This window comes from Cyclobacterium salsum (assembly GCF_010119245.1).
Lineage (GTDB): Bacteria > Bacteroidota > Bacteroidia > Cytophagales > Cyclobacteriaceae > Cyclobacterium > Cyclobacterium salsum.
Window position 1 is genome coordinate 460,460 of sequence record NZ_WNKG01000002.1, and the last position, 57,671, is coordinate 518,130.

Consider the following 57,671-nt stretch of genomic DNA (forward strand, 5'->3'; position numbering starts at 1 on the left):
CTTTCCAACGGAAGGTACGGTGAAGGCTGGAACGGAGATCATCCACTGGCGCGCGCCAAAGACGGGGGCCTGCGGACAGAAGAGAGTCTGGATGCCATTCTTAACTTCCGGCTGGATTACAAGATTACCGATTGGCTATCCGCTGAGTTGATGTATGCACCCAAATTCTGGAACCCGCATACCAAAAGCTTTTCCAATATTACCCAGACCTATGCCAGGGATGGTGAAACCCCCACCCATTTTGTCCCGCAGCGAAATTCCCTAACGGAAAGATTTGACCGGGAATGGTACAACAATATCCGGGCGATCATCAGAATGGACAAAACCTTCAATGAAGTACATACACTCGGTATTACGGCAGGTTACCAACAGGAGGACCAAACCAATAATTGGATCTCTGCTTACCGGGAAGTATTTCCACTGCCTCAGTACCAGCAGATCAATGCCGGTAACCGGGCCAATGAGCAAACAGGAGGTGCTGCCTCCCATTGGGCTTTACAATCTGTTTTTGGTAGAGTTACCTATAATTACGATGAAAGGTACCTGCTGGAAGGAAATGTTCGGAGGGATGCTTCTTCCCGTTTTGCTGAAGGCAACCGAGTCGGTATTTTTCCTTCCTTTTCAGCCGGATGGCGAATCTCAGAAGAAAATTTTATGCAGGGAAATTCCGGCGTGATCGATCAGTTGAAACTGAGAGCCAGTTGGGGGCAGTTGGGTAATCAAAACATAGGTCTTTACCCCTTTGCTGCTTTTATGTCTCTTGGGGGAGGAGCTCAGGATTATGTGTTTGACGGGGCCAATGCACCCGGTGCCGCGCTGAATAGCATGGCCAACTCCTCTATTCAATGGGAGGTCACCGAAACAACCGATATAGGCATCGATTTTAACCTTTGGGGAAAACTGGATGTGGCTGCTGACTATTACATGAGAAGAACCAAAGATATCCTGCTGGCATTGAATATTCCGCAGACCATCGGACTAAGTGCTCCTTTTCAAAATGCGGGCGAAGTGAAAAACAATGGTTATGAACTGATGGTCAACTACCGCAACAAGGTAGGAGATTTGAATTATAGCGTTATGCTCAATTATTCGGATGTTCGCAACGAAATTGTCGATATGCGTGGGATAGAAAATACCGGCCTGACGGTAAACCGGGAGGGACACCCCATCGGCTCGTTTTTTGGCTATATTTCAGAGGGTTTGTTTCAAAGCCAGGAGGAAGTAAATAACCATGCCGATCAGTTTGGAAATATTGCACCGGGAGATATCAAATACCGTGATGTAGATGGAGACGGCATGATCAACGACCGGGACCTGGCCGTGATTGGAAGTCCCATACCGAGACATACCTTTGGTCTTCGATTGAACGCTGACTACAAGGGCTTTGATTTCTCTTTGTTTTTGCAGGGAGTAGGCAAAGCGGACGGGTATTTGTTTGGGCAAGGAATTATGCCCTTTTACCTGGGAGGTACGGTCCAGGAGCAGCACAAGGACCGTTGGACTCCGGATAATACCGATGCCTCCTTCCCCCGATTGGCCTGGAACCAAACCAATAACGAGCAAAATTCCAGCTTTTGGATGCGCAATGCATCTTATTTAAGAGGACAGAATGTGCAGTTGGGTTATTCCCTTCCTACAATTGCCCTTGACAGACTGAATATTCAGCGGGCACGTATCTACCTGAGCGGTAGGAACCTGTTTACCATCACGGATTTTTACGAGGGATACGACCCGGAAGCCCCGGTTAGCAATGGGGGTTGGTACCCACAGATGACTACCTACACCATGGGCTTGAATGTTAACTTCTAAACAGCAGGAACCGATGAAAAATTTAATTAAATATATTCTATTGATACCCGTTCTGGTATTCTCAACATCTTGTGACGATGAGTTTTTAGAGCGGATGCCGCTGGATTCTCCGTCCAGTGAGACCTATTTTGAAAACGAAACGGAATTGGAAATGGCCGTAACCGGCGTGTATAACCGCCTTTGGTACTGGCCGGCAGGCATTGCCTGGTTTTTATCTTTTGATTTTGCCTCGGATGATGGCTGGGATCGAAACGGAAGTGCCCTTCAGGCCCTGGGCAGGGGGGAACAAAATGCGGATAATGGCTTTACCAATGGCTTTTGGTCCCATTTTTACCGGGCCATCAACCGGACCAATTTTATCACTACCGGTGGAAGTCACTTGCGGGATGAAATGGATCCGGCCAAATACGACCGATTGGTAGGCGAAGCGCGCTTTATCCGGGCCTATTTCTATGCCTACCTGGCAGAACTGTATGGAGATGTCCCCTTGGTGACCTCTACGCTGACGCTGGAGGAATCCCAAACCCCGAGGACACCAAAATCGGAAGTAATCGACTTTGTGATGGACGAGCTTAACGAGGTAAAGGGATATTTACCATTGGATGCTACGGAAAAGGGAAGAATTACCCAGGGAACCGTTTTGGCGATGATGTCCCGTGTTGCTCTATGGAACGAGCGATGGGAAGAGGCTGCATCAGCTGCCAAAGAGCTTATGGATTCCGAAACGTATTCTATTGATCCGGATTACGAGGGCATGTTTACTTTCGCTGGAGATAATTCTCCGGAAGTGATTACCCGAATTCAGTACTTGCGTGGTGTGCAAACCCATAATATGCCACGAAATTTCTGGTCCAGGATGGCGCTCGGACACTCCAACAAAAAGCCACCACAGGATATGGTGGATACCTATGATGCCATTGATGGGCTCCCCATTGATGAATCACCGCTTTACGATCCGGAAAATCCATTCGAAAACAGAGATCCCCGCTTGGATTATACCTTGGTGGTTCCTGGTTCCCGGTTGGTTAACTGGATCTATGAAACGCATAGCGACAGCACCATGACCTGGGAATTTCAGGGCGAGGATAGCGTGCGGGTTCCGAATATTGAGGCACAACATGCCTATGCTTCCTTTACGGGTTACTTATATCGGAAGCACGTTGATTTGGCTAATTATCCTACGGATGTGGGCTCCACCGATCAAAATCTGACAATTTTCCGGCTTGGGGAAGTATTACTGAACTATGCCGAAGCGAAGGTAGAACTGAACCAAATCGATGAAAGCGTATACGATGCCATCAATTCCATACGGCAAAGAGAATCGGTGCAAATGCCTGTAATTTCACCCGGAAAAACCCAGGAGGAAATGAGGAATCTGGTACGTAAGGAAAGGAGACATGAATTGGGTATAGAAGGATTTCGGTATTTCGATATCCGCAGGTGGGGCATTGCCGAAGACGTTCTCCCCGGTCCCTATCGGGGAAGAGTCAACCGATACGGCGAAGGAGGTTGGTTAACCGAAGCACCCATGATAGACCCCATCGGCACGCCAAGCTATGACCACATCAGCAATGCGGATGAAATGGTGGTGGTAGAAACCCGCGATTTTAATCCCAGCAGGGATTACCTATGGCCCATTCCACGGATAGAGTTGGAAACCAACACAGCATTGACCCAGAATCCGGGTTATTGATACTGGAGCTGATGCTGAAAAATGAATATTTCAGGGATTCCTGCCCCAAATGTTTGGGCGGGAATCCCTTCCTGTAGGGCTTCATTCTTTTCTTGAAAGTAGCCCATCAAAAACCCAAACTAACATGCACTATTTGATTTTATCGTTATTATTCCTGCTGGTGACAGGTAATGTCCAACCAACAATGGCCCAAGGCGAATCTTATGATCTGGTCATTTACGGAGGAACTTCAGCAGGTGTTGCGGCAGCCATACAGGCCTCACGAATGGATAAATCAGTCGTTCTGATCGAACCCTCTCATCGATTGGGAGGCCTGACTACCGGAGGACTTGGCCAGACAGATATTGGCAACAAACAAGCCATAGGAGGGATTTCCAGGGAATTTTACCAAAACATCAGAAAGCACTATGAAAACTCCGCAAACTGGAAATGGCAATCCAGGCAGGAGTACCAAGATGGAGGCCAAACCCGCACGGTGGAAGGAGAAGAGGCCATGTGGACGTTCGAGCCCTCTGCTGCCCTGGAGGTTTATCAGCTGATGATCGATGCGGAAGACATTGACATTGTGTACAATGAGCGGCTGGACAGGTCCGCCCGGGGGGTGACCAAATCAGGACAGAAAATCCAATCCATCACCATGGAAAGCGGCAAAACTTTTTCCGGAAAAATGTTTATGGATGCTACCTATGAAGGGGACCTGATGGCCACCGCTGGCATCAGTTATACGGTCGGCAGGGAAAGTAACGAAGAATATGGTGAAACCGTGAATGGTGTTCAGGCCAATCATTGGGGCATCACCTTAAAAGGAAAACCTTCCTTAAATGCTGCTAACCACAATTTTGTCCCTGGGGTGGATCCCTATGTGGAGAAAGGAAACCCTTCCAGCGGTTTGCTACCTTACATTATTGAAGGGGGTCCTGGTATTGACGGCACAGGGGATAAGAAGGTACAAGCTTATGGCTTTCGCATGTGTCTGACAGACCATCCGGAGAACAGGATACCTTTCGAAAAGCCTCCGGGATACGACACGCTCAATTACGAATTGCTTTTCAGGAACTATGAAGCTGGGGAAACCAGACTTCCCTGGATCAATTCTGCCATGCCCAACCGCAAGACAGATACCAATAACAACCATGGTTTTTCCACGGATTTTACCGGTCAGAATCACGATTACCCGGAAGCTTCTTACGAAGAAAGGGAAAAAATAGTGGAAGCACATCGTCAGTATCAAAAGGGCTTGATGTGGAGCCTGGCTTACCACCCCAGAATGCCGGAAAAAATCCGGAATGTGGTGTCCCAATGGGGTACCTGTAAGGATGAGTTTGCGCGGGAAGATGGTTGGCAAAACCAATTGTATATACGGGAAGCCAGGAGGATGGTCAGTGATTATGTGATGACACAGCACCATTGTGAAGGCCTGGAGATCGCTGAAGATGCCGTGGGTCTGGCAGCTTACGGCATGGATTCCCACAATATCCAACGCTATGTAGACCACAATGGATATGTACAAAATGAGGGTAATGTGCAGGCATCTGTCCAGGGACCCTATCCTATCAGCTATCAATCCATCATCCCCAAAAAGGGGGAGGCCAATAACCTGTTTGTTCCAGTATGCCTGAGTGCGACCCATATTGGATTTGGCTCCATCCGCATGGAGCCGGTGTTTATGGTACTGGGCCAATCTGCGGCCATTGCAGCTTCCCTTTCCATAGACCATGACTTAACCATTCAGGAGCTACCTTATGAACAATTAAAATCGGCATTAATCGCCCAAAAACAGCGGTTGGAATAGTAAAAATTCCTTAAATTCCATCCTTTAAAAAAAAGAATTATGAAAAATTACCTTTTAACGTTATGTTTCGTTTTTTCAGCCCTGGCCCTTCCACCGGTTCAGGGACAAAACCAATCTTTTGATATCGTTATTTACGGAGGCACTTCTGCCGGAGTAGCCGCCGCTATTCAAAGTTCCCGTATGGGTAAATCTGTCGTATTGATAGAGCCCTCCAACCATGTGGGCGGACTGACCACCGGTGGACTGGGAGCTACCGATATTGGTAACAAGCAGGCTATTGGAGGGATTTCCAGGGAATTTTATCAGGGAATCAAAAGCTACTACGACAATCCGGACAACTGGAACTGGCAGGAACGGTCCGACTATTTTACCCGCCCGGATCAGGGCAGGTCCAAAGAAGGAGAAGATGCCATGTGGACCTTTGAGCCCTCCGCTGCCAAAGCGGTTTACGAGCAAATGATGGCTGCCGAAAAAATCACCCTTGTCACCGGTAAGCGCCTGGATCGTTCCAATGGGGTAAAAAGCCAAAATAACCGGATCAGCTCTATCACCATGGAAAGTGGAGAAACCTTTTCAGGCAAAATATTTATGGATGCCACCTATGAAGGAGATCTGATGGCAGCAGCAGGGGTGAGTTACATGGTCGGTAGAGAAGCCAACAGCGAATTTGGAGAAACCCTTAATGGTGTTCAGGCCAATTATTATAACCGGACGCTGAAAAACAATGTTTCCCGCAATGCCATCCACCATAATTTCATTCCCGGAGTGGATCCCTATGTGGAGAAAGGAAATCCCTCCAGTGGCTTATTGCCCTTTATCATTGAGGGAGGTCCGGGAATAGATGGGACGGCTGATAATAAACTACAGGCCTATTGCTATCGAATGACCTTGACCGATCATCCGGACAACCGGATTCCCTTTGAAAAGCCCGACAACTACAAAGAACTGGAATACGAGTTGTTGTTCCGGAATTACGAGGCAGCTACCGGGCCGCTGGAAGAAATGTATCATTACGGTGATCCCTTGGTACCCTGGATCAATACCCCCATGCCCAACCGAAAGACCGATACCAATAACCAAAAAGGATTTTCTACTGACTTTGTAGGTCAAAATCATGGTTTTGCGGATGCCAGTTATGAAGAGCGGGAGGCCATTGCACAGCGGCACCTGGAATACCAGCAAGGCCTGATGTGGACCTTGGCTTACCACCCCCGCATTCCGCAAAAAGTAAGGGATGTGGTATCCAAATGGGGAATGGCAAAGGATGAATTTGATCAAAGAAACGGCTGGACACCCCAACTCTATATCCGTGAAGCAAGGAGAATGCGCAGCGATTATGTGGTCACCCAACGGGACTGTGAAGGTCTGGAGCCGCCGGTAGAAGACGTGGTGGGGCTAGCGGCTTATGGCATGGATTCCCATATGGTGCAGCGCTACGTGGACCACAATGGCTACGTGCAGAATGAAGGCAACTTTGAAGCCCATGTGCCGGAACCCTACCCCATTCCTTACCGCGCTATTGTACCCAAAAAAGGTGAAAAAGAGAATTTACTCGTTCCTGTTTGCGTAAGTTCCACCCATGTGGCCTTTGGGTCTATTCGGATGGAACCGGTATTTATGGTGTTGGGCCAATCTGCTGCTACGGCCGCCTCACTGGCCATTGACCAAAATATACCGGTGCAAGAAGTATCGTACGGGGATTTGAAAGATAAGCTTCTGAATGACAATCAGATTTTAGCACATGAATAACCCATTGGTTGATCAAATCAAAAGCCATTCCTGACTGGATGGTGGTGGCAGATAAAACAGGGAATATTGGAAAGAAGAGATTTTATAGGACTTTTATCAACAGGGGGAATAGCTACTTCCGCTTTCCCCTTGTTTTCTGCTTTTGGAAACTCAGTAGAATCGGATGAAGGTGAGGAGGAATTGAAGGCCGATATGGTGGTGGTTGGCGGAGGATTGGGAGGTTTTGCGGCAGCCATGGCCGCTTCCCTTTCAGATCCCATTGGGAGCCCTGCTACCCATTCGGATGGAAAACCTGATTCCTGCCAGTAAAAATATTGGAACCACCCATATTACCAATGGCTGTTACCGCCTGGCACCGGTAGAATGGAGTATTGGTGAGGCAGTTGGTTTGTTGATTGCGTTTGCAAAAAGTAAAAAAATATCCCCCAGGAAAGTAAGGGCCAACAGTAAATTATTAACTGAATTTCAAAATTTCATCCGGTCTCAGGGGATCCAAACCCAATGGCCGGAAAATACCTAAACGTTGAACACATGAAGTATGTAACGGATAACACCAGGAGATCATTTATCAAAAAACTCAGTGCCTCTGCCGTGGTGGCCACAGGAGTGCCCCTGGCTACTGCCTCTCCAAAAGTGGCCGTTTCATTTTTGGAGAAAGGAGGAAGGAAAAACTGGACGGCCAATGACCGCATTAGGATTGCGGTCATCGGAACCGGTGGCATGGGTATTGGGGATGTGAATACGGCACTCATGGTGGATGGTGTAGAAGTGGTGGCTGCCTGTGACCTCTACGATGGGAGGCTTGTCCGTGCAAAAGAGCTATGGGGAAAGGATCTGTTTACCACCAAAGATTACCGCGAAATCCTGGAAAGATCCGATGTAGATGCCGTGATCAATGCCACCACAGACCATTGGCACCAAAAAATTTGTTTGGATGCCATGCAAAAGGGGAAGCACGTTTATTGTGAAAAGCCGATGGTCCAAAAATCCGAAGACGGTCATGCCATCATCGCCATGCAAAAAAAGACCGGTAAGGTATTTCAGGTAGGCAGCCAATACGTCAGTTCCATCATACATGCCAAGGCAAAGGAATTGATTGCCTCCGGGGAAATTGGAGAGATTAACTTTGCGGAGGCTCAAATTGACCGGCACAGTGCCAGAGGAGCCTGGCAATATACCATTCCGCTGGATGCTTCTCCCCAGACAGTAGACTGGGATACGTATCTGGGGCAGGCACCTGATCGACCCTGGGATCCACTTCGGTTTTTCCGGTGGAGAAATTACCGCGATTATGGAACCGGAGTGGCTGGGGACCTGTATGTTCACATGCTTTCCATGCTTCACTTTGTAACCGGATCTAAAGGGCCAAACCGGGTTATGGCCACAGGGGGCCTGCGATACTGGAAAGATGGCCGGGATGTACCGGACTTGCATTTGGGCTTATTCGATTACCCCGAATCCTCAGAACACCCTGCCTTTAACCTGGCTTTAAGAACCAATCTGGTCAGTGGAGGAGGCGATAATTTTCTATTTCGGATCGTAGGGTCGGAGGGGGATATTTCCATCGGCTTTACAGGTCTTACCCTGCGCAAAACTCCCTTTCCCAAAGACCCCGGAATGTCCCTCAACAGTTTTCCCGAAGCCATGCAGGAAGCCATAAGGGCAGATCACCAAAAAAAATACCCAGCGACAGCCTCTCTGGTAGGCCCCTCCGAGTTTGAATTCAAAGTTCCTTCCGATTACAAGGGAGATCGATACGAACACTTTGTCAATTTCTTTGACTCCATCCGAACGGGAAAACCTGTAGTAGAGGATGCGGTATTCGGACTTCGGGCATCCGGCCCCACAGAAGCAGGGAATATCAGTTATTTTGAGAAAAAAATCATGGGCTGGGACCCGGTGAAGATGGAGCTTGTACATCAGGTTTAACCCCTCGGATAGGACTCATTCACCCATACATTTGACTTTATGCAACTAGAGAAATTTATTAATATAGTCCTCATTTTCCTTACCATAAGTGCTTGCGGGTCAGGTGACAGACAGGAAAAAGAGATGCCGGAGGTAGCTGTTGCAACCAGGCCGGAAGTGCCCAACAGCCTGACTGAGGCCGAAAAAGCGGAAGGAGGGGAGTTATTTTTTGATGGTGTCTCCACTGCCAGGCAATTGTCCGGTAAAATTGGCCTGCAGGATCATGGCGGTCCGGTATGGTTTAAAAATATCAAGATTAGAAAGTTATAACACGAAAATAGTACCCAAAAAATCCCAAACAATGATGAAAATGTTAGACAATTTACGAAATCTTCTCCTGGCCTTTTTTCTGTTGCTGTCTTTTATGGCCTGTAGCCCTACTGAGGATCAGGAAGAAATCACAGATGTAATCGTATACGGAGGTACTTCCGGAGCCGTAACTGCAGCCATTCAGGCTAAGAAGATGGGAAAAACCGTGATTATGGTTTCCCCTGATACCCACCTGGGAGGACTGACCGCTGGCGGCTTGGGTTGGACCGATACCGGAAAGAAGGAAGTGATCGGTGGCCTTTCCAGGGAATTTTACCAGCGTGTATATGACAAATACCAGGAAGGTGATGCCTGGAAATGGGAAGATCGCGCTGATTTTGGAAATCAGGGGCAAGGTACCCCTGCGATCGACGGTGAGTTTCGCACCATGTGGATTTTTGAACCCCATGTGGCTGAGGAAGTATACGACGAGTGGGTAGCGGAACTGGGTATTGAAGTTTTGCGGGATGAATGGCTCGACAGGGAAAGCGGTGTCACCGTAGAGGAAGGTAAAATTACGGCGATCCGTACGCTTAGTGGGAAAGAGTTCAAAGGCAAAATGTTTATTGACGCTACTTATGAAGGGGACCTGATGGCGGCTGCCGGAGTAAGTTACCATGTAGGCAGGGAAGCCAACAGTGTCTATGATGAAGAATGGAACGGCGTACAGACCGGTGTTTACCACCATAGGCATCATTTCAAAGTGTTGGACCAACCCATTGACCCCTATTGGACGAAGGGAGACCCTTCCTCCGGCCTGTTGCCACGAATAAGTGCGGAAGACCCGGGTATCAAAGGAGAGGGCGACAACAAAGTTCAGGCGTATTGCTTCCGTACCTGCATGTCCAACCATCCGGATAATCGGGTTCCTTTTCCCCGGCCTGAAAATTACGATTCCACCCAGTATGAGCTCCTGGTCCGCATATTTGATGCAGGCTGGAGGGAATGGTTTGGAAAATTTGACATGATCCCGAATCGAAAAACCGATACCAATAACCATGGTCCCTTCAGTTCGGATAATATTGGCATGAACTACGATTATCCTGAAGCCAGCTATGAACGCAGAAAGGAAATCATCAAAGAGCACGAGGATTACCAAAAAGGCCTGCTGTATTTTGTAGCCAATGATCCCAGGGTGCCAAAAGAAACGCAGGAAGAATTTCAGAAATGGGGATTGGCCAAAGATGAGTTTACTGACAATGGCAACTGGCCTCATCAGATTTATGTCAGGGAGGCACGCCGCATGATTGGTAAATACGTGATGACGGAAAACGAATTGTTGCAAAAGAAACCCACCCCTGAATCGGTTGGAATGGGCTCTTACACCATCGATTCCCACAATATACAGCGGTATGTAGATGAGAATGGCCATGTGCACAATGAAGGGGATATAGGCGTTCCCCTGCCACAGCCTTATGAAATTGCTTACGGTTCCCTGGTGCCAAAGAAGGAGGAGATCCAAAACCTAGTGGTTCCTGTCGCTGTTTCGGCAAGCCATATCGCTTTCGGTTCTATCCGGATGGAACCGGTATTTATGATATTGGGCCAATCCGCCGCTTCGGCGGCTGTGATGGCCATGGAGCAGGGAATTCCCGTACAAGACCTTTCCTATGATGATTTGAAGGCAAAATTGCTGGAGGATGGACAAGTCCTTACCTTAGAAGACAGGATAGCATCTAACTAGTATTTATGGTCCCTCTGAGAAAGCCTTTTTTCTTTCTTTTCCTGAGCCTTATGTGCTGCCTGGGCTGTAATAAGCCTGTGCATCAGGATCGCTCCGCTGCTCCCAATGTGGTCATCTTTTTATCAGATGATCAGGGTTGGGGGGACTTGAGTCACAGCGGAAACACTAACCTATCCACGCCAAATATCGATGCGCTGGCGCAAAACGGGCTTAGTTTTGACCGCTTTTATGTGGCCCCTGTTTGTTCTCCTACCCGGGCTGAATTGCTAACCGGAAGGTACCACCTGAGGGGAGGGGTTAGTGGCACATCAGCAGGCGAGGAAAGGCTGGATTTGGACGAAACTACTTTTGCTGAGTTGTTCCAACAAGCGGGATATGTTACGGGTGCCTTTGGTAAATGGCACAATGGCACACAGCATCCCTATCATCCCAATTCAAGGGGTTTTGACTATTTTTATGGTTTTTGCTCCGGTCATTGGGGAGATTATTTCAGTCCACCACTGGAGGAAAACGGAAAAATGGTACAGGGAGAAGGCTATGTAGTGGATGACGTTACCACAAAGGCCATCGAATTCATTGAAAACAACCGGGAATCCCCATTTCTGGTCTATCTGCCCTACAATACCCCCCATTCACCCATGCAGGTTCCGGACCAATGGTGGGAGAAAGTTGAGACAAGGGAATTGGAAATGGTCTTGCCGGAAGATCAAAATGAAGACCTTCCATTCACCAAGGCAGCCCTTGCCATGTGTGAAAATATAGATTGGAATGTGGGAAGGGTGATGGATAAGTTAAAGGAGCTGGAGCTGGAAGAGCATACCATTGTGATTTACCTCAGCGATAATGGCCCCAACAGTTTTCGCTGGAATGGGGGAATGAAAGGCAGGAAGGGTTCCACTGACGAAGGTGGGGTTCGCAGCCCCTTTTTTATCCAATGGCCCGGAAGGATTCCTCAGGGAAAGACCATTACAGAGATTGCTGGGGCCATCGACCTCTTGCCGACCCTGGTGGATTTGGCTGGTTTAGAAGCTTCTTTTTCCAAGCCGCTGGATGGGAAAAGTCTGCTACCGCTCATGCTGGAGGAGAATCCCTCCTGGGAAGACCGGATGATTTTTAGCCATTGGAATGGAAATACCAGTGTCCGGACCCAGCAGTACCGCCTAGACAAGGATGCCAAACTTTACGATATGGTAAATGATCCGGGACAAACTACAGGTATCGCAGGGGAATATCCGGAAATTGCCCAACAGCTTTTTCAGGCGAAAATAAGCTGGGACCAGGAAATGGCTGCGGAGTTTGACGGGAAGGACAGGCCATTTACCCTGGGATACCCGGGCGCTTCCATTACCCAAATGCCCGCCCGGGATGGAATAGCCCATGGTAATATAGAACGCAGCAACCGGTTTCCCAACGACTCCTTCTTTACCAATTGGACCAGCACGGCGGATAGAATAAGCTGGGATGTGGAAGTCATGGAAGCAAGTGAATTTGAGGTGGAACTGTATTACACCTGTAGTGAACAGAATTTGGGTTCCAGGATACAGTTGGCAGTGGGAGAAAATCAAGTGCAAGCTCGGGTATTGGAGGCGCATGACCCTCCCATTCGAGGCATGGAAAACGACCGGGTGGAAAGAATGGAATCCTATGTGAAAGATTTTAAGCCTATGAACCTGGGAAGGATCAATTTGAATAAAGGAAGGTCCGAGATGGTATTAAAAGCCCTGGAGATCCCTGGCGACCAGGTCATGGATGTCAGGCTGCTGCTGTTTAAAAGAATGAATTAACCTAAAAGCAAAATCATGAAAAACGTATTTGTATCACTTTGTTTTGTCTTCGTTTGGCTGACTTTTTCCTGTTCTACTGAAAAAGAACCTGAAGTGGAAAGCTATGATGTGGTGGTATATGGAGCCAATTCGGCCGGAATCATGGCCGCTTACACGGCGAAAACCATGGGCAAATCGGTGGTATTGATTGAGCCCAGCCATCATTTAGGCGGCTTGACCACCGGCGGATTGGGATATACGGATATTGGTAATAAATATGCCGTAACGGGCTTATCCAGGGATTTTTACCGAAGGTTGGGAGATCATTATGGCAAATTTGAACAGTGGATTTTTGAACCCAGCGTAGCCAAAAAAACCTTTCAGGATTACCTGGACAGGGCGGGCATAGAAGTTCAGTACGACTATCGGGTGATTGGAGTGGATAAGGAAGATGGGTTTATCAAAGAGATTGCACTGGAAAAGTCCAGTAATCCTTCAGGAGATCACCGTATGGTGTCTGGAAAAATGGTAATTGATGCGACCTATGAGGGAGACCTGATGGCTTTGTCAGGAGTAAGTTATACCATTGGAAGGGAGGCAAATTCCGTGTATGGAGAAACCTATAATGGGGTGCAACTGATGAACGGCCACCAGTTTCCGGATGGCATAGATCCGTACAAAACCCCGGGTGATCCTTCCAGCGGATTGTTGTGGGGCATCAGTGAGGATGAATTGCAGCCCGATGGCACCGGGGATGATAAGATTCAGGCTTACAATTACCGGATTTGTCTGACCAATGATCCGGCCAACAGGATAGAAATTACCGAGCCTGAGGGCTATGATCCTTCCATGTTTGACCTGCTGGTGCGGCTGTTTGAGGCACAACCCGATCGGCGCAGTCTCGGCAATTATTTTATATGGAGCCACATGCCGAACAACAAAACGGATATCAACAATCGGGGTGGGTTTTCTACCGATATGATAGGCATGAACCACGATTATCCGGAGGCAGATTATGAGCGCAGGCAGGAAATCATCGATGCCCACACCCATTATACCAAATCGCTGCTTTATTTCTACAAGACTGATCCCCGCGTCCCAGAAGAGCTTCAGGAGCAGATCCAGGAGTGGGGATATCCCAAAGACGAATACGTGGACAACGACCACTGGATCCCACAGCTTTATGTACGGGAAGTGAGGAGAATGATAGGTGAATATGTGATGACTCAGGCCAATTGTGTAGGAGAAGAAGTGGTGGAGGATGGCATCGGCATGGCGGCCTATACCATGGACTCCCACAATATTCAGCGGATTGTGATCGAAAAGGATGGTAAGAAAATGGTCAAAAATGAAGGTAATGTGGAGATCGGTGGTTTTGGACCCTATCCCATTGCTTACCGCTCCCTTATTCCCAAAAGTGAAGAAGCTAAAAACCTATTTGTACCGGCAGCCATGTCAGCCAGTCATATTGCCTTTGGTTCCATTCGTATGGAGCCGGTATTTATGGTATTGGGTCAGTCGGCTGCCGTAGCAGCTAGTATGGCCATTGACGGAGGACATGCGGTTCAGGAAGTGGATGTGACTGCCCTTCAGGAAGAACTGAAATCCAACCCCCTGGCAGATGGGAGTACAGCAGATATATTGGTAGACAATGACGATGAAGCACAAGTGAGTCTGTCTGGAGATTGGGAAAAGATGAGCAGGGGAGGCTATGGCCCCAGTTTTTTATTTGCTGGTAGTGCCGGTAATAATTCCGCCCGGTTTAGCCCAATCATTGAAGATGCGGGAAAATATGGCGTATACGTGTATTTTTCCAGAGTAGCCGATGCCAGCTCTCAAACGTATATCGTATTGGGAGACGGATTTGAGGAACACGAAATGGTGATCAGGGAAGAGGATGTCCGGGTAGAGGGGCAGACTTCCGGCGAATGGGTGCATCTGGGAGATTTTGATTTTAAACCCGATACCTCGCCTTTTGTGGAAGTGTCCAATAAAAATGCCGATGGCAATGTGGTGGCGGATGCGGTGCTGTGGGTGCCGGTGAGGTGATGTCTCGTCACTGCGAGAATTAACATTTTAAAAAACGCAGAAATCGGGATGACGATGTGGATTTTTAATATATTGATTTTCAGCGATTTGATAAATACGTCATCGGTAGGGTGCGTTTTGGGACAAAAAATGGTCGCATCACTCGTCGCACCCGCGGCAGTCTGTCGGTGTACGTTTGCGCTATTCGTTTTTTTACTTGCTTTCTACAGAGGACTTGCGGTTTCGCTTCGAATCAGATTGCTTCGCTGGCGCTCGCAATGACGGTTATTGATGATGTGTAGATATGATGATTTGATGATGCGGTGATGGGTCTTCCGGTGCCTGTCTCGTCCTAAAAATTCTTTACAGTTTGAGCAGTTAATCCTAAATGTAATTTATTTTTCTTAACTAAAAGGACTGAATCCGATTTATGACGAGGGAAGGTGGGGACGGTTTTACTTGATGGTATGGTGATGAGGTGATTTGTTGATAGGTCGCTTCCGGTGCCTGAGTGGAGTCGAAGGCAGCGGCATAAAAGATGCCTGGAGGTGGGGACCCTTATCTATGGGCGAAAGTGGGAATTTCAACCTTATTATTTATTGAAAAAATACTGTAATTTTAAACCGTTTCCACCTACTAAATACCACTAGCAAATGAACATGTCCAAGATACCTTCTCTGCTGTTATTTTCCATTGTAGCGTTCTTTTTTCAGTGCAGCCCGGGAGCTGAGGAAAAAGAAGACCTTAGCGGTGAATTAAACGAATGGCTGGATGTACAGTATGAAGAATGGCTGCAGCAAAGCCCCCTTCAGTTGACCGCACAGGGTCGAAAAGACTTGTATGACCAAATTGATGACATGAGTGAGGAGGCAGCAGATGAAAAACTGGGCTGGCTGGAGGGCAGTGTGACTGAGATGCAGAAGAAATTCTCCAAAGATCAACTCAATCCGGAAGCGCAAGTTTCTTTTGATTTATGGCAATACCAGTATGAGGTGGCCAGAGAAGAAGCTGAATTCAGGCAATATCCTTATATTTTTCATCAAATGGGTGGGGTCCATACCGGTCTGCCCAATACCCTGATCAATTACCATAAGGTAGACGAACCGGCAGACATGGAGGCACTGATCAGTAGAATTGGAGAAACAGGCAGGGCCATCCGGCAACTGTTGGAACGGGCAAAAAAACAGGCCGATGCCGGTATCCAACCCCCACGATTTGCCTATGAAATGGTGATACCGCAGGCGGAGGCACTTATTCAGGGGAAACCCTTTGAATCCGGAGAGGAAGGATCACCGCTATGGAACGATGCCAATACCAAAATTGACAGTCTGGAAGCAGCCCATAAAATCGATGAAGGTCAAGCGGCAGCTTTTCGGGAATCAGCCGATAAAGCACTGAAAGAGCAATTTAAACCCGCCTATGAGGAGTTGATCGTCTGGCTAACATCTCAATTGCCCAGGTTGGAAGAAAAACCTACCGGTGTCAGCAGGCATCCCAAGGGGGAGGCCTATTACCAACACAAGTTGAAGGTTTCGACCACCACCGAGCTTTCTGCAGAAGAAATTCACCAAATCGGACTGGAAGAAGTGGACCGGATCAAAGAGGAAATGCTGGAAATCAAAGAAAAAGTAGGTTTTCAGGGAAGTTTGGAAGCATTTTTTGAGTTTATCAATACCGATGAACAGTTTTTCTATCCCAATACGGACCAGGGAAGGCAAGCCTACCTGGATGATTCGAAAGCCTTTCTGGATGCCATCACGGAAAAACTGCCCGATTATTTTGGTCTGCTGCCCAAAGCGGAATTGCAGGTCAGGCGTGTGGAAGCCTTCCGGGAGCAAGATGGCGCACCGCAGCATTATTCGAAAGGAACCCCTGATGGCTCACGGAAGGGAACGTATTATGCCCACCTGTCTGATATGAATGCCATGCCCAAGTCTACCATGGAAGGCGTGGCCTATCATGAAGGGAATCCAGGCCACCACATGCAGGTTTCCATTGCCCAGGAGCTGACCGGCATCCCTAAATTCCGGACCCAAATGGGTTTCAATGCCTATGTAGAAGGTTGGGCGCTTTACTCCGAAATTCTGGCTAAGGAAATGGGTGGCTACGAAAATCCCTATTATGACTTTGGCCGGTTGGTCAACGAAATCTGGCGGGCCATCCGCCTGGTGGTAGATACAGGGCTGCATGCCAAAGGCTGGACAGAGGAAGAGGCCATCCGGTTTTTTTCAGAAAATTCCTCCATATCTCAGGGGGCCATCAAGGCCGAAGTACGTCGCTACCTGGTCATTCCAGGGCAGGCCACGGGCTATAAAATTGGGATGCTTAAAATCCAGGAACTCCGGGCTATGGCGGAGGAGGAGTTGGGTGAGCAATTTGACCTTGCCGGATTCCACGACACCATTTTGGGCGGAGGTGCCCTTCCGCTGGAAATTCTGGAAGATGAAGTGAATCGATGGATCGCCGGCGTAAAAGAAAAGTGAGCTTAACTAGCGCGGATAGGGTAAGTTTTACGTTTTGATACAACCCTTGAGGTCTCAAAGACCTCAAGGGTTTTTTTATGTATACGCTGCGAAAAGACCGGAGTTGGGAGACCCAAACGATCAATGTCTCTAACCGAGGTCTTCGAGGGTTTAAGAAAAAACGAACGATTAAGCTTTCATTAACCCATTTCACTTTTATGCTTTCCGCAATATCTTCTCCATTTTTCGGCCTTTTGCCAGTTCATCGACCAGCTTATCCAGGTACCTGACTTTTTGTGTCAACGGATTCTCGATGTCCTCGATGCGGTAACCACATATCATTCCGGTAATTAGGTGTGCGTGTTGGTTTAATCGGGCTTCCTGAAAGAAGGTTTCAAAAGAGGCCTTTTTTTCAATGAGTTCCTGCTGCTTTCGTTCGTCAAAGTCGGTTAGCCACTCGATGACCTGGTTCAATTCCTCCTTGGTCCGGCCTTTTCGCTCTACTTTTTTCAAGTAATGCGGATAAACAGAAGCGAAGGTCATAGTCGCCATTCGTTCATCGTGTTTTTCACTTGTTGTCATAACATTGATTTTCGTAAATGATTTTCCTTCACTTTTTACAAATCAGGATTTCCATTACCATTTTAAAAATACGGTTTCTACGGGGATATTTACAAATAAACGTTTAATTTAGGAACAAAAAATTGCCTGAAAATTTGTAATTATCCCTTGTTCCCAATTTGAAAACATGAGCCCTATCCAGAAATTTCTCTTCATTCTGTTTTTCACATTCGTTTCCTGCCTTTCTTATTCCCAGGTACCTACTGGTTCCCGACTAATTGTCAGGGGTGACGATATGGGCTCATCCCGTTCCTCCAATTTGGCCAGCATAGAAACCTTCGTTAATGGGATCGAAACTTCCATAGAAGTGATGGCAGTGGCACCCTGGTTTCCCGAGGCTGTGCATTTGTTAAGAGAAAATACGGGCATTGAGGTCGGCCTTCACCTGGCCATTACCAGTGAATGGGATGGTGTCAAGTGGAGACCTTTGACCCCATGCCCCAGTTTGACAGATGTAGAGGGCTATTTTTTCCCTATGGTACGGGCAAACCCCAATTATCCCGGCCTGGCCATCATGGAAAACCTATGGAAATTGGAAGAGGTGGAACAGGAATTTAGGGCTCAGATAGAATTGGCCCTGAAGCATGTTCCTCAAATTAATCATCTCTCGGGGCACATGGGTTCGACCGGTTTTCATCCGGATGTGGCAACAATGGTTTCAAGACTGGCAGACGAATATGGACTTCTCCTGATTGACGGTGATTTCATGCAGGCATCCGGTATTGCCAGAGCCAGTTACGAAGGTCCGAAGGAAACTTCTGTGCAAAAAGAGGCTTCTTTTATCCGTATGTTAGAAAATCTGGAGGCGGGTAAAGCGTACCAGTTTGTGGACCACCCCGCCTATGATAATCTCGAAATGCAAGGCGTGAGCCATATCGGCTATGAAAATGTGGCCGAGGATCGACAGGGAGTCACCGATACCTGGACCAGTGAGAAGGTAAAGGAAGCGATTGTAGGGAATGGCATTGAACTGGTCAATTTTAATACCATCGCCAACGCCTTGCCCAGAAGCGATCCTGAAATGGAAAGTGTTAATCCAACGGCCATTAGAGAATACCTGGAAGCGATCAAAAACCATGACCAGGATCTTCACAGTCTGATGATCCTTAGAAACGGGAAAGTGGTGTTTGAACACTGGTTGGGAGACAACGCGGCCAATAAAGCTCATGGCATGTTTTCCGTAAGCAAGACGTTTACGGCAACCGCCATCGGTTTTGCCATTCAGGAAGGGTTGTTGGATGTCTCCGATCAGGTCATTTCCTTTTTTCCGGACAAACTTCCCGACGAAGTGAGTCCTAATCTGAAGGATTTGGAAATCAGGCATTTGCTGACCATGACCGTCGGCCACGATGAGGATCCGACCGGGACAATACGCAACAGCAATGATTCGGATTGGATAAAGGCTTTTTTGGCTTTTCCCATGGAACACAAGCCGGGGGACCAATTTGTCTATAACAGCCTGGCAACTTACATATTGTCTGCCATACTTACCAAAGTAACCGGAGAGCAGCTTTTGGACTACCTGCAACCGCGGCTTTTCAGGCCTTTGGGAATAGCCGGAGCCACCTGGGACGAAAGCCCTCAGGGCATCGCTATTGGAGGCTGGGGGCTGAAGGTAAAGACGGAAGACATGGCCAAATTGGGACTCTTTTACCTTCAAAAAGGCCAATGGAAGGGCAAACAGCTCTTAGCTGAATACTGGTTTGATGAAGCAACTGTGGCCCAAGTGCCTTCGTTACCCGCTGGTGCCAATAGGGATGAATTGAATATCAATGCCGAAGATTCCGATTGGTTGCAGGGTTATGGCTACCAGCTATGGCAAAGTCGGCACAATTCCTACCGGGCAGATGGTCGTGATGGGCAGTTTATCCTGATCCTTCCTGAAAAAAATGCGGTAATTGTAACTACTGCCAATATTCCCAATATGCAGGCAGAACTTAATCTGATTTGGGAGTATTTGTTGCCAGCTTTTGGGGAATAGGTTTCTTTCAAGAGACCCCTAAAAATCTATTGGAAAATCATTTATTGGCCAGGAAGTGGGAGCAAGTTGTCTAAACGGTAGGATTTTTTTAACAACCAAATTTCAATTTCCTTGTAATTTCACAGACTGATACCCCACAAAGCTGGCCACAAGGTTCTGGGATGGATTGGCAGATATCGTAAAATCCCCGTTTATATCCGTTACTGTTCCTTTGGTAGAATCCACAATCAGGACGGTTGCCCCTGGAAGCGTATTTCCCTCTGGATCTCGCACTTTACCCGTCCACAGACCATCCGCATAGTTGGCATCAACTTCCAACTTACCGTTTCTTTGCTCTACTCCTTCTACGATTACTTTACCTATAGGATGACCGTCATGACCTACCTTTTCCTTATCAAGGATAAAGTGTATGGGCAATACCATTTTTACCCTAACCGGGCGGCCCCCTTGCATACCCGGTTTGAAATCCGGAGAATTCCTTACCACCCTTTCAGCTTCTTCCTCACAGCCGCCTGCAATCTCGTTCATGGCCGATACGTTGGAAACGGAACCGTCTTTTTCCACCACAAACTGTACGACAACCTGTCCTTCAATGCCATTTCTCCGTGCCCGAAAAGGATACCCGATGTTCTCTATGACATACCTGTAAAAGTCTGTCATCCCACCTTTAAATTCAGGCTGTGACTCAACCACAAAATAGGTGTCATCCGTGGCCTGATCTTGTTTCTGGCTTGTAGAAGGCACAGGTATATGCTGGGCATTAATTTCCAATGAAATACCTGCGATAAACAATGAGGTTAATAGGCTGAAACTGAAAATTCTCAATTGCATACTCTTTTTGGTTAAGGGTTTGTTCATCATGATTAATCGGTTTTTTAATGCGGAGGAAGATATTGAACTGGTCAGAATTTCCAAGTTGTTATTGACGGCAACTTCAAGCAAGAGCTGTTTGTACCTTGTTGGATGAGCAATTTTTTGGACTTCTTGATCAGCAAGGTATTCGTGGTTAAGAACCATTGCTTTTTTTACGAAATAAACCACGGGGTTAAACCAGCATAATACCGTCAGTAATTCCATCCAAATAAGGTCAACATGGTGCCGATGTGCAATGTGGTATCGTTCATGTGTTAGAATCATTTCAGTCTCTAAACTGCATTTTTTATAAAGATTTGGGGGCAGGAAAATGTAGTTGCCAAAACTAAACGGGGATGAGACTTTTTCTGATAAAATCAGAGATGCTCCTTGGATGTGCTGCACTGAGGCATTTTTTGTCCAGCTAATTAACTGGTTCAGAGCTTTTAATTTTTTTAGAAGCAGAAATAAGAACACTGGGATGTATACAACAAGAAACCATTGTATCGGCGAGTAGGGGAGGGTTTGAACTGTATATGATTGGTTAACCGTAGTAGATTGAGGAAGGTTAATTGGAAGATAATCAATCTGTACAGGGTTTTGCTGTGGCAAAAATATCGGAAAATTAAGGAAAGGAATGATCATGGCGGCGGGAATAAGTGCCAACAGTATCCAGCGGTTTAGCTGCAATGATTTTTCCTTTGCCAAAAAGATTTGGAAAAGCAGCATTAGAAATGCCGAACAGGCGATAAATTTTATCAGGATCATCATTTCTTTCTCCTTTCAATTTCAGTTTCCACCAGTTTTTTTATTTCCTCTAACTCCTTAGTGGTCAAGTCTGTTTTTTTGGTAAAGAAGGAGGCAAATTGAAGCGGGTTGTCCGAAAAGAAATCTTTGATAATGGTTTTCACCTGACCTGAAAAATAATCCGGCTTCTCCACCAGGGCATGGTATTGCCTTGAGTTGCCAAACAACTTGAAGCCTACATATCCTTTTTGCTGCATGCGTTTCAGTAAGGTAGCCACCGTACTGGGAGCTGGTTTCGGTTCAGGATGAACTTCCAGAAGTTCTTTCATAAATAGAGGCTGGTGGGACCAGATCAAGTCCATCAGTTTTTCTTCGGATTTGGATAACTTCATTCTACTATTTGTTATTTATTTCTACAAACATAGAAATAAATTATGAAATAGCAAAGAATAAACCGGTTATCAATGGGTAAGAAAATTTATCCGAGTGATCTTTTGCTAATCATCAACCTGGCCTTACCATTCCCACTACTCACTTCGTAGCGATTTACCTGGATTTTCGAAAGCTGTTTTTACGGTTTGAATGCTGACTGTGAGAATCGCCAAAAGTCAAACTAGAAGTACCGGTAGTCCCAAAAGCCACCAATGGATTTCCATTTGGTAGGCATAATTTTTCAACCAGGTTTTCATCACATAATAAACGATAGGATTTGGTAGAGGGCAGATAGGTCAAATCACATTTGATAGGTGTATAAATTTGCATAAATTTATACATAAAATAATATTTAAATATGCGAACTAATATTGAATTGGATGATGAGCTTGTACGGGAGGCGCTAAAAATCAGCAAGTTGAAGACCAAAAAAGATGTCGTTCACGAAGCATTGAAACAATTTGTTGCTTCGTTGAAAAAAAAACAGCTATTGTCCATTCGTGAAAAGGATACTTGGGTCGGTGATTTAGGGCAAATGCGGGAAGTATGAACGACCCCGTTCTTTTTGATACTTCAGTCTGGATTGACTTTTTGAATAAAAAAAGTACTCCTGAGGCCAATTTATTGGTGCACTATGGTGCACTATATTGAAGAGGATAGGCTTGTATCGCTTACGCCTACTATTGTTCAGGAAATCCAATAGAAAAGAAAATTTACTACATCGAAGATGAACCAAAATAATAGTTACCCGGAAAATTTCCGATCAATCATAGAAGCTTTTAACAGGAAAAGATAGATCACAAATTTTCAATTGATCTCCTCAAAAAATGCCTCCAAATCCAATTCGAATCCTACAATAGCTGAGGATATTGCCGTATCCCCGGAGGTCATCAAGCGTGATGGTTGAAAGCTGCCTTGAATCAGCGTGTAAATCAGGAGGGTTTGTCCCTCGGAATCCATCAGCCAATATTCGGTTACTCCGGATTTTTCATAAACCTCCTATTTGTGTTGGAGTTCAAGCTGTTTGTTGCCGGGTGACAGGACTTCCACCACCAGATCAGGTGCACCAACACAGCCTCTATCATCCAATTTTTCCATGTCACAAACCACACAGATATCCGGTTGTACAACAGTATGGATTTTATGGTCTTTTTTGGATTTTACCAGAAGTCTAACATCAAAGGGAGCAATATAGGCCTGGCATTTTTTACCTTTCAAAAACAGGTGAAATTCCGTGTAAAGCGTTCCAGCCAAACGTTGATGAATTCTCTTTGGAGCAGCAGCGGCTTTTTTGAAAACTTTCCCTTTGATCAGTTCGACCATTTCTTCCATATCCCATGTCAGGTAATCCGCATAGGTATAGTTCTCGTAGCTTAAATCCGGTCCCTTAATAAGGGATTTGCTGTCCTCTTTTTCCAGACCTGAATATAATCAATTTGGGGATTAAAAGGAAGGCATTCAGTCCTCCATCATCCCATATTGCGATCGGAACAAAAGTCAAGACCCCGATGCCACAACTAATTCTTTACTGATGAAAAATCATTTCATGATTTTCAGTTCAAAGAAATTAAGGAGTTCCATGAGAACTTTGAGAATCTTAGAAATCATCTTTTTATGAATCATATTCCTTAAATTTCACAAAAATAAATGCTTGACTATAAAAAATTAAAAAGACTTCAATATCAAATTACATAATTCCGAAAAGAAATCGAAGTTTATTAGTTTCTCTTTTCTATTTACATTTTTGTGTTAATTAATTTCATAAAACCATCCAAAGACAAAAGATATAATTTTGGAAAAGGAATGGATGCTAAAACTGAAAAATGTTTGTCCTCCGAAACTAGAAAAGATGCTCCTGAACTTATTGCACAATCAACATATTTATTATCTTCTGGATCAGCGTCTATTAAATTCCATTTGTAATAGGTATTTGTGAAACGAACATTGGGAAGTTCTTTCAACAAAGTTATTAAACTACCAGCGGTGCGAATTCCGTATTTTATTTGGATAATTTCTTCATATTCCAGCAAAATTTCTTCGTTGATTGCCAAGTCAAATTTTCCATCGACCAAAGATTGAAATATAATATGATGACCTGGAAGTAAGGCTCATTACTAAAATATTGCAATCTAAAACGATCACCATGGTTGATTATCCTTGTTTTCGAAAATGCTCTTTTTTCCATTTATTAAAAACCGCCTGCGTATAGTTCTTATCTTCAAATGCTTTGTCCGCTTCCCTTACAGCTTTTTCAGAAAGGTAGGTAACCAGTAATGATTTAATTTCCTGCAAATCTTCCTCTGATTGTTCATGGCTGAACAGCTTCAGAATTTCCAATTGTGTCTCATTTAGAGGGTTTGACATAATAACAGTTAATATTTTTAATAAATTCTTCGTTCAAAAATACAAAAAAGGACAAATAAAGAAAAATAGCAATCAACTTACCTAACGTTCTGGTCAATAAGTTGGTTGTGATTTTTGAAGTAAGAGAGGTGCCTGAAAAAGGAATTTGCTGACACAAAAAGGTAATAAAATTTCTTCCAAGACTTTATTTCCCTCCCTGCCTTCTCGGCTTTTCTTTAAATCTCAGGCTTTTTACCTCTTTCTCTTTTTTCCACAAACGTAATCGGTACAAATTTTTCCGTAGGCGCACCAATATAATAAAGCCCCCAATTGAGATCATGGTGGGCCAGCATTTCTGAAAGACAGTCTGCCCGATGGCCTTTGGGATCCTGACAATCTTCCCAATAAAAATATTCCACCTTGTAATGAAGGGCTTGTTTTTGCTTGTTGATCGTCACTTCGATTTGGATGTCCTGTTTTTCAGAGCTCGTTGGAATAGGGATAGCGATGTACGTCATGGGATTTGATTTTATAGTGAGACATCATTATAATTGCCAGGGCTAGCGGCCATAAAATACCCGTAATGGTTCCTGCGCGAAGTCCAAGGGGAAATGGTCTTGCTTGTTAATCCATTATTTGTTCTCGAGTTAAACTGATTTCCTGAAATTGGTTTCACTGTTTTAATCTCTAAAATCAATCACTCTTTAAACTATTTACCGGATTTACCAGGGCCGCCCGGACTGCTTGTGAACTAATGGTCACCATTGCGACTACTACGGCCAACATCCCTGCCAATAGATAAACCCACCATCCTATCGCCGCTTTATAGGCGAACCCTTCCAACCATTTATTCATAGCATACCAGGTGACCGGCGTAGCCAGTACAATCGCTACCAACACTAGCTTAATAAAATCCTTAGATAGCAGCCTGACAATGCTGGAAACCTCTGCCCCAAGCACTTTTCTGATTCCGATTTCTTTGGTTCGGATCTCAGCGGTGTAGGTGGCCAGGCCGAACAATCCCAGACTTGCTATCAGGATCGCTAATACGGAAAACACCGTAAATATCTTTCGGAACTTGAAATCAGCCTGATACTGTTTGTTAAAATCCTCATCCAAAAAACTATACAAAAAGGGCCTGTGCGGGGCAATGTTTTCCCAAATCGCTTCCACTTCAGCAATGGTTTTTTGCAGATTGTCAGGCTTCACTTTGAGCGAAAGGAAGCGACTTGCATCGGCTTCAAAGGGTAACGTCAAAGGTTCAATATTCCGATGGAGCGAAATAAAATTGAAATCTTTTACCACCCCGATGACTTCTCCGGCCCTTCCCCATTGGTCAAATTTCTTCCCGACAATATCAGCCGGATGGGCATAGCCAAATTGGCGGGCGGCGGCTTCATTTACCACCAAGGCTGAGGTTGAATCTGAAGGAAATTCCCTTGAATAGGACCTTCCTGCCACCAATTCCATATTAAAATGGTCAATAAAGTCTATTCCCACCTGAAAAATGGCCTGGCCTTTCTGAATCATTTCCCCATCAGGCCCTTGGATGCTTGTTCCGGCATTTGGAAAATAGCCTCCCGGTACACTTCTGGAAAAAGCGATGGAAAGGATCCCCGGATTTGATTCCAGCTCGCTTTTAAGGGTATTGGACCTGCTATTGACTATTTCATCATAATTGTAATCCAACACCAACATCTGTTCCTTATCAAAACCCATGTCTTTATCCAATAGGTGATTCATTTGGGTATAGACGATGAGGGTCCCTGCAATCAGGATAATGGATAGGCTGAACTGGAAAATTACCAGTCCTTTTCTAAGGCTGACCCCACTATTATTGGTTACAGAAATACCTTTTAAAATCTGAACCGGCCTGAAACCTGACAATACAAATGCCGGATAGGATCCAGCCAATAAACCAATAACCATTAATACCCCGATCATGGCGGGTATGGTCCGCCAACTGACAAATCTTCCCAATTCCAGTTCTTTGCCGGTGATGCTGTTCATCAGCGGCAGCGCCACAGATAGCATAACAATGGAAGCCAACATGGCAAAAAACACGATGATAATGGATTCTCCCAAAAACTGAAAGATAAGATGCTTTCTGTCAGCACCCACGGATTTTCTGATACCTACTTCCTTGGCGCGCTCCATGGACCTGGCGGTGGACAAGTTCATGAAATTGATCATGGCGATGACCAAAATGAAAATCCCAATCACCGAAAAAACATAAATATTGGCCAAGCTCCCCGTTTCGCCGGGTTGCCTGTCCGCATCTGTTCCAAGGTAAAAATCCTTCATCGGCTCCACATTGACAGTATAGAGTGGATTATCTTGCCTTTCCGCCAGAAACTCAGGTATTTTCTGCCTAAAGGAGGCGAGGTTAAAATTCTCGTTGACCAGAAAATACGTATAGAAATCCACGTATCCCCAGCTATCAAATACCTCGGGCCAATATTGCCTGAATGTACTCAAAGAAAGCAGCATGTTGAATTTAAAATGTGAGTTCGCCGGAATGTCTTCGATGACGGCAGTGACCGTGTAATCTCCGGCATTTGACCTTCCCGGTGAGTCACTTCCTTTTAGGGTTTTGCCTATCGGGTCCTCGTTTCCGAAATACCTTTTGGCGGTACTTTCGGTCATCACCATGCTATAGGGCGCCGTCAAGGCTGTTTTTAGATCACCTCTAATCACTTCCCAACTAAAAACATCAAAGGCCGTCGAATCCATAAAAAATACGCCGTTTTCTTGATAGGAATTTTCACCATCTGTTAGCAAGATATCAGAACTTCCGGAGAACTGGACTACCTTGTCAACTTCTGGGAAATAGCTCTTAAGGGCAGGTCCCACCGGTGCATTATGCCAAACCCAGAAAGGATTGGCCCCGGCATTTTCAGGTTGGTCCTTGGATGGAAGGCTCCCGTGAGTCAAACGGTATATTCGATCTCTTTTTTCATGGTAGGAATCCACTGAAAGCTCATCCTGAACATACATGAAAATCAGAAAGCAACAGGTCATTCCCAGTCCCAATCCAAAAATATTGATAAAGGAGTAGGCTTTCTTTTTCAAAAGGTTTCTCCAGGCGATTTTGAAATAATTTTTTAGCATAGCACATTAACTAAAGCAGGCAATTTTAAAAGGTGTGTTTGCGAGTTTTATGCCAAGGTGAAAGTAGGTGTTCAACCGTTTCAGGCCGCTTATCGGTTTTAGTGCGGAGATTTGCGGACAAAAATGTTCGCAGACGGGCGATTTTAATATTGAGGAAAAAAGAAATTGAATCAGACTTAATAACCTGCTGACGAAACCCCAAACCAATTTGATACTTACCTGATTTAGGTTTTGCTAATACCGATTAACTACAACCAAGAAGCAATTATACATGCGTTAACAAAAATTCAGCATCCATATTGAGTTTTTTGTGGGCGGCTTTTAAGAAGGCAACATCAGGTTCCCGTTTACCGGTTAATATCTGGGACAGTTTTGGTGCACCAATACCCAAAACCTCAGCCAGTCGTTCTTGGGTGAACTCAAGCTCTACCATCTTCAGTTCTAATGCTTGCCGTAACGTATTGGGTTTGATTGGCATAAGTTCCATTGTATTGTCTTCATAGGCTTCAGCTAGTTTAGAAAGGTCCGACAACATCTTTGTTTCCCCTTTTGTTAGTTTATGGAACCCCCCTTTCAAAGTTGCTTTTTCCAACAGCGACTCCACCGTTTTCATTACTGCCAGGTACTCTTTTTCATTTCGAATCTTAGTAAGCATCCTCAATCAAATTAAATGGTTGAACAATCAATTTTATCATAGGCTGCATGGGTACCTATAAAACGAATGTAGATTGTCCTAATATCAAAGAATATCATGGCAACCAGCCTGTATTTGTTCCCCTTGATATTGAACACATATCTGTCATTACCTACATGATCCACACCACTGAAGGTCTCTTTAACTTCAGGAAATGTAGCCCAATCAGCTTGTTTGGTTTTCTTCCACCATTCATTTAAAGGCTGAATGGAATCTGCATGATCTTTTCCAAAAAACTATGAGCTTTGTCTTGGATATAACTACCATCGATTTTATAGAGTTTCAAAAATAGAAATAAAATTTCATTATTTGAAATAGTTCTCTCAGGTAAAAGGCAGTTTACGGAAAAATTTAATTCTTTTAAGTGGTTTAATCAGGGCTTTACCAGATGGGTGACGGATGTCCAGCGGAAGTTCTCAAATCAATGATCCTTTTACTCCATTCCGATCGTGGTCTTTATCAAATATCCTTCGACATTCAACCCCCTCTATAGTTTTTTATTAAGGATATAGTTATAGGCCTTCTGATCGCTCCTATCGGGAAAGTTCCTGTCCGCAAGCAGTTCAATGCCCATCGGTCTGGAGAAAACTTAAACATATCCAGTGGGTTCCTTCGTATTAATTGGGTAAATTGAAATTTTTACATAAAGAAAGTAAATAATACGTATATTTGCTTAAACACGTATGTGACATAAGAACCATGAAAACAAAATTGACCTTAACCGTAAAAAAGAGCATCATAGATGTAGCCAAAAGAAGGGCAAAAAACAAGGGGATTTCCCTTTCCAGAATGTTTGAGGAAATTTTTGAAGAAGAAGGTTCCAATGAAATTAAAACTGAACACCAACGGGCTGCTGAAAGGTTACTTCAAATGCTTGAAACCTCAAAGAGCTTGCCCACAAAAGAGGATAAGGAATTGATTAAATCGCATGTTAAAAGGAAGTTTGCCTGAAGTTTTTCTTGACACTGATGTTGCTTTTGATATCATTTCTAAACGGGAACCCCATTTCGAAAATGCTTGAAATGGCTTCCAAGGGCCAAACTGTCCTTCAAATTGCTGAAAGCAGCGTTGCCAACCTGATTTACTTGTCCTTTGACATTTATAAGTTAGCTGATGCATCCTCAAAATTATTGAATTTTATTGGAGCATGTAATGTGGTCAATGGTGGGAAACCAATAATATTGGAAGCTTTGGCATCCCAATTCAAGGATAAAGAAGATGCGTTGCAATACTATACTGCGCTGCATTCTGGTGCGGATTACTTTATTACCAGAAATACAAAGGATTACAAATTCACTTCACCTATGCTTCCTGTATTTCACCCCTTGGAATTTTATAGTAAAATTTAATGCTAGCAAAACAAGTCTTGAATCACGAATAGGATTTAGGCATTTGTAAGGAAGTCATGATAGATAATTATTCACTTCTCAATGCCTCTACCGGATTGGCAACAGCTGCCCTGAGGGTCTGGAAACTCAAGGTCACCAAGGCAATCATTACCGCCACCAATCCAGCCGCCGCAAACATCCACCAGTCCATCTCAATCCGATAGGCAAAATTTTCCAGCCAACGGTTCATAACATACCAGGCGATAGGAGAAGCTATAGCTATTGCAATCAGTACCAATTTCACGAAATCTTTACTAAGAAGTGCCAAAATAACGGTAACATTAGCGCCCATCACTTTACGAATGCCTATTTCCTTGGTGCGCTGTTGGACTGATACGGTGATCATTCCCAGCAGGCCTAAGCTGGAGAGTAAAATGCTTAGTCCACCAAATGCCGTACTCAAGGTCAAAGCCTTCCGGTCCTCTTTGTACAGCCTGTCAAATTCCTCATCCAAAAACGAATATTCAAAAGGCTGCTCAGGGGTAAATTCATTCCATACATTTTTGGCGTGATCCAGTGCCTGAGTCGCATTTCCAGCATTCACCTTAACCAAATATGAAGAACCTCCATAGGGATCAAGCGAAAATACGACTGGATCGATTTTTTCATGTAAACTCTTGTGATGATAGTCCTTTACTACCCCAATAATACTACCCATTTCTTCTGACCCTGTCCGATATGAAATAGTAGAAAACGAGGTTCCCACAACAGGCTCCTCAAGTCCGAAGATTTTAACAGCAGTTTCATTAATTACAAAATTGAAACGGTCTGCTTCATTTTCGGCCTTATACCAGCGACCAGATACCAAAGTCAGGTTGGCCAATTCAGCATAATCCTCGTCTGCCCAAATCATCACCGCGTCAACAGTTTCCTGGGTTTCCGGGTACCCAGACCAGGAAATATCAACAGGCTGTTTCCTTTTATCATCGACCATCGAGGTACCATTGACTTGAGAAACAGATTGTATCGCACTATTTGCCAGTAAACTGGTTTTGATACTGTTAACCCGGGTCCAATGGCGTTCTTTTGCCTCCACATCACCAAATCCAAATCCTAAAGGCAAGGGTACATGTACCCTAAAAACCTGTTCTTTTTGGTAACTTTCGGTTTGCTGCTGAATAAAGGCAAATTGATAATGGATGGTAACAATGCCCACAAGCAGCACAATGGTAAATACAAGTTGGCCTGTTACCAACGCTTTTCTGAATCCCTGACGACTGATGCCTGTCAACACCTGGTTCTTTAACAAGCCTATTGGCTTTAACGTGGCCAAAACCATAGCAGGATAGAGGCCAGTCATAATAAAAACCAATGCAACTATCCCAAGAATTAGCAATAAAACATGAGGATTCATCAGGTTGAGTTCAAGGTTTCTTTCTGCAAATGCGTTGAAATCAGGAAGTACCAAGAAAACCAACAACAACGTTACACCTGATGCCATGATGATGGACAGGAAGGTTTCTACCATTACCTGTACAAACAAATTATATTTAGACGCACCCACAATTTTTCGAATCCCGATTTCCTTCAACCGGGTACCGATCCTGGCAATGGACAGGTTAACAAAATTGACACTGGCTACGCCAAGTAGTAATATAGCCAGAATAGAAAATACCCATAGATTGAGGGTATTCCCATGAGGAATGGTCTGATCAAGGAGGCCCGTGTCAAAATGTAAATCAGTAAGCGCAACCAATTTGGATTTTCTAGGTGAATCGGCCATCCATTTCGGCCGATTATTGGTTATGATTTCACTTATTTTTTTCTCTACTTCCTCAACAGAAGCCCCTTGGTACAATTTTATAAACATAAGTTGAGTAAAAATGCCCCAAGATTTTGTGTCATCAGAATCCCCCTTTCTTTCGTTGTAAAAGGAATTTGAAACCAGGACATCTTGCTGGAAAGAAGAGTTGGCAGGTATATCCTCAATAATGGCAGCTACAGTATAGGGGATTGAATCAATGTAAAGGGTTTGTTGTAATGGGGGCAAGTCTCCAAAATACTTGGCTGCTTTGGACCTCGTCAAGATAACGGAACGGGGATTATTGAAAAAATAGTCCATGCTTCCCCTGTGAACTTTATAATCAAACATGTCCATCCAGTACTTGTCCACGATCAGGGCATTTGGTTCTTTGAATTGGTGGCCATTTATTTCTAAAACCTTTCTCCCTAAATTAATACCGGCCATTGCCATTTGTTCTATTTCGGGTACCTTCTCTTGAATGGCCTCGAAAGCAGGGTATTGGGAAGTCCCACTAAATGGGTATTCTGCTTTAATCGTGTCGTAATCAGCTCTTAGGTAAATCCGTTCTGCATCCGGATAAAAGTTGTCATAGCGCAACTCATTTTGACTCCAAAGAAGAATAAGCACAGCTGCCGCCATGGCAATGGCCAGCCCTCCTATGTGTATGATAGAGCTTATTTTGGTTTGCCAGAGATAGCGAAAGGCGATTTTAAAGAAATTTTTTACCATGGTTATATTTGTTGTGATTTGACTAAATCAGGCATCCGTTTCCAGTAATTCCCAATCCAAACAAATCCATCCCGATTGTATCTTTCCATTCTGTTTACTACTACCATGCCATTGAAATTCCTGCTGAAATTGTATAAAAGGCCCCATTCACTGGTATAATGATTTCCCAAACGAACAAAAACGTCCGCTGTCGGGCGAATTATCTGGAAATAACCAATCGAATTAATTTCGAGCCGATCCATTGGAATTATTGCCGGGTATATCAGCCTCGACCCAAAAGGAAATATAGGGCCCTGGCACCTTGGAATCAACCCAATAAATTTATGGACTTTCTTATGCGCATTGACTATATTTATGCGCATAAGATGGCTAAAAATTCCTCCCCATGAAGAAGCGACTAAACATCACGGTCAATGATGAACTGATCAAAAAAATGAAAAAATATGCGGATCTGAAGCAGATCAGTCTATCCCAAATTGTCGAAGAGCACTTTGAGTAATTATTGAAGCGGCCATCCACGCTTCCCAAAGAAATGTCCCTTGTAGCGTATGTGAAAACCTTGCCAAAATCCAAGGTGGATTTTCCAACCGATTTTGATTTTAAAAAAGAGCATTATAAAACAAAAGAGTCTAATGAACAAAATGCTGTTTGATGCCACTATGCTTCTGGATATTTTCTTGGTTGATCAGGATATCGAAAGAAGTTCACCAGATTGAACTGGGACCCGTTCACTGATTACACTATCACAACCTAATCTCGCTTATTTTCAATATATTAATTAACTGAATCGAATTACGTCGAAATGGATTTTGGTTCAGGCGAACAGTCAAAATTGAACGTAAAAGAGGATATTTCACCTAATAATTTTCATTATATTTGGTCATGGATCAGAAGCTTGATAAAAATTCCATTTTCGAAACGCTCAAATCCCATAAAATGGAGTTGAAAGGATTTGGGGTGAAAAGGATCGGCCTTTTTGGCTCTTATTTCAACAATCAAGTAAATCCCGACAGCGATATTGATTTTTTGGTAGAGCTGCAAAAGGAAAAAAAAACGTATAGAAATTTTATGGCTTTGTCTTATTTTCTGGAGCATCTATTTCAGAAAAATATTGACTTAATTACCCCTCAGTCATTAAGTCCATACATAGGCCCCCATATTTTAAATTCGGTGGAATATGTCTCTTTTACCAAATGAATTGTTAAGACATATTTTGGATGAATGTGAATACCTGAAAAGAGAATATGAGAGCAATTCTTTTGATGAATTTATTAAAAATGAAAGGCTCATCAGGGCCATTTGCAGAAGTCTTGAAATAATTGGGGAGGCTAGTAATAAGTTAGATCCTGCATTCAAAAAAAAATATTCTTCCATTCCATGGCGAGAGATGGGAGATATAAGGAATAAAATAATTCACGATTATTTTGGTGTAGATTTCGATATAATCTGGGATGTGGTCAAATCCGAAATCCCAATATTGAAGTCAGAAATTAATAAGATATTGTCAAATGAAAAATCATAATTCTCCATTTTAACCTACTCACTCTTCAGTGTCTCCGCAGGATTTACCAGTGCTGCTTTGATCGCCTGAGAACTCACGGTCAACAAGGCAATCACAAGCGTTAAACCGCCTGTCCAAAGGAACAAGGTCCAATCAATACTGGTCCGGTAGGTGAAAGTCTCCAGCCAGTTGCTCATCAAGTACCAGGTTACTGGAATGCCAATGACCACCGAGATTAGAACTAACCGGGAGAATTCCGACGATAACATGCCCACGACACTTGTGATGGAAGCTCCCAGTACTTTTCGAACGGAGATCTCCTTTTTTCTTCGCTCAGCAATGAAATTGGCCAGGCCAAAAAGCCCCATACCGGAGATGATCACCGCCAGACCGGTAAAAAGAGCGGTAAGATTCGAACTACGTTCCTGAGACCTGAATTTCCGGGCATGTTCCTCGGATACAAATTTATATTCAAAGGGAGCATCGGGATTGAATTTGTCGAAAACGGTCTCTACCCTGGCCAGTGAATTCCTATAGTCCGCATGCTCCGCAAATCGAATGTGAATAAAATTCAGCTGGCGCTTTGGGCCCATCACCATTATCGGATGTGCTTCATCGAATGGGGATTCCATAATGAAATCCTTCACAACGCCCACAATGGTGAACTCAAAGGCATCGTCCTTGACCACCTGACCGATTGGATCATCCAAGCCCATCACCTCCACGGCTTTTTCATTGACTATTGCCGAAAGGCTATCGCTGGCATACGTATAGATATCGATGTCCCTGCCTGCGATCAAATTCATGCCAGCTGTTTTTACCAGGTTGGCATCCGTGCCCATTCGGCTAATGTTTGGCTTAAACTCCGGATCCTTGCCCTGCCATTCCATGCCATCCGTGTCACTGTAAATATTGGTCAAAGGAGAAAAGGTATAGCTTACTGCGGTTACCTCAGGGAGCGCCAACAACTCATTGCGAAGTGCCACTTTATTTTTTCTCATACTTGCCGTCACCGGGTGGAAAATGAGCTGATCTTTATCGATTCCCATATCCCTGTTTTGAACAAAGCGTATCTGATCCTGAACGACCCAGACACAAGAGATCAGGGTAACGACTACAGCAAATTGAAATACTACCAGAACCTCACGGGGCTTTAACCCAAGCTCGCTTTTTGTTCCCATCTTCGATTTAAAAATGTTTACAGGCTTGTAGGAACTCAATAAAAAGGCAGGATAGGCTCCAGCCAGAACTCCTGTGACAAAGACATAGATGACAGAAATCACCCAGAAATAGGGTTGAGTAAATGGGTTGGCCAATTCCTGCCCCATCAGATTTTTAAACCAGGAAAAAGAAAGCGAAACCATAACGATGGCCAGCAAGTAAGCCGCAAGGGCTATTAAAATGGATTCGGCCAGGAATTGTCCGATCAACATCCCTTTACCGGCCCCGGAGATTTTCCGGATGCCCACTTCTTTGGATCGTTGATCACTTTGGGCGGTACTCAGGTTTACAAAATTGATTGCCGCAATGAGCAAAACGATGATGGAAATGATACCAAACATCCGGATCATTTCTATTCTTCCTCCTACAGACCTACCATTTTCAAACTTTGCATAGAGGTGCAGATCCCGCATGGGGAAAAGAAAATCTGAAATGGCCTCTAATTCAGAATTCCTCGCCGTAAAGTCCGCAAATTTCTCATTGAAAGCAGACAGGTCTGCCCGTTCATTTAAAAGGGCAAAGGTTCGGTAGGAATTATTGCCCCAATAATCATCCACCCAGCCCAATGATTCGATCTTTTTAAAAGGTAAAAACACAGTAAAGGGGAAGTCTGTGTTCTCCGGCAAATCTTTGATAATTGCTTTTACTTCAAAATCCAGTTGTTTCGCCACGGTGACAATGCTACCCATTGCAGAGCGTTTTCCAAAGAGCTTTTTAGCGACGGATTCGGTAAGCACAACTGATCCTGGCTCATTTAGTGCCGCTATGGGGTCGCCTGCCAGTACTTCAAAACTAAAAAGCTTAAAAAAACCTGGATCCGTAAAAGTAGCTTCTTCATAAAAATTGTTTTCCCCTACCGTCAAAAGTTGCTGATCCCATTCCGTAATCCTTGCTACTTCTTCCACCTCGGGAAATTGTTCCTTCATGGCAGGGGCGTAGGGGGCAGGCGTATAATCCCAGGTAGATAGCTTTCCTTGCATTCCCGCATTTCTCCAGACCGCATACAATCGATCGGAATTTTCATGGAAGCGATCCACAGACATTTCAAATTGCACCCAGATTAGGATTAAAATGGAGGCGGCCATTCCGATTCCCAGGCCAGCTACATGGATGAGGGTGTAGCTTTTTTTTCGGCTAATGTTTCGCCAGGCGATGGTAAGGTAGTTTTTCCACATAATTTTCAGTAGTGCTTTTCTACTCTAGTTCTACTTCCATGCCATCCAAAACCTGCCCGAATGGCATTATTACCCCGATTTTTAAATCGTAGCGTTTCCGATTCGAACAAAATTGTTCGCTATCGGGCATTTAAGTGCATTTGCAAAGGTATTCATCGGTAACCCATACAGCCAAAATTCATTTTATTCCACCGTGGGGAAATAACCCATTTATTCTTTTGTTTTACATGATTTATTTAAGAAATTCCCTTTTCACAAACTTTCTCATACCCTGACCACGCCTGAAATGTCGATTAAATTTTACGCACCCCTATGGGGTAATACCCTGCCTTTTAAAGAATTTTGTAAAAAAGTAAAAGAAGCTGGATACGACGGGGTGGAAATGGACCTTCCGCTAGATGAAAAAGAGAAGGAAGCGGTATTAAACCGCCTGGGGGAATTTGATCTGGAATTGATCGCCCAGTATTACCAGTCATTTGAAGCAGATCCTTCAGCCAATCTAACCGCATATAACCGGTACCTGGAACACCTATTGGCCGCCAAACCGGTAGCTGTAAACTGTCAAACGGGCAAGGATTATTTTAGCTTTAACGAAAACCAGGCACATTTCAGTCTGGCACAAAAACTTTCGGACACATCGGGTATTCCCATTACCCACGAAACCCATCGTGGCAAGTGCCTGTATTCAGCCCCGATAGCAAGTACCTATTTCCAACAAATTCCTGACCTTCGCATATGCCTGGATATTTCGCATTGGTGCAACGTGCACGAATCCTTGCTGGAAGATCAAAAGGAAGCCGTAGACCTGGCCCTATCCCGAACCGATCATATTCACAGTAGGGTGGGTTTTGCGGAAGGGCCCCAGGTAAGCGATCCGAGGGCTCCGGAATGGAGCGATGCCCTGCAAGCCCATCTCGGTTGGTGGGATCGGGTGGTACAATGGCATCGGAAACAGGGTACCTTACTTCGAATTACCACCGAGTTCGGACCTTTTCCCTATATGCCCTCCCTTCCTCATACCCAAATGCCTGTTGCCAATCAATGGGAAATCAATGTGTATATGCTGAACCTACTCAAAGTGCGCTATACGGAATGATTTTACCTAAAAGTCAAGCTTATAATAGAATATCGGTAAAAACCCCAATTGATAGTTGGGTATAATGGATTTTTCCGGGTCAGGGTTCTCCAATTCATCCGGAACCCAGCTCAGGTTCAGGATATTTTTAGTGTTGAGCATATTGATCAGGTCCAGGGCAATTTCATGACTTAGATTTTTCTTGTTGATCCGGTAGTTTACCCTTAAATCCATCCTGAAGTATGGGTCAAATTGCAGGGAATTTCTGCTTTCATCCAGGTAAATGATCTCCTGTTGCTCCCGTGTACGCTCAATATCCACAGGTCCGTACCTTCTACCTCCTGCAGTAGTGATATTGGTGCCAATGCCGATCAACCCGTTGTTGATTTGGATTTCCCTGGTGGCCAAAAAATTGAAGGCATAATTCCCATTAAACTCAGTATCTCTCCAAACGTCATCACTTCCCTGGTACCGAGCCTCAAATAGAGAACCAGTAAGCAGAAATAAGTATCCTTTGCTGTAGTATTTTTCTAAAGTTAGTTCCAGCCCATAGTTTTCACCGGTTCCCTCATTGACCAGAATTGTCTCTGGAAAAATCCTATTGAAACTGGCACCAGTATTCAGGAGGGAGAATGAAGAGGGGCGATTTTCTACGGGTACCTGGCTCAAACGTTGGTAATAGGTTTCCCACTTCATCCGGATTTGATTGCCCAGTGTTCGCTCATAGCCCAGTATCAGGTGTTTGGAACGCGTAAAATCCATGTTCCCGTTATATGCCTGAAATCCCATGTCAGGCCTGGATGGCTCCGTAAATTTGTAAAAATAGGTGTAGGCAGGCTGGATCTGGCTATGGAAGCCCATTCCCAAATTCAGGTTTTGTGTTTCATCCAGTTTCCAGTTTATTCCCAGGCGAGGCTCAAGGGGAGACCAGCTATCTGTTAGTGAAAAATACTGATGGTGTAAACCCAATACCAATGAGAGGGTTTCGGTGGGTTTATGCTTCCATTGCAGGTAGGGTTGGGCCAATACGGCCATTGTACCATCCACATTCCATCGATTTACCCATGGGGTGGTTTGATATTGTAATGGATTGTCTGGATCATTTGGAGGTAAAATTCCAACCTGCCGTGCAGAGTCCATCAGGTTGAACCCGAATATATCGTTTTGAAACCCAAAATTGAGGGTGTTTTTATTGTCGATTTTTTTAAAAAAGCTCACTACCTGGGAATACTTGTTAGTGGTAAAGTTATAGCCAAGTATGGCCGGCAAATCCTGGACATTGATAAAGCCATCGGGCTGTACCTTTCCTACAATATAGTAATGGTCTGCCTTTACCTGCTCCTGGGAAGCAGCCAGGCTGGCTTTCATATAGGTTTGGTTTTTAAGCACTTTTTCATAGGAAATGCCCATTACACCCATTCTGGAACCAAAATACTGATCCCTGTCCTTTTCACCATACAAATTCCGGTCTTCGGTGCTTTCTTCTGAAACCTTGATATCAATGTTGCTTTTCCCTCCAACGGCAAAAACAGAGAGGCTGCCATTATTTTTAAGGGGGAAATTAAATTTAAAGGCAAAATCCTGGTACCTGGGGACGGCAGTAGTGCCTACATCAATACCCAATGCTGAAAAAAGCTGCAAGCTGGAATAGCGATATCCTACCAGGTATGAGGAGCGGGAAGTTGTATTGATCGGACCTTCAAGGAAAAGCTCAGCGCCCATAAATCCCAATTGAAAGCTTTTTTCATGGTTTTCATTGTTGCCTTTTCTAAATTTCAGGTCAAAAACGCCGGAAACGGTATTGCCAAATTCGGCAGGAAATGCACCTGTGTAAAAATCTGAATTGGCCAGGATCTTGTTGTTGATGATATTAACAGGTCCCCCGGAGGTACCAGAGGCACCGAAGTGATTTGGATTGGGGATATTGATTCCTTCAAGTTGCCACAATACCGAACCCGGAGCATTACCCCTGATAACGATATCATTTCTGGAATCATCCGCTCCCTGCACCCCTGCAAAATTGGAGGCCATTCTGGCAGGATCGCCCCGGCTGCCTGCATATCGGTCTGTTTCTTCCACCGTAAAAGCGCGGGCACTAACGATTGCCATTTCATTTTGCGCTTCGCCAGAACGGGTGGCACGAACTTCCACATCTGCAAGGGAAATGGCCATTTCTTCCATGGCTATCTCAAGGATCAATTCTTTTGAGGAGGTAAGTATCAGGTTACTTAGCACCACCTCCTTGTATCCCATAAAGCTGAATTTCAGATGATGCCTTCCCAATGAAACATTTTCAAGCCGGAATTCTCCTTCAAGATCCGTAGTGGTACCCACCAAATCTTTCTGGCCCTCATCTGCCAGCAGTACGGTAACCCCTGTCAGTGGGTATTTGCCATCCGTATCGATGACTTTACCACGTATGGTTTGGGTAATGCTTTCCTGGGCTTGAAGAGAGGACACCGCCAGAAATATCAGGCAACTAAGGTATTGTTTCATCATGTCCTGTTGATTTGCATGTATTGGATAAAAGGGAAATCCGGGGGTTGACCTGATCCTATTCAGTTTTGCAGTTTTGTTGGGGTCAATTTATACACAAATATTGGCTAATGTTCGTCTGAATTTAATAATTATCTAACGATTTTTTGTCAAAATCAATAACCGCAAGAATTAGCAGCACCGCTTTCAACGTTGGCCCTTTTGATTTGATCCTGATTAGTTTTGTACTTACATCTTTTGACCGTATTTTGTGCCTTCAATAAATTCGATATCAACCAAATGACAAATTCCTTCCGACTGAACGAAGTACTGCGAAGTACCTTCGTGGATAACAAAATAAAAGCCACACTTTCAACCTTTATCTTATTTACTTTCCTTTCATCCTGTGGAAAAGAGGAAATCAAAATTACGGAAGTGGACTTTGAAAAAGAGGAGTTTGCAGGATTTGTAGAGTCCGGTTTTCCGTTTATTAGCACCTCAATGGACGGGCGGGACCTAGGAGAAGGTTTTCCGGAAAACAATATTTCAGCACGTGTTTTGGCCCTGCAACTGGGCAATGAGGCCTACGCCTGCTTTGACACGGATATGTTGCGTTGGACGGTAGGCTGGACCGGGGATTTTATGCCCATGGTGACCATGGCGCAAATCTCCTACGATGATTTTCACAATAAGGGAAACCAGATTCCCAGGATTGGAGGAGATCCCAAAGTGGCCACCGGAAGCTACCCGGGTTGGTCAGCGGGAGCCCCGTTATTCTCTGATCCACGCACACCTTCTCCGCACCCACAGAGCCCTCCATGGGGGGCCATACCTGCTGAAATGGGTCGCTATGAAGGCCTTTATACCTTGGGTCAGCAGGCGGTGCTGGCCTATTCTGTGGGGAATACCTTGATCCATGAGTTGCCTGGCAGTGTGGTTCGGGATGGCATGACGGCGTTTACCAGGTATTTTGATGTTTCTCCAGCCGACAGATCACTTTATTTGGTTGCGGCCGAAGTGATCGGCGCAGACCGTGTGGAGGAAAAAGAAAATAGCATCTTGATACACAGGGAGGGCGAAATGACGGGACTTGGACTTCCAGCGGGGGTTACCGGTGTGAGCTTGTCGGTACACGAAGAACGGTATTTAGTAGCGGAAGTAGCTCCCCATGCGGAAGCAGCGGAGTTCGGCTTGGTGGTGTGGAAAGGAGAACAGGAGCATCTCGCTGCTTTCGAGGCGGCAACCTCCGAATTTGAGGAAGAAATGCCTGCAATAGATCAGGGAGGACCAGCTTATTGGACTGAAACGGTGCTTACCAAAGGACAAATTTCTCCGGATACGGCTGCTTTTGTTACCGATCGACTTACCCTACCGGTACCCAATCCCTGGAAGCGAAACGTCCGACTGGTAGATATAGGGTTTTTTGATGCCGATAAAGCAGCCCTGGTCACCTTTGAGGGAGACGTTTGGATGTTGGAAGGCATTGGAGCGGATTTAAATCGGCTGTCGTGGACCCGATTTGCCTCAGGATTATACGAGCCGCAGAGTTTAGAAATTGTAGATGGAAAGGTGTACGTCTATGGAAAAGATGGAATCACCCGACTTCACGACCTGAATGGGGACGGGGTAGCGGATCGGTATGAAAATTTTTCCAATGCCATGGCCCAATCCATAGAAACGAGAGAATGGGCCTCCAGTATGGTAGCCGATCCGGAAGGAGGATTCTATATTTCCAAATTTGGAGCGCTGGATATGGGGCCAGAGACCTCTTCACCCAAATCCCTGATGGGGTTCCGATCTGCCTCTCATCACGACGGTTCCGTTCTGAAAATAGCTTCTGACGGCCGGTTGGTGGAACAGTTTGCCTCGGGATTCAGGGGGCCCTACCTGGGTATTCATCCGGAAGAGGGTTGGCTAACCGGTTCTGACCAACAAGGGCATTACATGCCTTCCACTCCGGTGATGTTGATTCAGAAGGGGGATTATTACGGGGTGCCTGCCACGGCCCATCGGGATCCGATCCCGGAAGTCACCCCACCTATCACCTGGATTCCGCATAACGAGGATCGTTCCGGAGTGGGGCAGATATGGGTAAATAGCACCAAAATGGGGCCCTTAAACGGGCAGTTGCTCCACCTTTCCTACGGCCGACCGGGTTTGTTTCAGGTGAAAATTGACAGTGGATCACAGATGGTGCAAGGCGGAGCAAACGTGATACCCGGGACCTTTCCCGCCCCAGCGATGAAAGGGAAAGTGCATCCGGGGGACGGACAGGTTTATTTTACCGGATTTTCGCTTTGGGGGCATAATTCCGATATTTTAAGTGCACTCCTTCGGCTTCGGTACACCGGAGAAGAGAATTTCATGCCCCGGGAATACAAAGTGCGGGATGGGGGGGTCATTTTACGCTTTGATCAGGAACTGGATGAAACCGTGGCCCAGGACATTGCTGCTTATAAGGTAAAGCGCTGGAATTACCAGCGTACCCAAAAATACGGGTCGGGTCATTACAAATTGGATGGTACGGTTGGAGAAGAATACCTTCCTGTGTTAGAAGCCATTCTATCCGATGATGGCAAAGGTGTATTTTTGATTGTGCCTCAAATCTCCGAGGTCATGCAGATGGAAGTAGCCTATGAGTTGAAGACGAAAGCAGGCAGCTCGTGGTCGGATAAAGTGTGGATGACGGTCAACGAGGTGGTTCGGCCTGATTTGCTGGCGGAGGGATTTAGCAATGTAAGCGAAGGAGATTTAAATCAGGACTATGAGGCTTCGCTTTTAGAAGGTTCAGAAGGAGAAGCACCGGATGCCGTTCGTGGAAAGGAATTGTTTATGAATTACGGATGCATTGCCTGCCATGCTGTGGAGGGAAGTGGCGAAGGAAAAATAGGCCCTAATGTAAACGGACTTTACGGTTCCGAAAGGGAGTTTACCGATGGAAGTTCCGCAACCGCAGATGAGAACTACCTCAGAGAGTCCATTGTGGATCCGGGTGCCAAGGTGGTCAAGGGTAGGGAAGGGGAGATGCCTTCTTTTCTGGGCGTATTATCTGAAAATGACATTGATTCTATTATATTGTATTTTAAAACATTGGAAAATTAAAGTATCTTACCGAAAAATCCGGTACGATGAAATCTATCTTTTGTGTATTGCTTGTGATTGCCGTGATGTCATCCTGCCGGCAAGGCAGGAATGACGGCACCCGTGAAGAAATCACCTCCGAAACAAATTTGATACAGGTTAACCTCAGAAAACAGGTCGCTATAAACAGCGAAAACGTAGCCTGGGAAACCAGGGAGTATGAGGAGGATTGGGACCCCTCAAAAACCGCCTTTATCATTACCGATATGTGGGACGAACATTGGTGCGAGAGCGCTACCAAACGGGTAGGGGAGTTGGCACCGGCCATGAATGCCACCATCGCTGCAGCCCGGGAGAAGGGGGTCACCATTATCCATGCTCCTAGCGGAACCATGGATTTTTATGCCGATGCGCCCCAGCGAAAGGCAGCTCAAGCGGTAGCCTACCATGCAGCACCCGAAGCTTTTCCCATCAATGACTGGTGCTACCTGGATCCGGATAATGAAGCCCCCTTGCCCATTGATGACAGTGACGGTGGTTGTGATCAGCCGTGTTCCAATGGAGAGCCCTGCGAAGAAAGAACCGCCTGGACACGGCAAACTCCCGAAATACGGGTTATCGAAGGGGATTTTATATCCGATCAGGGGCAGGAAATCTTCAATATTATCCAATCCAGGGATATAAAAAATATTGTGGTCATGGGCGTTCATTTAAATATGTGTGTGCTGGGCAGGCCCTTCGCTATCCGGCAGATGGCCAACCTGAACAAGAATGTCGTTTTGATGAGGGATATGACCGATACCATGTACAACCCGGAAATGCCTCCTTATGTGAACCATTTTGAGGGCACCAATTTGGTAGTGGCGCATGTAGAAAGATACTGGGCTCCTTCCATGCTCAGCACCGATTTTACAGGGACTTCTGTGTTTCGTTTTAAGGGAGCAGAATGATCTGTTTTTCATTAATTTGTTCAGTTTATAGGGACAGCAAATTTTAATTTTTACCAAACCGGTCTTACGAGACCCATTATTTTTTTATTAAGTTAAAGCTACCTTCGAATCCAAATAGTGATCAATTAATAACGTCAAATAAATCCTGTTTAAAGATCGATTATTGAATTTTGTATTTCAATAAAACAAGATCACTAATGGGAAAAAAACTACGATTACTAAGCCTGTTGTTATTGCTTTTTAGCAGTATTGCAATGGCGCAAAACACGGTGGAAGGTGTGGTATATGACGATGGAGAACAGACACTCATCGGTGCTGTGGTAACGGTCAAAGGAACCACCAAAGGGACCGTCACTGATATAGACGGAAAATTTAGCCTGCAACTGACCGATGAAGAGAAGGAGCTTTTGATCTCCTATGTGGGATTTATTCCGAAAGAGATTTTGGTAGGCAACCAAAGCTATCTGGAGATCCGTCTTCAGGCAGATGATTTATTTTTAGAAGAATTTATCGTCACAGGCTATAGTTCCCAAAAGAAAAAGGATTTGACCGGAGCGGTTAGCAGTATCGACATGGAAGAACTATCCAATATTCCCGCAGCTAGCGTAGATGGAATGATTCAGGGCCGGGCCGCCGGGGTGAGTGTGGTTTCAGACAACGCTCCGGGAGGAGGAGTAGCCGTCCGTGTAAGGGGTTTCGGTACCATTCGCAATAACGATCCCCTGTACATAATTGACGGGGTTCCGACTACTTCTGGAATTAACATGATTAATCCCAATGATATTGCAACCTTTCAGGTACTGAAAGATGCTGCCGCCGCGTCTATTTACGGTTCGCGGGCAGCAAATGGGGTGGTGATTATCACCACCAAAAAAGGTAGGACAGAAGAAACCAAGCTGAATTTTAGCAGCTATGCGGGAATACAAACAGCTTTTAACCTGCCTGAAATGCTGAATGCCCGTGAGTATGGTGAGTTACTCTGGGAAGCTACTCTTAATGATGGTGGACAGCCCTCCAGTGATGTGTACGGGTCAGGACCGGAGCCTGTTATTCCGGAATGGATAGACGAGGAGCAAACCATTCCGTCGGCCGATGTGGATTGGGTTTCCGAAATATTCAGACCTGCGCGCATCCAGTCGTATAACCTGGATTTCTCTAAAAACACTTCCGATGCAAATCATTTTGTTTCTTTTAATTATTTCGAACAGGAAGGTTTAATCAAACATACTGACTTTAAGCGGGTGTCTGCCAGATTTAATACCGAGTACAAGGTGTTGGATCGACTAACCATAGGAGAAAACCTGACGGCCGCCTACACCTGGAATACCGATGTGACGACCAATGCTGCCCTGGGAAGTGTGGTATACGATGCGTACCGATTTCCGTCCATTTCTCCGGTCTACGATATTAATGGAGATTTTGCCGGATCGGCTACCAGCGATAACCAAAATCCACTGGGAAGGCTACACCGAAACAAGGACAATGTCAGGAAGAATTTAAAGCTTTTTGGTAATGTGTACGGCTTACTGGAATTGGCCGAGGGCCTGGAGGTAAAAACTAATCTGGGGATCAATTTTGAGAATTATAATTACCGGAGGTTTAATCCCAGCTTTGAGGAGATTTACACACAGCGGGTACTGAGCGATATTAGTACCTCTAACAGCTACCAATACGAATGGATATGGTCGAATACGGTTAATTATAATCGTAGTTTTAATGACCACCAAATTGGCTTCCTTGCAGGGATCGAAGCGATTTCCTATTATCGGGAGGGTTTTTCTGCCAGCAGGTTTGGTTTTCCGTACGATGATCCCAATTTCAGGTACCTGGACGCAGGAGATGGTGCTGACCAACGGAATTCCGGGTCCGCTTCGGACTGGTCCTTGTTTTCCTACTTTACCAAAATGGATTATTCATATGCTGACAAATACCTGGCTTCTCTAACATTACGGAGGGACGGGAGTTCTAAATTGGCAAATAACCGATGGGGGACGTTTCCTGCCTTTTCCGCAGGTTGGCGACTGTCAGAGGAGGAGTTTTTTGATTTTTCTAGTGTTGATGACCTGAAGATAAGGGCAGGTTGGGGTGAAACCGGAAATCAGGACATCCCGCCTTTTTCGACCTTTTCCAGCTACAGAAGCTACCCCAATTACTCTAACTACCCCATATCCGGTTCGCAAAATAGCGTGGACCTAGGGCTAACCGAAACAAGAAATGGCAATCCAGATCTGAAATGGGAAACGACCACGCAGACTAACCTTGGATTGGATGCCACCTTGTTCAATCATCGGCTTGGAGTAAATGTGGACTATTTTATCAAAACTACCCGGGACATGCTGATCGAAAGACCGCTAACGCCCATGTTGGGAGGATCCAATATTTCCACCTGGGATAATGCAGGGGAAATGCAGAATAGAGGAATAGAGTTGAACCTACAGTACTTTGGTAAAGAACGAGGTGAGTTTAACTACTCCATAGGACTGAACCTAACGGCCATACAAAACGAGCTAATATCCTTGCCGGAGGAAGTAGATTATATTGCCCTTCCCAGTTCCCTGTTACACACTGTGAATTTCGGACAGGAAGTGACCCGGTCAGCGGTCGGAAAGCCCATTGCCTCCTTTTATGGTTTTGAATCCTTGGGTATTTTTTCCGGTCAGGAAGAAATTGCAGCTCATGCCACCCAGCCTAATGCCCAGCCGGGAGATTTAAAATTCAGAGATATAAATGAAGATGGTGTGATAGATAGTCAGGACAGAACCTTTATTGGTAGCCCTCATCCGGATTTGATCATGGGTTTCAATTTCACTAGTAAATACAAGCAATTTGATGCCTCCTTCTTTTTCTATGGAAGCTTTGGAAACGAGACCTATGACCTTACCCGCTATTACCTGGATTTCTTCAACCTAAGTGCCTATAACAAAAGTGTTCGGGTTGCGGATGCCTGGCGTCCGGACAATATGGATTCCAGCATTCCCCGCTTATCGCTGAATGACCGGAATAACAACATTCGCCCCAGTTCCTATTTCGTGTCCGACGGGTCATTTTTGAGATTGCGAAACATGCAAATTGGCTATTCCCTTCCCGAGGCCCTGGCGAGTAAGTACAGCCTTAGCAATTTAAGGGTGTACCTGCAAGTGCAAAACCTCTTTACCATTACCGGTTATAAGGGGTTGGATCCGGAGATTGGACTTCAAAATTACGATTCGGAAATGCGTAACCTGGATATTGGAGTGGACAGGGGCATTTATCCTCCGAACAGAAACGTTACTTTGGGAGTAAATCTCACATTATAATAAAAATGAAAGCCTTTATAAATCAACGCAGTCTCTTTTTAAGGATTCGTTAAAAGGTTTTGAAAACATCTACAGACATGAAAAATACACAATCTATACTGAGTTTATTGGGTTTGATGCTATTGCTCTTTTCCTGCTCCAAAGCCTTTTTGGACGAAGAGCCCATTGGTGAAATATCGCCGGATCAAATTCTCAGGCCTGAAAATCTGGAAGGAGCGATTATTTCTGCTTATAGTATTTTAAACGGGCAAATGGACAATGCTTCCAGTGCATTTAATTCTCCGGCTTCAAACTGGAATTTTGGGGACGTTGTTTCGGATGATGCCTACAAAGGAGGGGGAGGTACCGGAGACCAGAATCAGATCCATCAGATGGAACTATTTCTTACCAACCCTTCCGTCAGGGATGTGGAGAGGAAATGGCTTGCTCTTTATGAGGGGGTCAAGCGATCAAATCTTGCCATTCGGTTGATTCAGGAAAGCGATGAAATGGAAGCGACCCTGGCTAACAGGCGACTGGCTGAGATGCATTTTCTGCGAGGGCATTTCTATTTCGAACTGAAAAAAATTTATAACCGCATTCCCTACGTGGACGAAACGGCTGTTACAAGTGAAGACTATTATGTATCCAATACCAGTTTAAGCGACGACGAACTTTGGGCAAAGATAGCCGAAGACTTTAGTCAATCATTTGATGGGTTACCTGAAAGCCCTGAAGAGCCCGGCAGGCCGGGAAAATGGGCGGCGAAAGCCTATCAGGCAAAAGTGTATTTGTATCAGGAGAATTGGTCCGCTGCGGAAGCCGCCGCCGATGAAGTAATCAGCAGCGGCCAATACGAGCTGATGCCCAATTTCAGGGATGTGTTTTTGCCTGAAAATGACAATGGACAGGAAATAATTTTTGCCGTACAACATGCCATCAATGATGGGTCGCCTAATAATTATAACGGATCTATTGGGGATCGATTAATGGCTCCGGGAGGTCCTTTTTATCCGCAATACGGTTTTCTCCGACCAAGTCAAAATTTGGTGAACGCCTACAAAACGAATAGCCTGGGCCTACCGGTTGGAGATAATGTGATTCCCGAAGAGGGCCAATCGTTTGATCCCAGAGTTGACCACACGCTGGCTCGACCTGGAATTCCTTACCTGGACCTGGGCATTAATTACGAGGCTTCCTGGGCAAGAGATTTAGCCACCTATGGGCCATACGGCCCTAAAAAGCGAATGGTATCGGCTCTTTCACCACACCACCTTCAAATATGGCCTTACGTTAACAGCTTAAACTATTACATTATCCGATACGCGGACCTGTTACTCTGGAAAGCCGAAGCGGCCATCCAAACTGGTGATTTAGAAGAAGGCAGAACGTATATCAACATGGTTAGAGAACGTGCTAAACTCGGAAGCAGGGTCCTGAATCTGGACGGTACCTCCGAAGCGGATAGCTATCTAATTGACACCTATACCACCCCTTTTGCCGATAAAGAAGCTGCACTTGCTGCAATTAAGATGGAAAGAAGGTTGGAATTCGCGCATGAAGGCCATCGGTTTTTTGACCTGGTACGATGGGATGAGGCGGAAACGGTTTTATCAGCATACTTTGAAGTAGAGAAAGAGCGAAGACCCCATCTGAGTGGGGCGGCCTTTACAGCAGGTAAAAACGAATATTTCCCCATTCCCCAGAATCAGATTGATTTGGGAAGAGAACTTATAACCCAAAATCCTAATTATGAATAAGGGCTGAAATTCTTGGGTCTTATGGTCTGTACTTAATTATCCCCACTCTGTGTGACGGGTCTGTCTAAGTTTCATCAAATGGCATTCTGACAGTCGGGTTTAAGTGAGATGATTTCAAAAATGCGCAAAGCGGCTGTCAGGTTGACAGTCGTTTTTGACGTATTCTTTTTATGAATTAATTGGCATGTGATTTGAAATTCGGTCTGGTAGATGGTTAATGGTTGTTGTCAGTTTTTTGACAATAGGTAACCCATTGAAACAATTAATTTGATGTTTTACTTAAAACTTACATGCCATGAAAAATGTGATTAGTAAGAATGGAATGCTTACGCTGGTCCTTCCGAAAAGGGAAGAGGCCAGAAGAAGACCCATTAAAATAATCGATATTTCCTAAGAAAGACCTATTATTCATTGTAACGATTCCTGAATTATGAAAACCTCTTATTTGGATTATTATAAAATGATTTTAAAAAAGGTAAGTTTTGATTATAGCCTTTTGAAGAAGGAGCTTCGAAAAGCGAATCAAATACTCACCCAGGAAGAACGATCCAGTTTAAGAAAGTGGATGTTGCAAAACGGGCTTCATGCAGACGCTACAGGCAAAACCTCCGTGGCGGCATAACCGCTCCCTGTAGTTGGTTTGGCTCGTGACGGGAAGGTTTGCAAAACCACCTGATCCCGTTTAGGAACCATCGAGTTTAAAGCTAAAATGGCCCGGCTTATACGGGCCTTTTTTATTTTGCTAGGATCATTACGGTTACTCAGAATGCAGAAAAAATACCCGGATCCGGGTATTTTTAATACCCCCAGGCTTTCTACCTTTGTAAAAGGTGATAAATAAACTTTTCGAAATGGATTTTTCCATTGCAAATGGTGGGTATTATTTTGTTGATTTTTTTACCCACTATTTTATCCTTTTTTCTCCACAGTAAATATTAAACCGGTCCTTCTTCAGAAATCCAATTAAGGTTTGGTTTTTTTCTTTGGCTAATCTTACGGCCAGGCTGGTAGGAGCGCCCAAAGCTACCAGGATCTGAATACCTGCATTTACTGCTTTTTGCACCATTTCAAAACTCACTCTGCCGCTAAGCAAAACCACTTTGTTTTCCCGGAGATTGATGCCTTGTCTAAGGCCTGCTCCAATCAATTTATCCAAGGCATTGTGCCGTCCCACATCTTCCCGGAGTAGAAGCAGATCACCCGTATCTTCGTAGAGGGCGGCCGCATGCAGCCCTCCCGTATAATTAAACCCCGTTTGCTCGGTATCCAGCTTTTGAGCCAGTGATCGAACCGTTTCCGCCGAGATTTTCCGGTCCGAATGGAACGGTAATCCAGCCGCTTCGAAGCTCACTGCAACAATGGCCGTTTTCCCACATACGCCACAACTGGAGTGTGCGAAAAAATTTCTATTCAGCTTCCCGGGGTCAAAAACCAGGTCCGGAATCAACCTGACCCGAACCACATTTCCCTTTTCCTCGGGTTTGACCCGCTGACAATAGCGCATCCACAAGACATCTTTCTCCTGATGGATGATTCCCTCCGCAAAAAGAAACCCCATCACCAGGTCAAAATCCTGTCCGGGGCTTCTCATGGTTACCAGCAGGTCGTTGCGATGCCATTCGCCGTATTTTTCGTACTCCAATTGGATTTGCAGCGGCTCCTCTACTGCGACCAAATCCGAAAGGGGTTCCTTTCCATCCTGGTTTTGCTTTTGGATGGTCCAGGGGATTACAAGCCCTCCGTTTCCGCTCATGGCTTCATGATTTCCAAATGAACTTCTACAAACTTGGAAGCCGGGCACTGGCTCTCACCGGATCGGTTTCCAAGGGCCACCAACACATTTCCTTCGGGGAAGTAAACCGCCAGGCAGCCTTTCGTGATGGCGTAGGGTACGACTTGAAACCCTTCCAGGGTCCGTTCCTCCCCTTCAAAGATACTGGTGAGCTTCACCCGATCTCCAGCCTTGCACCCGTATTCCTGCATGTCGTCGGCATGCATCATGACCACCTCCCGACTATTGGCAATTCCCCGATACCGGTCATCATAGCCATAAACCGTGGTATTGAACTGGTCATGGCTGCGAATGGTCATAAGGGTAAAGGGAGTTTTCGGAGCCAAATAGGCGGGCAGTGGATTGACAGTTAGTTTTGCTTTTTGATCCCTGGTGTGAAAGGTACCTTCCCGGGCGCCGTTTGGCAGGTAGAATCCGCCGGGAACACGTACCCGTTGGTTATACTGCTCAAATCCCGGTATGACTTCTTCGATTTTGTCCCGGATTCGGTCATAATCGACTGCCATTCCCTCCCAATCCGTCGGGTTGTCTTTTCCCAGGACAGCCCGTGCCAAACCGCATACAATGGCTACTTCACTTTTGAGCTGATCGGATGCTGGTTCAAGGTCACCCTGCGACATGCGAACCCGGCCAGCCGTATCCTCCGTGCTGACCCACTGTGGTCCGGCCAAACTGATATCCTTTTCCGTTCGGCCCAGGCAGGGAAGTATCAGCGCCTTCTTCCCATGAATCAGGTGGCTGCGGTTTAGCTTGGTGGAAACCTGAACGGTCAGGTCACATTGCTGCAACCCCTGGAATACCTTGGTGGTGTCCGGGGCTGCCAGGGCAAAGTTGCCTCCCATTCCAAAAAATACCTGGGCTTTGCCGGAGAGCATGGCTTCTACCGCGCCCACCGCCCCTACCCCGTGGTGCCTGGGCGGATCGAATGAAAATGCCTTCCCAAGGCGATCCAGGAAGCTATCGGGCATTTTCTCCCAAATACCCATGGTGCGGTCCCCTTGCACGTTGCTATGGCCTCTAACCGGCAGCGTTCCGGCTCCTTTTTTGCCAATAGAACCTTTTACCAATAGGATATTGACGATTTCACGGATCGTATTTTCAGCATTGCGGTGTTGGGTAATGCCCATGGCCCAGGCGATGATTATTTTCTTGCCGGAAGCAAGCAACTCGGCGGCCTCCCTGATTTTTTCTTCGGGCACACCACTCGCCGCTATTAATTCCTCGGGGTCAGTGGAACCTAAATGGCGGATCAGTTCCTCATTGCCGCTGGTCTGCTGCTGAATAAAAGCATGGTCAAACACGTTGTTGTTACCGTTGGCATCCGCTTCCAAAAGCATTTTGAGCAAGGCTTTTAGAAGGGGCAGGTCGCCGTTCAGTTTTACTTGAAGGTGCAGGTCATGAAGGACGGTTGGTTTGCCCATCCATTCCCAGGGTTTTTGGGGGTTTCTGAATTGGATCAGCCCTGTTTCGGGAAGAGGGTTTACCATAATGATTTTCCCGCCGTTTCGTTTGAGTTTTTCCAGGGAAGTGAGCATCCGTGGCGCATTGGTTCCGGGATTTTGCCCCAGCACCAGAAGCAGGTCTGCTTCCGGAATGTCGGCCAGGGTCACGGAAGCTTTCCCAATGCCCAGGGTTTCGGATAGGGCTTTTCCGGAGGCTTCGTGACACATATTCGAACAATCGGGCAGGTTATTGGTCCCAAATTGCCGGACAAAACATTGGTAGAGAAAAGCGGCTTCATTGCTCGTTCTGCCGGAAGTATAGAACAGGGCTTGATCCGGGTGGTCCAATTGGTTGAGTTTATCGGCAACAAGGGCAAAGGCCGCTTCCCAGGAAATGGGGCGGTAATGGCTGGCGTTTTCATCCAGGACCATGGGTTGGGTCAGGCGACCCTGCTTTTCCAGCCAATGGTCGGATTTTTCTGCTAGCTCCTTGATGCTGAATTGCTCGAAGAAGGAAGGTTGTATTCGTTTGTAGCCCGATTCCCAGGCTACCGCCTTGGCCCCATTTTCACAATATTCTGCTATTTTAGATACATCCTGGGCATCAGGGTCCGGCCAGGCACAACTGGGGCAATCAAATCCCTTGGGTTGATTCAAATTCAAGAGGGTTTTTACCCCCCGTCCAATATGGGTTTCTTCCCAAAGCGAATAAGCCACTGACTGAATGGACCGCAGTCCGGCGGCCGTTTTGGGAGGAGGGCTGAGTTTTACGATTCTTTTTGGGCTCATTTTCTTTGGGTTAATTGGCCTAGGCAGTGCCGGTAAGGTTAAAGAAAAGCAAACTTTATAATATTCCCATAGATGCTACAAAAAATTATTTGAATTGGGTTAATTGACGAGGTTAGTTCTAGGGCCGCTGGCTGATTACAGGACCCATACCGGTGCTCAGCTATTCACATCTTTTAAAAATCACCCAGATTACTATTTCAACTATTAATTAAGCAGGCGAACCAAAATGTATTCCTTCTTTTAGGATGTTGATCAATTACACGGACGGCGGGGGATCCATTTTTGAAAGTTCATATTTCAAAAAGCCACGCAAACTTAAGTCCTCATCCAAATCAGGCCAATGGATAGCTACACCATCATTGATAAAGCCAATCAGCTGCTATTCTTTTGCTCCAGCCAGAAGTTTAAAATCAGATAAAGGCCGTTTCAAGACCTTTTTATTATTTAATAATACGATGATCAGATCCAGCTCACGGTCAAACCAACTATTTTTCATACGTAAGCCCTCTTCAAAGATAAGCTGGTCTATAGGGGCACTTGCTCTTTTATTGACTATTTTATCTTTGGAAGTATCCATACCATTGTTCCTTTAAAAACTCCTGATGTTGGATGATCAGGCGTTTGATTTGTCGCCTTTCTTGAAGCGTAAATCAGTAAGCATATTCTTCTTCGATCGTGGGCGCTAACCACCATTTGCCTCGGCCTTCTCCCTTCTTAATATGTACATGGACTGGTTCATTACCTTTATCCGAATAAAAGTAGAACGTAAAGCCATTTTGGGCAAGTACTTTTGGCATTATGTAAAAATAGCATTTTTGTCTTACTGGTTCACCCCGGGAGCTCGATTATTTTGAGGAATTGCCGGACGTTTTCCGATGCCATTATTCCAGGCAGTTTTTAAGAATATAAATCAACATTGAGAGGCTTCAATTGGTCACCCGTTTCTGTTCTTCTTGGGAGCCTACTTTTCTGTCTCTTGTTCCTTTGATTTTGCTATTCCCAAACTTATAGGTATAGGTGGCCATGAATACTCTTTTTTCAAATTTGAGTCTACCTGAAAAATCGATATCAGCGGCCTCAAATGACCGCCACCTTACTTGATTGGTTTCGAGAATGTCATTGCAGGATACCCTTATTACCCCGGCTTTTTCAAACTCCTTTTGAATTCCGATGTTGATAAAGCCTCTGGACAGCCAATTGAAATATCCGTTGATGACGGGAGAACTATAATTCCCCGTCACCTCTACGGTGTATTTTTTGGGAAGCGTAAAGGTATTGTTCAACACGACCTGCAGCCCTTTCTGCTCTACCTCATAAACCTCTCCATTTAGCACTGAATTGACTTTTTGAAAATTTGCAGTGACGTTGTTTTGGGTTTCCCACCAGGGTGTCACTTCCAAAGGGACAGCGACCATCATGGAAATTGTCTGCCGCCGGTCAATATTATCCGTTCTCAGGAACATTGTGTTGGTCTCTTCATCGAGCGTGGGTTGAAAACGTGCGATTACATCTTTGTCTATGCTATGCTGAACTGATAACATCCAACTTTTGTAGGAATAGTCTGTTTTGATGGTATTGGTGTAGGTAGGAAGGATGTTTTCATTTCCCGAGAAAAAAGTAAACGGGTCAGAAAAAATTGCATAAGGTGCCATCTCATTGAAGGTAGGGCGGGTAATCCTGCGTCCGTAGGACAAATGAATCAGGTTGTCAGAATTGATTTTTCTGGATAAAAATGCCGTTGGAAAGAAATCACCGTAGCCCCTCTCAATAATTTTTTCACCTGCGACGGTAGTCAGGGTTGTCTGGGTATTCTCGTATCGGAGACCTGCATTCAAAGTAGTCTTTCCATCAAGTTCGATTTTGGCAGAGGAAAAAGCAGCCAGGATATCTTCATGTAGATCACCATCGTTGCTGAACGTTGGATTAAACATCCAATCCAACCCTAGTTTCTTTTCAAAGACAACCGTGTTAGTAAGTTTTGAAAAGGTGCCCCGGATACCTGACTCGACAGCTACTGATTCTCCTATTTTCATCGAATGGTTCATATCAGTCACCCAAAGCTCAATGGGCGTATCCTTGGATATCCTGATTTCCTCTGACTTGATCATATCATTTGATTCATTATAATTCATGATGGTATACCACGATGGGTTAGAATTATTGTAGGTTAAGTAATCTACATTGGAACTGATAACTTGCCCATTTCTGAAAGTGTGCTGTAGATTGATATTGCCCATGATATGGCTCCAGTAGCTATCATCAATCGTAGTCATCCTAAAAAGGGTATCCGGAGAGATGGAATAATTGGATTTAGTAATGTTCGGTGCAGACCTATTCAAACCGTTATAATAGCCGCTAACCAAACCACTTACGATGGTATTCTTCCCTAATTTATAGTCAAATCCAGTCTGGTAATTGATGGTCTTTCTGTTTGTGAAGCGTTCTATGTCTGTTTCGATTCGAATGTCTTCAAATCCATTGTTGTTGCCTCTAAATTGTACCCATTGCTGATCCTGATCAACATACGTTCCAGACAAAATTCCAAACCAACTGAATTTCGGTCCTTGATGGTTGAGATTGAAGCTCATATTGCCATTATAACCAGATCCATAGCCTTGCCCGACAGTCAGGGATCCATTGGTGCCTATCATATCATTGTCTTTTTTCATCACGATATTGATAAACCCTGCATCCCCATCAGCATCATAGTTGGCAGGGGGGACAGTAATGATTTCGATCTTTTCGACATCACTCGAATTGAGACCGGCCAGCATCTGATAAGCCGCCTCTAGGGGCATTCTGAATCTTTGGCCATTCATCAGGATTACCACTCCGTTTTTTCCTAAGACAGAGAGCGAATTACTCTGCCTGTTTACCGATACACCGGGAGACCTATCCAACACATCGAGGACCGACAATCCTGCTGCAGAAATGCTGTTCGCCACATTGACAACCATTTTCCCCTGTTCCAACTCAAAAAACGGCCTTGTTGCCGTTACCGTCACTTCATCCAGGTTCTGGTCTTCTTCATGCAATAGGATAGCTGCTACTTCACTTTTTTCTGTCCCCAAAAAACGGAACACCGGTGAATAGGTTTTCGCATATCCCAAAATGGTTACTTCCACAAAGTATTCCCCTTTTGGGATATCTGTAAAAATATAGTCTCCGGATTCATTGGAAATCGCACCTTTGATCATGGAGGAATCAAGTTCAGTCCTAAGCAGCACATTGGCATAAGGGATGGGCTTACCGGAAACATCCTGAATAGTGCCATTGATCTGGGATTGCCCAATCCCATCAAAAGCAGTGAAAAATTGAAGAAGGATTAAAACGGGTAGTGCACGTGTTATTTTAAGTAATGATCTCCTCATTTCGAAATCTTTTTTTTCTAGAAACAATCCAGCGACGACTTTCTAAATAGGAGCAATTGGTTGGAACTGGATTTTTAAAGATTTTATTTTTCACTATTTTTTTACCCCTAACTTATTTGCAATAAAAAACCTGATTCTAAGCTACCCCTTTTATCCTGTCAATGCTTTCGCTAATGTTGCGATCTCTTTCTATATTGTTGTGACGGTAATAACTTATCACTTTAAATAGGACTTTATTACCAAATCCTATAAAATATTTGGGACACTTGGACTGAAGATTTAAATCGTTTCATTGCCATCGATTAAATGAAGGAATCAATCCATTATTGAGATTTTTCAGTTTTTTGGAAAAGGGAAACAGATATCAAACCGGGTTTATTCAATTGTCAATGCGCTTTTTCAAAATGCTATTGTTGGTATGGTTAAAATTACCAAAGACGAATTAGATCCGTTAGCACTGATGTTTCAATTAATAGTAAAATGGAACCATTTCTTCCAGGTGCTGGTCTTCAATGAGATGGTCTGTCTTTCGGTTACCACTTGTTATCTTTCAGTTAGATAATTATTTGGGGCAATTATTGCCTTCTTTTTACGAAAAAAATGGAATTTCTTCCACGACCTTTTAAGTGCAGTGGCCAGCGATTTTCATGGCTCTTTGGATCCATTTCTCATCCAGAAATTTGCTTATTTGAGAAAATTACCAGGTGATTTTCGATAAAACTGCGATTAAATGGACAGCCATATGGTCTTCCGCCGCTATCGAAAAGGATGGGAACTATTTTCCCTGCAAATCACATCCAAGCGCCCGATTGGCCGAGGTATGGTCCCAGTAATGATAGCAAGCAACCCGGAGAAATCAGAATTGCTGTCCGTGATTTTGCCGGAAAATCTTCATCTAATCATTCTTTTGCAACAGGCGGTATTTTATTTACAATTAATCTAAATAATTTTTGTATTTAACTTTTCTGAATTTAACTTTGCCTTATATTATAATTAATCTAAATAAAACCTGATCGCATAAACGTTAATTGAAATGAATTACAAACAAGCTTCGCTCATTGCTTTTTCCGGATTGATGGCGTTTTCCTGCATGGAGGACGATGTCCCTGGTAATGAAGCCATTAATCCGCCTGCAACGTATGTTTTTGAACGAGATGGAGCCTCTACTGTCAGTTACCAAGGGCAGACAGATCGCCTGAACATGCTCTCTGAAATGAAAAGTTATCTGGTATCCGGAGACCAGGGAGAAGCACTTTCGTTTCAGAAATTATTGGACATGTATTCCAATACGAATGACCCGTTTTCTGATCAGGGGTTGAATGAGGCCACTACGAAACAGCTTGAAAATAAGACCAATGCAGCACAGATTGATTTTTTCAAGGGGTTGATGTCAGAGGCAGCTGAAGTCAGTCAGGAGGTTGCGACCAACAACACGGCTGCCGCCAATGGTGTTGCCGGAAGAGTAGAAAGAGGTACCACCGGGAATTTTGTCAATGTAAACGAAAAAGGATGGGAGTTTACCCAGCTTATTGAAAAAGGACTGATGGGAGCGGTTTTTTATGACCAGATTTTTAACGCCTATCTCAGTGAATCTAAAATTGGAGAGGGAGTGGACAACGAGAATCTGGTGGAAGGGGAAAATTACACGGCCATGGAGCATCATTGGGATGAAGCTTTTGGTTACTGGGGAGTACCCAGGGATTTTCCACAAGGCGAACCGGCATTATCGCCTGAATACAAACGATTCTGGGCCAACTATACCGACGGAAGAGATGATTTACTCAATGTAAGCCAGCCCCTTATGGATGCCTATATTTTAGGTAGGGCAGCAATCGTAGCCGACAACCATACGGTAAAAAGTGAGC

Annotated in this window: 46 protein-coding genes and 2 pseudogenes (2 of these 48 running past the window's edge); 27 read left to right on the plus strand and 21 right to left on the minus strand. The window is 44.9% G+C overall.

Annotated features, from left to right (window positions below):
- From GJS45_RS04555 to GJS45_RS04610, 12 genes are all read left to right on the plus strand, one after another.
- Positions 1–1,809, plus strand: partial view of a SusC/RagA family TonB-linked outer membrane protein gene (locus GJS45_RS04555; RefSeq protein WP_162340274.1) — the 3' portion only. It extends 1,515 nt beyond the left edge of the window; the window shows 1,809 of its 3,324 coding nt (coding positions 1,516–3,324); its start codon lies beyond the left edge, outside the window; the stop codon is at positions 1,807–1,809.
- 13 nt (positions 1,810–1,822) lie between these two features.
- On the plus strand, positions 1,823–3,502 hold the full coding sequence (locus GJS45_RS04560) for a RagB/SusD family nutrient uptake outer membrane protein (RefSeq protein WP_162340275.1): 1,680 nt from the start codon (positions 1,823–1,825) through the stop codon (positions 3,500–3,502).
- Between the two features lie 124 nt (positions 3,503–3,626).
- Positions 3,627–5,294, plus strand: a complete 1,668-nt coding sequence (locus GJS45_RS04565; RefSeq protein ID WP_162340276.1) for an FAD-dependent oxidoreductase — start codon at positions 3,627–3,629, stop codon at positions 5,292–5,294.
- 39 nt (positions 5,295–5,333) lie between these two features.
- The gene (locus tag GJS45_RS04570) at positions 5,334–7,043 is read left to right on the plus strand and encodes an FAD-dependent oxidoreductase (RefSeq protein WP_162340277.1); all 1,710 of its coding nucleotides are present in this window, start codon (positions 5,334–5,336) and stop codon (positions 7,041–7,043) included.
- A gap of 66 nt (positions 7,044–7,109) precedes the next feature.
- Positions 7,110–7,352 carry a hypothetical protein gene (locus GJS45_RS04575; RefSeq protein WP_162340278.1) on the plus strand — a complete coding sequence of 81 codons (243 nt, stop codon included), beginning with the start codon at positions 7,110–7,112 and terminating at the stop codon, positions 7,350–7,352.
- A complete protein-coding gene (locus tag GJS45_RS04580; RefSeq protein WP_162340279.1) occupies positions 7,327–7,563 on the plus strand; it encodes an FAD-dependent oxidoreductase in 237 nt (78 codons plus the stop codon). Before GJS45_RS04575 ends, GJS45_RS04580 begins: the two co-directional genes overlap by 26 nt.
- 11 nt (positions 7,564–7,574) lie before the next feature.
- On the plus strand, positions 7,575–8,972 hold the full coding sequence (locus GJS45_RS04585) for a Gfo/Idh/MocA family protein (protein WP_162340280.1): 1,398 nt from the start codon (positions 7,575–7,577) through the stop codon (positions 8,970–8,972).
- A gap of 39 nt (positions 8,973–9,011) precedes the next feature.
- The gene (locus GJS45_RS04590) at positions 9,012–9,281 is read left to right on the plus strand and encodes a family 16 glycoside hydrolase (protein ID WP_162340281.1); all 270 of its coding nucleotides are present in this window, start codon (positions 9,012–9,014) and stop codon (positions 9,279–9,281) included.
- A 34-nt stretch (positions 9,282–9,315) separates the two neighbouring features.
- A complete protein-coding gene (locus GJS45_RS04595; RefSeq protein WP_394366570.1) occupies positions 9,316–11,004 on the plus strand; it encodes an FAD-dependent oxidoreductase in 1,689 nt (562 codons plus the stop codon).
- Between the two features lie 5 nt (positions 11,005–11,009).
- Entirely contained in the window at positions 11,010–12,788 is a 1,779-nt protein-coding gene (locus GJS45_RS04600) for an arylsulfatase (RefSeq protein ID WP_235954592.1), read from the plus strand.
- Positions 12,789–12,803: 15 nt separating this feature from the next.
- Entirely contained in the window at positions 12,804–14,816 is a 2,013-nt protein-coding gene (locus GJS45_RS04605; RefSeq protein ID WP_162340283.1) for an FAD-dependent oxidoreductase, read from the plus strand.
- Positions 14,817–15,454: 638 nt separating this feature from the next.
- The gene (locus GJS45_RS04610) at positions 15,455–17,278 is read left to right on the plus strand and encodes a DUF885 domain-containing protein (protein WP_162340483.1); all 1,824 of its coding nucleotides are present in this window, start codon (positions 15,455–15,457) and stop codon (positions 17,276–17,278) included.
- Between the two features lie 195 nt (positions 17,279–17,473).
- On the opposite strand, the gene GJS45_RS04615 is transcribed toward GJS45_RS04610, so the two are convergent.
- A complete protein-coding gene (locus GJS45_RS04615; RefSeq protein WP_162340284.1) occupies positions 17,474–17,839 on the minus strand; it encodes a DUF2200 domain-containing protein in 366 nt (121 codons plus the stop codon).
- A gap of 166 nt (positions 17,840–18,005) precedes the next feature.
- Between GJS45_RS04615 and GJS45_RS04620 the strand changes: the two genes are divergently transcribed.
- Positions 18,006–19,859 carry a ChbG/HpnK family deacetylase gene (locus GJS45_RS04620; RefSeq protein WP_162340285.1) on the plus strand — a complete coding sequence of 618 codons (1,854 nt, stop codon included), beginning with the start codon at positions 18,006–18,008 and terminating at the stop codon, positions 19,857–19,859.
- Positions 19,860–19,961: 102 nt separating this feature from the next.
- On the opposite strand, the gene GJS45_RS23780 is transcribed toward GJS45_RS04620, so the two are convergent.
- The 4 genes and pseudogenes from GJS45_RS23780 to GJS45_RS04630 form a co-directional block, all read right to left on the minus strand.
- Positions 19,962–20,690: an energy transducer TonB gene (locus tag GJS45_RS23780; protein ID WP_235954593.1), complete on the minus strand. Its 729-nt coding sequence runs from the start codon at positions 20,688–20,690 to the stop codon at positions 19,962–19,964.
- A 36-nt stretch (positions 20,691–20,726) separates the two neighbouring features.
- Positions 20,727–21,356, minus strand: a pseudogene (locus GJS45_RS24050) (M56 family metallopeptidase); the annotation flags it as partial.
- Positions 21,337–21,498 (minus strand): hypothetical protein, encoded by a 162-nt coding sequence (locus tag GJS45_RS23785; RefSeq protein ID WP_235954594.1) that lies wholly within the window; start codon positions 21,496–21,498, stop codon positions 21,337–21,339. The pseudogene GJS45_RS24050 and the gene GJS45_RS23785, both read right to left, overlap by 20 nt.
- Positions 21,479–21,850 (minus strand): BlaI/MecI/CopY family transcriptional regulator, encoded by a 372-nt coding sequence (locus GJS45_RS04630; RefSeq protein ID WP_162340287.1) that lies wholly within the window; start codon positions 21,848–21,850, stop codon positions 21,479–21,481. Before GJS45_RS04630 ends, GJS45_RS23785 begins: the two co-directional genes overlap by 20 nt.
- Positions 21,851–22,248: 398 nt before the next feature.
- Here GJS45_RS04630 and GJS45_RS04635 point away from each other — a divergent pair, with 398 nt between their 5' ends.
- A complete protein-coding gene (locus GJS45_RS04635; protein ID WP_162340288.1) occupies positions 22,249–22,440 on the plus strand; it encodes a type II toxin-antitoxin system VapB family antitoxin in 192 nt (63 codons plus the stop codon).
- A 257-nt stretch (positions 22,441–22,697) separates the two neighbouring features.
- Here the strand turns inward: GJS45_RS04635 and GJS45_RS04640 are convergent.
- From GJS45_RS04640 to GJS45_RS04670, 7 genes and pseudogenes are all read right to left on the minus strand, one after another.
- Positions 22,698–23,309 (minus strand): annotated as a pseudogene (locus tag GJS45_RS04640) (Uma2 family endonuclease).
- Between the two features lie 317 nt (positions 23,310–23,626).
- Positions 23,627–23,962, minus strand: coding sequence for a PIN domain-containing protein (locus tag GJS45_RS04645; RefSeq protein WP_162340289.1), 336 nt, complete (start codon positions 23,960–23,962; stop codon positions 23,627–23,629).
- Between the two features lie 79 nt (positions 23,963–24,041).
- Positions 24,042–24,254 carry a hypothetical protein gene (locus GJS45_RS04650; RefSeq protein WP_162340290.1) on the minus strand — a complete coding sequence of 71 codons (213 nt, stop codon included), beginning with the start codon at positions 24,252–24,254 and terminating at the stop codon, positions 24,042–24,044.
- A 215-nt stretch (positions 24,255–24,469) separates the two neighbouring features.
- Complete coding sequence (locus GJS45_RS04655; protein WP_162340291.1) at positions 24,470–24,751, minus strand: hypothetical protein; 282 nt, start codon at positions 24,749–24,751, stop codon at positions 24,470–24,472.
- 175 nt (positions 24,752–24,926) lie between these two features.
- A complete protein-coding gene (locus GJS45_RS04660) occupies positions 24,927–27,344 on the minus strand; it encodes an ABC transporter permease (RefSeq protein WP_162340292.1) in 2,418 nt (805 codons plus the stop codon).
- 265 nt (positions 27,345–27,609) lie between these two features.
- Positions 27,610–27,999, minus strand: coding sequence for a helix-turn-helix domain-containing protein (locus tag GJS45_RS04665; RefSeq protein WP_162340293.1), 390 nt, complete (start codon positions 27,997–27,999; stop codon positions 27,610–27,612).
- Positions 28,000–28,010: 11 nt separating this feature from the next.
- Positions 28,011–28,247 (minus strand): type II toxin-antitoxin system HigB family toxin, encoded by a 237-nt coding sequence (locus tag GJS45_RS04670; RefSeq protein ID WP_162340484.1) that lies wholly within the window; start codon positions 28,245–28,247, stop codon positions 28,011–28,013.
- Between the two features lie 490 nt (positions 28,248–28,737).
- Between GJS45_RS04670 and GJS45_RS04675 the strand changes: the two genes are divergently transcribed.
- Both GJS45_RS04675 and GJS45_RS23790 read left to right on the plus strand, forming a co-directional pair.
- Entirely contained in the window at positions 28,738–28,989 is a 252-nt protein-coding gene (locus GJS45_RS04675) for a DUF6364 family protein (RefSeq protein WP_162340294.1), read from the plus strand.
- Positions 28,990–29,051: 62 nt separating this feature from the next.
- A complete protein-coding gene (locus tag GJS45_RS23790; RefSeq protein WP_162340295.1) occupies positions 29,052–29,387 on the plus strand; it encodes a PIN domain-containing protein in 336 nt (111 codons plus the stop codon).
- 67 nt (positions 29,388–29,454) lie between these two features.
- Here the strand turns inward: GJS45_RS23790 and GJS45_RS04685 are convergent, their stop codons facing one another.
- Positions 29,455–31,899 carry an ABC transporter permease gene (locus GJS45_RS04685; RefSeq protein WP_162340296.1) on the minus strand — a complete coding sequence of 815 codons (2,445 nt, stop codon included), beginning with the start codon at positions 31,897–31,899 and terminating at the stop codon, positions 29,455–29,457.
- 385 nt (positions 31,900–32,284) lie between these two features.
- On the opposite strand from GJS45_RS04685, the gene GJS45_RS23795 reads away from it, so the two are divergent.
- From GJS45_RS23795 to GJS45_RS04700, 3 genes are all read left to right on the plus strand, one after another.
- Positions 32,285–32,398, plus strand: a complete 114-nt coding sequence (locus GJS45_RS23795; protein ID WP_235954596.1) for a DUF6364 family protein — start codon at positions 32,285–32,287, stop codon at positions 32,396–32,398.
- Between the two features lie 383 nt (positions 32,399–32,781).
- Positions 32,782–33,096, plus strand: coding sequence for a nucleotidyltransferase family protein (locus GJS45_RS04695; protein WP_162340297.1), 315 nt, complete (start codon positions 32,782–32,784; stop codon positions 33,094–33,096).
- Positions 33,077–33,421 carry a HepT-like ribonuclease domain-containing protein gene (locus tag GJS45_RS04700; RefSeq protein WP_162340298.1) on the plus strand — a complete coding sequence of 115 codons (345 nt, stop codon included), beginning with the start codon at positions 33,077–33,079 and terminating at the stop codon, positions 33,419–33,421. The genes GJS45_RS04695 and GJS45_RS04700 overlap by 20 nt, the downstream gene beginning before the upstream one ends.
- Before the next feature lie 14 nt (positions 33,422–33,435).
- Here the strand turns inward: GJS45_RS04700 and GJS45_RS04705 are convergent, their stop codons facing one another.
- Positions 33,436–35,796, minus strand: a complete 2,361-nt coding sequence (locus GJS45_RS04705; protein WP_162340299.1) for an ABC transporter permease — start codon at positions 35,794–35,796, stop codon at positions 33,436–33,438.
- Between the two features lie 286 nt (positions 35,797–36,082).
- On the opposite strand from GJS45_RS04705, the gene GJS45_RS04710 reads away from it, so the two are divergent.
- On the plus strand, positions 36,083–36,892 hold the full coding sequence (locus tag GJS45_RS04710) for a sugar phosphate isomerase/epimerase family protein (RefSeq protein ID WP_162340300.1): 810 nt from the start codon (positions 36,083–36,085) through the stop codon (positions 36,890–36,892).
- Positions 36,893–36,898: 6 nt separating this feature from the next.
- Here the strand turns inward: GJS45_RS04710 and GJS45_RS04715 are convergent, their stop codons facing one another.
- Positions 36,899–39,370 (minus strand): carboxypeptidase-like regulatory domain-containing protein, encoded by a 2,472-nt coding sequence (locus tag GJS45_RS04715; protein ID WP_235954597.1) that lies wholly within the window; start codon positions 39,368–39,370, stop codon positions 36,899–36,901.
- Positions 39,371–39,646: 276 nt separating this feature from the next.
- Here GJS45_RS04715 and GJS45_RS04720 point away from each other — a divergent pair, with 276 nt between their 5' ends.
- The 5 genes from GJS45_RS04720 (at position 39,647) to GJS45_RS04740 (ending at position 49,034) form a co-directional block, all read left to right on the plus strand.
- Positions 39,647–42,448: a c-type cytochrome gene (locus tag GJS45_RS04720; RefSeq protein ID WP_162340301.1), complete on the plus strand. Its 2,802-nt coding sequence runs from the start codon at positions 39,647–39,649 to the stop codon at positions 42,446–42,448.
- Positions 42,449–42,474: 26 nt separating this feature from the next.
- Complete coding sequence (locus GJS45_RS04725) at positions 42,475–43,377, plus strand: isochorismatase family protein (protein WP_162340302.1); 903 nt, start codon at positions 42,475–42,477, stop codon at positions 43,375–43,377.
- 197 nt (positions 43,378–43,574) lie between these two features.
- Positions 43,575–46,673 (plus strand): SusC/RagA family TonB-linked outer membrane protein, encoded by a 3,099-nt coding sequence (locus GJS45_RS04730; RefSeq protein WP_202928030.1) that lies wholly within the window; start codon positions 43,575–43,577, stop codon positions 46,671–46,673.
- A 77-nt stretch (positions 46,674–46,750) separates the two neighbouring features.
- Positions 46,751–48,412, plus strand: coding sequence for a RagB/SusD family nutrient uptake outer membrane protein (locus GJS45_RS04735; RefSeq protein WP_162340303.1), 1,662 nt, complete (start codon positions 46,751–46,753; stop codon positions 48,410–48,412).
- 430 nt (positions 48,413–48,842) lie between these two features.
- The gene (locus GJS45_RS04740; RefSeq protein WP_162340304.1) at positions 48,843–49,034 is read left to right on the plus strand and encodes a hypothetical protein; all 192 of its coding nucleotides are present in this window, start codon (positions 48,843–48,845) and stop codon (positions 49,032–49,034) included.
- 282 nt (positions 49,035–49,316) lie between these two features.
- Here GJS45_RS04740 and fdhD read toward each other — a convergent pair whose 3' ends face one another.
- The 6 genes from fdhD to GJS45_RS04765 all read right to left on the minus strand — a co-directional run bounded on the left by fdhD (position 49,317) and on the right by GJS45_RS04765 (position 55,806).
- Positions 49,317–50,165, minus strand: a complete 849-nt coding sequence (fdhD, locus tag GJS45_RS04745; protein WP_162340305.1) for a formate dehydrogenase accessory sulfurtransferase FdhD — start codon at positions 50,163–50,165, stop codon at positions 49,317–49,319.
- The gene (locus GJS45_RS04750) at positions 50,162–52,435 is read right to left on the minus strand and encodes an FdhF/YdeP family oxidoreductase (protein WP_162340306.1); all 2,274 of its coding nucleotides are present in this window, start codon (positions 52,433–52,435) and stop codon (positions 50,162–50,164) included. Before GJS45_RS04750 ends, fdhD begins: the two co-directional genes overlap by 4 nt.
- A gap of 256 nt (positions 52,436–52,691) precedes the next feature.
- Positions 52,692–52,811 (minus strand): DUF2442 domain-containing protein, encoded by a 120-nt coding sequence (locus GJS45_RS24055; RefSeq protein ID WP_394366572.1) that lies wholly within the window; start codon positions 52,809–52,811, stop codon positions 52,692–52,694.
- Positions 52,812–52,814: 3 nt separating this feature from the next.
- Positions 52,815–53,012, minus strand: a complete 198-nt coding sequence (locus tag GJS45_RS04755) for a hypothetical protein (RefSeq protein WP_162340307.1) — start codon at positions 53,010–53,012, stop codon at positions 52,815–52,817.
- A gap of 73 nt (positions 53,013–53,085) precedes the next feature.
- On the minus strand, positions 53,086–53,232 hold the full coding sequence (locus tag GJS45_RS04760; RefSeq protein WP_162340308.1) for a DUF4160 domain-containing protein: 147 nt from the start codon (positions 53,230–53,232) through the stop codon (positions 53,086–53,088).
- A gap of 129 nt (positions 53,233–53,361) precedes the next feature.
- Entirely contained in the window at positions 53,362–55,806 is a 2,445-nt protein-coding gene (locus tag GJS45_RS04765) for a TonB-dependent receptor domain-containing protein (protein ID WP_162340309.1), read from the minus strand.
- Between the two features lie 730 nt (positions 55,807–56,536).
- On the opposite strand from GJS45_RS04765, the gene GJS45_RS04770 reads away from it, so the two are divergent.
- Both GJS45_RS04770 and GJS45_RS04775 read left to right on the plus strand, forming a co-directional pair.
- Positions 56,537–56,749, plus strand: coding sequence for a hypothetical protein (locus GJS45_RS04770; RefSeq protein ID WP_162340310.1), 213 nt, complete (start codon positions 56,537–56,539; stop codon positions 56,747–56,749).
- A 90-nt stretch (positions 56,750–56,839) separates the two neighbouring features.
- On the plus strand, positions 56,840–57,671 hold the 5' portion of the coding sequence (locus tag GJS45_RS04775) for a DUF4856 domain-containing protein (protein WP_235954598.1). It continues 320 nt past the right edge of the window; 832 of the gene's 1,152 nt are visible here — the first part of the coding sequence; the start codon lies at positions 56,840–56,842; its stop codon lies off the right edge, out of view.

Bases quoted from the DNA above. Each gene is read 5' to 3' on its own strand.
- GJS45_RS04610 (WP_162340483.1), top strand. From the start codon at position 15,455: ATGTCCAAGATACCTTCTCTGCTGTTATTTTCCATTGTAGCGTTCTTT.
- GJS45_RS04710 (WP_162340300.1), top strand. From the start codon at position 36,083: ATGTCGATTAAATTTTACGCACCCCTATGGGGTAATACCCTGCCTTTT.
- GJS45_RS04565 (WP_162340276.1), top strand. From the start codon at position 3,627: ATGCACTATTTGATTTTATCGTTATTATTCCTGCTGGTGACAGGTAAT.
- GJS45_RS04615 (WP_162340284.1), bottom strand. From the start codon at position 17,839: ATGACAACAAGTGAAAAACACGATGAACGAATGGCGACTATGACCTTC.
- GJS45_RS04650 (WP_162340290.1), bottom strand. From the start codon at position 24,254: ATGTCAAACCCTCTAAATGAGACACAATTGGAAATTCTGAAGCTGTTC.
- GJS45_RS04630 (WP_162340287.1), bottom strand. From the start codon at position 21,850: ATGAAGTTATCCAAATCCGAAGAAAAACTGATGGACTTGATCTGGTCC.
- GJS45_RS04605 (WP_162340283.1), top strand. From the start codon at position 12,804: ATGAAAAACGTATTTGTATCACTTTGTTTTGTCTTCGTTTGGCTGACT.
- GJS45_RS04695 (WP_162340297.1), top strand. From the start codon at position 32,782: ATGGATCAGAAGCTTGATAAAAATTCCATTTTCGAAACGCTCAAATCC.
- GJS45_RS23790 (WP_162340295.1), top strand. From the start codon at position 29,052: ATGCTTGAAATGGCTTCCAAGGGCCAAACTGTCCTTCAAATTGCTGAA.
- GJS45_RS04585 (WP_162340280.1), top strand. From the start codon at position 7,575: ATGAAGTATGTAACGGATAACACCAGGAGATCATTTATCAAAAAACTC.
- GJS45_RS04755 (WP_162340307.1), bottom strand. From the start codon at position 53,012: ATGGATACTTCCAAAGATAAAATAGTCAATAAAAGAGCAAGTGCCCCT.
- GJS45_RS04760 (WP_162340308.1), bottom strand. From the start codon at position 53,232: ATGCCAAAAGTACTTGCCCAAAATGGCTTTACGTTCTACTTTTATTCG.
- GJS45_RS04685 (WP_162340296.1), bottom strand. From the start codon at position 31,899: ATGGTAAAAAATTTCTTTAAAATCGCCTTTCGCTATCTCTGGCAAACC.
- GJS45_RS04715 (WP_235954597.1), bottom strand. From the start codon at position 39,370: ATGATGAAACAATACCTTAGTTGCCTGATATTTCTGGCGGTGTCCTCT.
- GJS45_RS04635 (WP_162340288.1), top strand. From the start codon at position 22,249: ATGCGAACTAATATTGAATTGGATGATGAGCTTGTACGGGAGGCGCTA.
- GJS45_RS04765 (WP_162340309.1), bottom strand. From the start codon at position 55,806: ATGAGGAGATCATTACTTAAAATAACACGTGCACTACCCGTTTTAATC.
- GJS45_RS04580 (WP_162340279.1), top strand. From the start codon at position 7,327: ATGGAAAACCTGATTCCTGCCAGTAAAAATATTGGAACCACCCATATT.
- GJS45_RS04705 (WP_162340299.1), bottom strand. From the start codon at position 35,796: ATGTGGAAAAACTACCTTACCATCGCCTGGCGAAACATTAGCCGAAAA.
- GJS45_RS04735 (WP_162340303.1), top strand. From the start codon at position 46,751: ATGAAAAATACACAATCTATACTGAGTTTATTGGGTTTGATGCTATTG.
- GJS45_RS04590 (WP_162340281.1), top strand. From the start codon at position 9,012: ATGCAACTAGAGAAATTTATTAATATAGTCCTCATTTTCCTTACCATA.
- GJS45_RS23795 (WP_235954596.1), top strand. From the start codon at position 32,285: ATGAAGAAGCGACTAAACATCACGGTCAATGATGAACTGATCAAAAAA.
- fdhD (WP_162340305.1), bottom strand. From the start codon at position 50,165: ATGAGCGGAAACGGAGGGCTTGTAATCCCCTGGACCATCCAAAAGCAA.
- GJS45_RS04655 (WP_162340291.1), bottom strand. From the start codon at position 24,751: ATGACGTACATCGCTATCCCTATTCCAACGAGCTCTGAAAAACAGGAC.
- GJS45_RS04720 (WP_162340301.1), top strand. From the start codon at position 39,647: ATGACAAATTCCTTCCGACTGAACGAAGTACTGCGAAGTACCTTCGTG.
- GJS45_RS04600 (WP_235954592.1), top strand. From the start codon at position 11,010: ATGGTCCCTCTGAGAAAGCCTTTTTTCTTTCTTTTCCTGAGCCTTATG.
- GJS45_RS04730 (WP_202928030.1), top strand. From the start codon at position 43,575: ATGGGAAAAAAACTACGATTACTAAGCCTGTTGTTATTGCTTTTTAGC.
- GJS45_RS23780 (WP_235954593.1), bottom strand. From the start codon at position 20,690: ATGCAATTGAGAATTTTCAGTTTCAGCCTATTAACCTCATTGTTTATC.
- GJS45_RS04725 (WP_162340302.1), top strand. From the start codon at position 42,475: ATGAAATCTATCTTTTGTGTATTGCTTGTGATTGCCGTGATGTCATCC.
- GJS45_RS04620 (WP_162340285.1), top strand. From the start codon at position 18,006: ATGAGCCCTATCCAGAAATTTCTCTTCATTCTGTTTTTCACATTCGTT.
- GJS45_RS04570 (WP_162340277.1), top strand. From the start codon at position 5,334: ATGAAAAATTACCTTTTAACGTTATGTTTCGTTTTTTCAGCCCTGGCC.
- GJS45_RS04750 (WP_162340306.1), bottom strand. From the start codon at position 52,435: ATGAGCCCAAAAAGAATCGTAAAACTCAGCCCTCCTCCCAAAACGGCC.
- GJS45_RS04770 (WP_162340310.1), top strand. From the start codon at position 56,537: ATGGACAGCCATATGGTCTTCCGCCGCTATCGAAAAGGATGGGAACTA.
- GJS45_RS04660 (WP_162340292.1), bottom strand. From the start codon at position 27,344: ATGCTAAAAAATTATTTCAAAATCGCCTGGAGAAACCTTTTGAAAAAG.
- GJS45_RS04560 (WP_162340275.1), top strand. From the start codon at position 1,823: ATGAAAAATTTAATTAAATATATTCTATTGATACCCGTTCTGGTATTC.
- GJS45_RS04675 (WP_162340294.1), top strand. From the start codon at position 28,738: ATGAAAACAAAATTGACCTTAACCGTAAAAAAGAGCATCATAGATGTA.
- GJS45_RS04665 (WP_162340293.1), bottom strand. From the start codon at position 27,999: ATGCTTACTAAGATTCGAAATGAAAAAGAGTACCTGGCAGTAATGAAA.
- GJS45_RS04700 (WP_162340298.1), top strand. From the start codon at position 33,077: ATGTCTCTTTTACCAAATGAATTGTTAAGACATATTTTGGATGAATGT.
- GJS45_RS04740 (WP_162340304.1), top strand. From the start codon at position 48,843: ATGAAAACCTCTTATTTGGATTATTATAAAATGATTTTAAAAAAGGTA.
- GJS45_RS04595 (WP_394366570.1), top strand. From the start codon at position 9,316: ATGAAAATGTTAGACAATTTACGAAATCTTCTCCTGGCCTTTTTTCTG.